Origin of the sequence: Methylobacterium fujisawaense (assembly GCF_014138435.1) — a bacterium.
GTDB lineage: Bacteria > Pseudomonadota > Alphaproteobacteria > Rhizobiales > Beijerinckiaceae > Methylobacterium > Methylobacterium fujisawaense.
Genome location: NZ_JACJIM010000004.1, coordinates 226930 through 284136, shown reverse-complemented (window position 1 = coordinate 284136; position 57207 = coordinate 226930). Strand labels below are relative to the sequence as shown.

Sequence of the window (57207 nt, the reverse complement as noted above, 5' to 3'; positions counted from 1 at the left end):
TGCCGGCCTCGCCGGCGCGCGCCGCCTCGATGGTGGCGTTGAGGGCCAGCAGGTTGGTCTGCCCGGCGATCCCGGCGATCAGGCCCATCACCTCGCTGATCTGGTCGGTGCCGCGGGACAGCACCTGCATCAGGGCGTTCGTCTGGGTCACATCCGTGCTGGCCCGGTCGGCCATCGCGGAGGACTGGGCGACGCGGGCCGCGATCTCGTGGATCGAGGCGGCCATCTCCTCGCTGGCCGCCGCCACGGTCTGCACGTTGCTCGACGTCTGCTCGGAGGCAGCGGCCACGCGCACGGACTGGTCGGTGGTCCGCGCGGCCGTGCGCGTCATCTCCCGGGCGGTGGCTTCCATCTCCACCGCGGCCGAGGACAGCCCCTGCGTCAGCGCGCCGACCTGCGTGTCGAACCGGGCGGTGATCGCGTCCAGCATCTGGGCGCGGCGCATCTTCGCGTCGTTCTCCGCCACGGCGGCCGCGTCGGCCGCGCGCTTGGCGATCAGGGCGTCCTTGAACACTTGGACCGCGCGGGCCATGGCGCCGACCTCGTCGCCGCGCCGCTGGTCATCGACCGTCACCGCGAGATCGCCGTCCGCGAGGCCGCGCATCGCCGCGGTCAGGCGGGTGATCGGACGCGCCAGGCTGTTGCCGACGAGGAGGAGCAGCGCCAGGATCGGCAGGGCGAGGCCGGCGGACCAGACGGCGATGGTGACCGCCCGGTCGCGCACGGCCGCGTGGACATCGTCCCGGTACAGGCCGGTGGCGACGATCCAGCCCCACGGCTTGAACATCTGCACGCTCGCGACCTTCTCCACCGCCACGGACCCGCCGGCGCGCGGCTTCATGTAGTCGACGAAGCCGGAGCCGTCGCGCGTGGCGGTCTCGACCATCTCGGCGAAGTAGCGCTTTCCGCCGGGGACGTCGGTCTGGTCCACCACCCGCTTGCCGACGTTCTTGGCGTTGAAGGCGTTGGCGATCAGGTGACCCTGGGCATCGAGGACGAAGAAGTAGTCCTCGCTGCCGAAGCGCAGGGCGGTGATCGCCGCGAGGGCCGCCTTCTGCGCCTCGGCGAGGGGCATCTGGCCCGCGGTGGCCTGCGCCTCGTAATGGCCGAGCAGGCTCTGCGCGACCTCGGTGAGGCGCTTCGTCATCAGGGCGCGATCCTCGAGCGCCGAGCTGCGCATGTCGACGTAGCTCAGCGCGCTCAGGGCGCCGATGGCCACGAGCACCAGGACCATCACGGCCGCCAGCTTGTGGCGGAGCTTGAGGTTGGCGAGACTGTGCCACGGCACGGCACGGTCGGCGGACGGGCGGCTGGTCTGGTTGGGAATCATCCGAGCACCGGAAGAGGACGCCTGCAGCCTGCCGGAACAGGGTCGCCGTCGGCGCTGCATCGAGCCACTTTCGCGCGATCGGGTTAGTAAATCGCAAAAATTCGCGACTGAGAGCCGGAACCATGAGGGCGGATGTCGAGAGGCGCCCCGTGAAAGCAGCCTATCTCAGTAAATTTACATAGATTAGTATCTAATTCTATTCGAGACGGGACAGCAACTCAACTGTTCACGGCTGTCCGGTCACGCTGTAGTGTACCCGCCTGAAGCAGCCCGTGTCCGGCCGCAGGGGCGAGCAGGCGGTCGGCCCGACGATCAGTCCGGTCTGCGCCACGAGCGCGAGCCTGTCCGGCCGCATGATCCGTCATGGATCGGCAAGCTCCGATGGCGCCGGTCCGGCAGCGGCTCCCGGCCGGCAGGACCGCGGCCGCCCCGACACGGACCGCCCCGACACGGACCGCCCGAGCGGAGCGTCATCGGTATTAAACGTGCTTCGACGATCTTCATGGAAATGCAGCGACGGAATTCCCCTGTGAGGCAGTTCGATCTATTGTTGCATCGCCTAGCGGATCAGTCGGGAACGCCGCGATTTCAGGAGGGCACCATGTTGCACGGTGCGCGAACGAGCCTCGCCGCCCTCATCCTGGCCCTCGGCCTGGGCGGCGCATCCGCCGAATCCGTGGCCACGACCTGGACGGACCCACCGGCCCACAAACCGGCCACCGAAAAGGCGCCGGCCGCGGATCAGAAGGCGGCGGCGCCGGCAACGGCCGCCTCGACCCCCGCGGCGGCGACGAAGGCCCGGCCGACGCCCGCCAAACGGACGGCCGTCGCGGCGCGGCGCGAGCCGGAGCGGAAGGCGGCACGCGGCCCATCATCGACCGCCAAGCGGTTCGCCGCCGCGCCGCGCCGGGCCCGCATCACCGCGGCGCCGGCCCGCATGATCCGCAGCGGCCCGCAGATCGCCGCGGCAGCGCCCCCGCCTCCGCCTGAGGGCTACGCGCGCTACCGCGCCTACAATTACGGGCCGGGCTATGGGTACGGCTACGCGCCGGACGACACCGACGACCGCCTCGATCGCCTGAGCAGCGCGCAGGCCGCCGGCTACGTCGTGGTCCGCCGCCGGACGGTGCAGTTCCCCGACGGCCGGACCCTGCGGGTCTACCGCCCGGACCCAGAGGGTGAGCCGTTCTGATCTGACACGCCTGCGAACACCGCCCGCAGGGGGGCCCTCAGAATCTTCCCGGCGGGGTTGCGCGGCAGGAGTTCGTCCCGGATCACGATCCGCACCGGGACCTTGAACGCCGCGAGCCGCGCGGCCGCGAAGGCGCGGATCTCCGAGGCGTCGGCACTCGACCCCTCCGCCAGAACCACGATGGCGCCCGGCTCCTCCCCGAGGGTCGGATGGGGCACCGGCAGCACCACGGCGTCGATCACGTCCGGATGGGCGTAGAGGGCGTTCTCGACCTCGCAGCAATAGATGTTCTCGCCGCCGCGGATCAGCATGTCCTTGATCCGGTCGACGATGGTCAGGAACCCCTCGTCGTCGGCGCGGGCGAGGTCGCCGGTGCGCAGCCAGCCCTCGGAAAGGGCCTCGGCGGTGGCCGTCGGGTCGTCCCAGTAGCCGCGGACCACGTTGGGGCCCTTCACGCAGAGCTCGCCGACCGCGCCCGGCGGCAGCACGTCCCCGAGGGGGTCGACGATCCGCACCTCGCAGACCGGCAGGGGCGGACCGCAGGACTCGGGATGCGCGAGGTAATCCTCGCCCTGGTGGTGGGTGAAGGTCGCCGAGGTCTCGGTCATGCCCCAGCCGGTCCCGGGGACGACCTTCGGCAAGGCCTCGCCGAGCGTTCGCACGAGGTCGCCGGCGGCCGGGGCGCCGCCATAGGTGACGCCCTCGAGACTCGGCAGCAACCGTCCGGCTTCCCGGGCGGCGGTGGCGAGCTGCCACGCGATGGTCGGGACGCCGCCCGCGCTGGTGCAGCCCTCCCGTTCGATCAGGTCGAGGGCCGCGTTCGCGTCCCAGCGGTGCATCATCACCAGCCGGTGGCCGCCGTAGAGCGCCGCCCCGAGGCTCGCGTGGCAGCCGGTGACGTGGAACAGCGGGATCACCAGCAGCGCCGCCCGCTGCGGCGCGGACGGGTCGGGCTTGGGCGGGCTCTCGCCCCGGCGCAGGGCGCTGCGCGCCGCCGAGTAGGGATAGGCCATCACCGTCGTGGCGGCCGCCCGGTGGGTGCCGACCGCCCCCTTGGGCTTGCCGGTGGTGCCCGAGGTGTAGAACAGCGTCGCGTCGTCCTCCGGATCGAGAGCGATGTCGGGCAGGGGCAGGTCGGGCAGGGCGGCCCAGTCCCGGACCGGCCCCACGATCTCGGCGAGCGGCGTCGCCCGGGGGTCCGGCTCCATCCGGGTGGTGAGGACCCGCTCCAGGGCCGGGCATTCGCCCAGATGCGGGGCGAGCCGGGCGAAGCGCTCGCCGTCGGCGATCAGCACCCGCGCGCCCGAATGCTGCAGGCCGTAGGCGAGCTCGGGCCCGGTCCACCACGCATTGAGCGGCGTCGCGATCGCCCCGGCGAGCAGGGCACCGAAATAGCTCACCGGCCATTCGGGCAGGTTGCGCTGCGCGATGGCGACCCGGTCGCCCTTGCGCAGGCCGGCCTCCACCAGGGCCCGCGCGAGGGTGGTCGCCGCCCGGGCGAAGCCCGTGAAGGTCACGCGCTCGTCCTGGTAGACCACGAAGGTCTTCTCTCCGTGCCCCCGGGCGATCCGGAACAGATCGCGCAGGGTCGGCGGGGCCTTCTCCCAGATCCGGGTCGGCACGCCCCGGATCGGCACCGTGGCGATGGCGAAGGGTGCGCCCGGGGCGGTGAGCCGCGCCTCGGCCTCGCGGAAGGGCAGGGAAGGCCAGCCGGCGGGGATGCGGGGGTCGAGACTCATCGGGCGATGGTCACGCCGCCGTCGATGACCAGTGCCTGACCGGTCACGAACCGGCCCGCCGCGGAGGCCAGGAACACGGCGGCGCCGGCGATCTCGTCGGGCTCGCCGATCCGGCGCAGGGGCGCGGCGTCCGTGGTGGCGGCCAGCATCTCGGGATCCTCCCACAGGGCCCGGGCGAAATCGGTGCGGATCAGCCCCGGGCAGAGGCAGTTCACCCGCACGTTGGCGGGCCCGTACTCCACCGCGTAGTTGCGGGCGAGCTGAAGGTCGGCGGCCTTCGAGACGTTGTAGGCGCCGATCACCGGCGACCCTTTGAGCGCCCCGATGGAGGAGACGATGACGATCGCGCCGTCCCGCCGCGCCACCATGCCGGGGGCGACCCTCTGGATCAGCCAGTGGTTCGCCAGGACGTTGTTCTCGAGGATCTTCCGGAACTGCGCGTCGGAGATGCCGGCCAGCGGCCCGTAATAGGGATTGCTGGCGGCGTTGCAGACCAGCACGTCCACCGGGCCGAGCCGCGCCTCGGTCTCGGTGACCAGGGCTTCCAGCTCGTCCTTCACCGAGATGCTCGCCGGGATCGCCACGGCGCGGCCGGCACCGTGCGCGGCCTCGATCTCGGCGATGACCGCCGCGCAGGCCTCGCGCTTGCGCGAGGAGATCACCACCCGGGCGCCGTGCTCGGCCATCCGCAGGGCGATCGCCCGCCCGATGCCCCGGGAGGAGCCGGTGATGAGCGCGACCTTGCCGGTCAGATCGAACAGGGACATGGCTCGCCTCCGCGCTGCGCAGGGCTGGACACGCCCGCCAGCTTGGTTCCGCGGGATCTGACGGTCGCGACGCGCCCCCTCTCCCGCACGGGAGAGGGTTGGGGTGAGGGGTGCGCGCTGTCCGGAAAGACCCGATCCCTCACCCTGTCCCTCTCCCGCACGGGAGAGGGGACCAGCGCCTCACGCGGCCACCGCTGGTGTCTCCGGACGCCGCCCATCCTCACGCCCCCGCCCGCATCGACCGGCGCAGGCGCGCCATGCCGGCAAGCCACCGTTCGGGATCCTCGGCCCGGCGGCGGGCGTATTCGGCCACCTGCGGGTGCGGCAGGATCAGGAAGCGCCCCGATGCCAGCCCATCCAGGGCGGCCTCGGCGACGGCCTCGGGTGACAGCACGCCGTCGCGCGACGCGGCGCTGGCCGCCCCCAGCATGGCGGTGTCGACGCCCTGCGGGCACAGGGCGGCGACCTGGATCCCGTCCGCGGCATGGGCGATGGCGAGATGCTCCAGGAAGGCCAGCGCCGCGTGCTTGGTGGCCGAGTAGGTGGCGCTGCCGATCTGGCTCAAGAGCCCCGCCGCCGAGACGGTGCCGAGGAACGCGCCCCCGCCTCGGGCGCGCCAGAGCGGGACCAGAACCCGCGCCGCGTGGACATGGCCCATCACGTTCACCGACCACGACCGCGCCCAGCTCTCCGGATCGGCGGAGGTGGCCAGCTCCGGATCGGGGTCGCGCTCCAGGATGCCGGCATTGGAGCAGTAGAGCGCGATGGGACCGATCCCGGCCTCGATGCCTGCGAGGGCAGCGGCAACCGCCTCCGGGTCACCCACGTCGATGGCATAGGCCCGTCCGCCGAGTTCCACCGCCACGGCCTCAGCGCCGGCGCCGTCGCGGTCGAGGGCGACCACGGTCGCGCCCCGGGCCCGGGCCGCCGCGGCGAGCGCCCGGCCGATGCCCCGGGCGGCCCCCGTGACGGCGACGACGCGGCCGGAAAACTCCATGCTCAGGCCCCTGCCCGCTCGGCGAAGCCCCAGGCCGCTTCGGCAAGCTTCGGGACGCGTGCCGCCATGGCGGCGGCGTGCTCGCTCGCGGCGTTGCCCGCCTTGGCGCGGGCGGCCACACCCTGCAGGATGCCGACCAGCCGGAACAGGTTGTAGGCGAAGTACCAGTCGAGGTCGGGCAGGCTTTTCCGATCCGCCGCCCGGCAGTAGAGCGCCACCGCCTCGTCCCGTGTGGGAATGCCCAAAGCCGGCAGGTCGAGCCCGCCGAGCCCGCTGCGCCCGTCGGCCGGCAACTCCCACTGCATCAGCAGGTAGCTGAAATCGGCGAGCGGGTCGCCGAGCGTCGACAGCTCCCAGTCGAGCACCGCGCTGACGCCGCCGTCGCGGGAAAAGATCAGGTTGTCGAGGCGGTAATCACCGTGGACCACGCAGGCGCTCTGCTGCTCCGGCACGGTCCGAGGCAGCCACGCGATCAGCCGCTCGACAGCCTCCAGGCGCCCGTCCTCGGCGGCGCGGTACTGGCGGGTCCAGCGGTCGACCTGCCGGGCGAAGTAGTTGCCGGGCCGGCCGTAATCGGAGAGCCCCGCCGCCTCCGGGTCGATGGCGTGCAGGCGCGCCAGCGTGGCGATCATGCCGGCATAGTGCCGGTGGCGGGCATGGGGATCGAGGCCCGGCAGCGCCCCGTCCCAGTGCACCGCGCCGTCCACCGCCTCCATCACGTAGAAGGCCGCGCCGATGATGTCCGGGTCCTCGCACAGCGCGAAGGGCCGCGGCACCGGGAAACCCTCGCCGTAGAGGGCGCCGATCACCCGGAACTCGCGGTCCACCGCGTGCGCGGAGGGCAGGAGCGGGCCGAAGGGTTTTCGCCGGAGCACGTAGGCCTGGGCGGGCGTGTCGAGCCGGTAGGTCGGGTTCGACTGACCGCCGCGGAACTGCCGCACGGTGAGCGGGCCGGCGTAGCCGCGGACGTGGCCCTCCATCCAGGCGGCGAGCTTCGCCTCGTCGATCCGGTGGCGCGGCTCGACCGGCTTCACGCCGGAGAAGACATCCGCGTCGCTCATGCGCCCTCGCGGGCATTGGTGTAGCGCCCGAATTCCAGCCGGGCGATCGAGCGGTTGTGGACCTCGTCGGGCCCGTCGGCGAGCCGCAGGGTGCGGATATGGGCGTACATCCTGGCGAGCCCGAAATCCTCCGAGACGCCGGCCCCGCCATGGGCCTGGATCGCGTCGTCGATCACCTTCAGCGCCACCCGGGGCGCCGCGACCTTGATCATGGCGATCTCGAGCTTGGCGCCCTTGGCGCCGACCTTGTCCATCATGTCGGCGGCCTTCAGGCAGAGGAGGCGGGCCATCTCGATGTCGATCCGCGCCTCCGCGACCCGCTGCTCCCAGACCGACTGCTCGGAGATCCGCTTGCCGAAAGCGACGCGGGAGACGAGGCGGCGCGCCATGGCCTCCAGGGCCACCTCGGCGGCCCCGATGGTGCGCATGCAATGGTGGATCCGGCCCGGCCCGAGCCTTCCCTGCGCGATCTCGAAGCCGCGGCCCTCGCCCAGGATCAGGTTCCCGGCCGGCACGCGGACATCCTCCAGCACCACCTCGCCGTGGCCCTTGGGGGCGTCCTCGTAGCCGAAGACCGGCAGCAGCCGCTCCACCCGCACCCCCGGCGTGTCCATCGGCACCAGGATCTGCGTTTGCTGCCGGTGGCGGGGGGCGTCCGGGTCGGTCTTGCCCATCAGGATCGCGATCCTGCAGCGCGGGTCGCCGACGCCGGTCGACCACCACTTGCGGCCGTCGATGACGTAGTGGTCGCCGTCCCGGCGGATCGACGTCGCGATGTTGGTGGCGTCCGAGGAGGCGACCTCCGGCTCGGTCATCAGGAAGGCCGAGCGGATCTCGCCCGCCATCAGGGGCTTGAGCCACCGCTCCTTCTGGGCCGCGGTGCCGTAGCGGTGCAGCACCTCCATGTTGCCGGTGTCGGGCGCCGCGCAGTTGAACACCTCCGAGGCGATCCCGACCCGGCCCATCGCCTCGGCGCAGAGCGCATAGTCGAGGTTGGTCAGGCCGGCGCCGCGGTAGTCGTCGGTGTCGTGCTCGGGCGAGGGCGGCAGGAACAGGTTCCACAGGCCCTCGGCCTTCGCCCGGTCCTTCAGCCGCTCCATGGTGGGCGCGGGGGCACGGCTCTCCGTCCGCTCGGCCGCGACCGCGGCGGTGGCCGGCAGGATCTCGGCGGCGATGAAGGCGCGGACGCGGTTCAGCCAGTGCGTCTGGGACTGGGAGAGGTTGAAGTCCACGGTTTCCGCTCCCTAGGGTTTTCCTGCCGGCCAGCGCACCAAGCTGTGCGAGCCGGCTGCCCGCCGTCCCACTGCCTTCACCCGCGGCGCGACGCGCCCCCTCTCCCGTGCGGGAGAGGGTTGGGGTGAGGGACGAGAACTCTCAGGATCAAGCAACCCAGCGACGCGCGTCCCTGGCGCGCCGCCTCCGGACAGACCTGATCCCTCACCCTGTCCCTCTCCCGCACGGGAGAGGGGACCTGCGCTCCAACCCGAATCGAACGTGGATCTTGATCGACCCGGATCACGCCACCCCTCACAGATAGGCCGATCCCATCTCGCTGGCGAAACGCTGCGGCGGCCCCTCCCAGACGATCCGCGCCTGCTCCAGCACGTAGACCCGGTCGGCGTGCGGGAGCGCGAAGGTGACGTTCTGCTCGCCGAGCAGGACCGTGATCGGCGTGGTCTGCCGCAGCTTCTCCAAGGCTTTCGACAGCAGCTCCAGGATCACCGGGGCAAGGCCGAGCGTCGGCTCGTCGAGGATCAGGAGGCGCGGCCGCATCATCAGCGCCCGGGCGATGGTCAGCATCTGCTGCTCGCCCCCCGACAGGGTGCGGGCGCTCTGCGTCTCGCGGGCCTTCAGGATCGGGAACAGCTCGTAGAGCCAGTCGCGCTGCCGGGCGCTCTCGGCCTTGGGGAAATGCTGACCGCCGAGGTCGAGGTTCTCGCGCACGCTGAGATCGCCGAACAGCTCGCGGGTCTCGGGCACCTGGACGATGCCGGCGCGCGCGATGGCGGCGGGCTTCATCCGGGACAGATCCCGGCCGTCGAACCGGATCGTGCCCCCATGCGGCACGAGGCCCGAGATCGCGTTGAACAACGTGGTCTTGCCGGCGCCGTTCAGGCCCACCACCGAGACGAACTCGCCCTCGTGGACGTGGATCGAGGCGGCGCGGAGCGCCTGCGCCTTGCCGTAGAGCACGTCGACACCCTCGACGGTCAGCAGCGAATCCGGCTTGAACGCGGCTTCCGGCCGGGCCGCCGTCTCGATGCTGCCGCCGAGATAGACCCGGCGCACGGTCGGGTCGGCCATCACGGACTCGGCCGAGCCCTCGGCGATGCGCTCGCCGAGATACATGGCGAACACCCGGTCCACGAGGGCCGCGACGCTCTTCACGTTGTGGTCGACGAGGAGCACGGCCTTGCCCTCGTCGCGAAAGCCCCGGATCAGCTCGGAGAAGGCCGCGACCTCGCCGCCGGTCAGGCCCGCGAAGGGCTCGTCGACCAGCACCACCCGGGGATCGCGGGCGATGGCCTTGGCGAGTTCCAGCCGGCGGAGATCCGCGAAGGGCAGGGTGCCGGGGCGCCGGTCGATCACGGCGCCGAGGCCGACGCGCTCGGCGATCTCCTTCGCGCGCCGCGCGACGTGGGGATCCGCGACCAATCGGATCAGGCTGTCGGGCAGGAGCGCGAGGCTGATATTCTCCAGCACGGTCTGCCGCTGGAGAGGCCGCGCGTGCTGGAACACGAGTCCGATCCCCGAGCGCGCCACCCGGTGGGCCGGCATCCCGCCGATCTCGGCGCCGTCGAGGCGGATCGAGCCGGCGCTCGGCCGCTCCAGCCCCATGATCAGCTTCATCACGGTGGACTTGCCCGAGCCGTTCGGGCCGATCAGGCCGAGGATCTCGCCGGGCCGCAGGTCGAGATCGACCTCCTTGACGGCGACGAGGCCGCCATAGCGCTTGGTCAGGCCGCGCACGGTGAGGCAGGGCTCGGCCAGGACGGGCGACACGGCCGGCGGGGGTGCCACGGCGACGGTCATCGGGCGCTCCGGAAGGAGGCGAGGCCGAGCAGCCCCGAGGGCACGAACAGGATCACCAGCAGCGCCACCGCCGAGACCACGAAGGTCGAGAGCCCACCGAGCGGGCGCAGCAATTCGCCCGCCGCGATCAGGAACACGGCGCCGAGCGCCGCGCCCACGATGGTGCGGCGGCCGCCGAGCACCGCCGCGATGATCACCTGCACGCCCACCGACGTGTTGATCAGCGTGCCCACCGAGGCGGTGCCCATGTAGAAGACCACCAGCCCGCCCGCGAGGCCCGAGAAGGCGGCGCTCACCGCGAAGGCCGCGAGCTTGTGCTTGGCGACGTTGAAGCCGAGCGCCCCGGTCACCACCGGATCCTGGCCGGCGGCCTGGAGGATCAGCCCCGCGGGCGAGCGGGCGATGGCCGTGAGGATCAGGCCGGAGACCGCCATGAAGCCGAGCGCCAGCCAGTAATTGGTGTCGGCGTCGATGGAGATGACGTCGGGGACGGTCAGGCCGATCTCGCCGCCGGTGAGGCCGGAGAAGACCACGATCATGTTCTGCAGGAGCAGCACCGCCACCAGGGTGATCAGCCCGAAATAGGGGCCGCGGACCTTCAGCGCCGGCAGCGCCAGGGCGAGGCCGCCGACCACGGCGAGCACGGTCCCGGCCGCGAGGCAGTAGGGGATCGGCAATTCGTAGCGGTTGTTGAGGATGCCGGCGCCGTAGGCCCCGAGCCCGATCAGGAAGGTCGGGCCGAAATTCACCTCGCCGGCGAAGCCGAAGAGGAGGTCCCAGGCCATCGAGAACACGCCGAAATAGTAGGCGATCGTGAGCAGGCCCAGGATGTAGCCGGAGACATACCAGGGGAGGGTGGCGGCGGCCGCGACGGCGAGGATCGCGATCCAGAAGCCGGGGGTGGTGAGGAGCTTCATGGATGAGCCGCACCAGGATTGATGATCAGGGCTTCAACGCTGATGAGGGAACGCGACGCGCCCCCTCTCCCGTGCGGGAGAGGGTTGGGGTGAGGGTCGAGATTGTTCAGGATCGAGCCCGTCCTCGACGCGCGTCCCGCCTTCTCCGGGCGCCGCACGCCCCTCACCCTGTCCCTCTCCCGCACGGGAGAGGGGACCCGCGTCTCGTCTTGCCGCCGCCGCGGCGGTGCACACGCCGTTCGAATCCGGGAGCCAGCACAGGGAAGGGCGTTCATCACGCGCCCGGCGAAGACTCTGATCTCGAGGACCGCCATCAGCGCCGCCCCAGCAGGCCCTGCGGGCGCAGGTACATGACGGCGACGAGCAGCAGCAGCGCCGGGATGACCCGGTAGGCCGGCGAGATCAGGTAGGCGGTGGCGGTCTCGAGGTAGCCCACCACGTAGGCGGCGATCAGCGAGCCGGTGACGCTCCCCAAGCCCCCCAGCACCACGATCGAGAAGGCGCTCGCGGTGAGCGGCCCCACCGAATACGAAGACACCCCGAGGAACATCCCGAGCAGCACCCCGGCGATGCCGGCCAGAAGCCCGTAGATCGCCCAGACCGCCACGTAGATCTTCGCCATGTCGTGGCCGAGCAGCGTGACGCCGCGCGGGTTCATGGAGGCGGCGAGCAGGACCTTGCCGGCCCGCGCCCGGTTCACGAACAGCCAGAGCAGCCCGATCACCACCCAGCAGATCAGCGCGGTGAAGAGCTCGTTCTTCGGCGTGCGGACGCCCGCGATCTCCACCACGCCCTCGATGAGCGGCAGCACGGTCTTCGGGTTGTCGGTGAAGAAGTAGGCCACCAGCTCCTGGATCATGATCCCCCAGAGCAGCGTGCCGGTGAGCACGAAGATTTCCTTCTCTTCGCGCGGGATCGCCCGGCTGCGCTCGATCGGCGCCACGACGGCGAAATAGGTGACGAGGGCGCCCGCGAGCCCGCACAGCACGCCGATCGCCGCGCCCGCATAGGAGCCGAGCCCGAACAGGGCCGAGGCCGCCCAGGCCGCCACCGCGGCCATGACCATCAGGGCGCCGTGGGTCAGGTTGAGGACACCCGAGACCCCGAAGATCAGGGTGAAGCCCATCGCGCCGAGGGCATAGAGGGCCGAGATCGCGAAACCGTCGACGAGGATCTGGAGGCCGATCATCGCGCTCTCCCTGTCCGACTACGGGACCGCCGCCTTCACCGCAGGGGGCAGGATCATGGTCCCGTTGGCGGTCGCCGCCGGCCAGATCGCCACCTGCTTGCCGTTCTGCCACTGGCCGAGGACGCTGGTCATCAGGCCGGGGCCGTACTGGATCGAGTGGGTGAACGGGTCGTCCTTGCCGTAGAACTTCAGGTGCCCGACGGTGCCGACATAGTCGGTCTTCTCCAGGGCCTCGACGAGCTTGTCGGCCTCCGTGGAGCCCGCCCGCTTGATCGCCTCCGCGGTGTAGTAGACGGCGTCGTAGGCCATGAAGCCCGCGTAGGAAGGCGCCCCGCCGAAGCGCTTGGTGAAGGCCTCGGAGAACGGGATCGTCTTCTCGGTGAGCGCCACGCCCGGCAGCGCCACGCTGTCGAACAGCACGCCCTGCGTGCCGCCGTTGGTGTTGGCCCAGAAGGTCGAGGAGGTCGCCTGGCCGCTGATGCCGGTCATGGCGATCGGCACCTGCTGGTTCTGCCACTGCACGGTCGGCTGCACGCCGACATGGGCGATGCCGGTGACGATCAGGTCGGGCTTGGCCGCCTCGATCTTGTTGTAGATCGGCGTGAAGTCCCCCGTGTCCGGCGAGAAGCGGACATGCTCCACCACCTTGAGCCCGGATTTCGGCAGGCATTCCTGGTAGGCGGCGTCCAGCGGCCGGGTCCAGGCGGCGTCCTCGCTCATGATCGCGGCGGTCTTGGCCTTGAGCGTTCCGACCAGCACCTCCTTGGCCGAGTCGCAGACCGCCTGCGCCAGGGCGTGGGAGGTCAGGTAGCCGTGGAAGGTGTACTTGTTCCGGGCGTAGTCCTTATGGACGTTCACGCTGATCTCGTTGGAGGCCGCGCCGGGCGTGATCATCGGCGTCTTGAGCCGCGCCGCCCAGGGCATCAGCGCCAGCACGACCTCCGAGATGTAGCTGGCGATGACGAGGTTGACCTTGTCCTCGGAGACCGCCCGCTGGAAGGCCCGGACCGCGTCGGAGGCGGAGGACTTGTCGTCGTAGGTGACGACCTGGATCTGGCGCCCGTCGATCCCGCCCTTGGCGTTGATCTCGTCGGCGGCGAGCTGGACCGCCTGCGGGATCGAGGCCCCGGCGACCGACTGCGCCTCGGCGATCACCCCGATCTTGATCGGATCCGCGGCCCGGACGGGCCCGGCGGCGACCAGCCCCGCCGCGATCAGCGCGGGCAGCATGCGCCGAATCGGGGCAACCCGAGCGGCGGCGCGCACGGTCTCGGACATCGGCGCTTCCTCATCCCAGTGCCCGAATTTTATATTCGCGGGCTTGGGACGGACTGTACCCGCGCTCCGACGGATCACAAGGGGCCGATCGGGACCGGCCGGTGACGTTTGCACCGAGTCGTTTTCCGCCCGGGGTATCGCGGCGCGCCGCCGCGTCCTAGGCTCGCCGCGGCCCTGCGAAGCGCGGGCCCGGCGGCCTCGAAGAAGGGCACGGTCTGGTGAGGAACGCACGCTCGGCCGCGGCCGGGGTTCGCCCCGGACCGCGGCCCTGGAGCCTCGGGAAGCGGCCCGCACGGGCAGCGGGAGCTCGGCCATGACCCTGCGCTGGACCCGGCGGCCCGAAGGCTCGACCTGGGGCGATTTCGGCCCCGACGACGAGCTGGGGCGCCTGAACCTGCTCACCCCCGAGAAGGTGCTGCAGGGCGTCGCCGAGGTGCGCGCGGGCCGGACCTTCTGCCTCAGCCTGCCGCTGGACCTGCCGGGCGGCAACGTCCTGAACCCGCGCCGCCACCCGCCCCAGATCACCCCGACCCGCCGCGCCGACGGCCGGCCGAACATGAACTTCCCGGTCTGCGAGGAGGTCGACGGCGCCACCGACGTGATCTGCGACGACCGGGCGCTGATCCACCTGCAATACTCGACGCAGTGGGACTCGCTCGCCCATGTCGGGTCGCTGTTCGACGCGGACGGCACGGGCGCGACGCCGACCTACTACAACGGCTTCCGCGGCGGCCGGGACATCGTCGGTCCGAGCGCGCCGGAGGCGGCGGATCAGCCGTCCCGGGCGAAGCGCCTGGGGATCGAGCGCCTCGCCGAGACCGGCATGCAGGGCCGCGCCGTGATGATCGACCTGCGCGCCCATCTCGGCGACGCCAAGACCAAGGTGGGTTACGACCAGCTCGCCCGGATCCTGGAGGCCGATGGCGTCGTGATCGAGCCCGGCGACATGGTCTGCCTGCATACGGGCTTTGCCGAGCGGCTGATCGCCATGGGCGGCGATCCGGACCCGAAGCTGGTCCACAATCTCTGCGCCGGCCTCGACGGGCGGGACCCGCGGCTCCTCGAGTGGATCACCCGAACCGGGCTCTGCGCGCTGATCGCCGACAACTACGCCGTGGAGGCCTACCCGGCGGGACCCGGTCCCGCCTGCTGCGCGACGCTGCCGCTCCACGAGCACTGCCTGTTCAAGCTCGGGGTCAATCTCGGCGAACTGTGGCACCTGACGCCGCTGGCCGCGTGGCTGCGCGCCCATGGACGGAGCCGCTTTTTGCTCACAGCCCCGCCGCTGCGCCTGCCCGGCGCGGTGGGCTCGCCGACGACGCCGATCGCCACGGTGTGAGCGCCGGGGCGGCCTCAGATGCCGACCGGATCAGCCGAGGGCGGCGGGCGCGGCGGCGGCGCGCGGCGGGTCGCCGACCGGCTCCGCGGCCGGCTCCGCAGCCGGCTCCGCGGCTTCCTGGGGCGGCCCGGGACGGAGGACGGCGCGCTCGCGGAAATGCGGGATGGCCGCCTCGAACACGGCCTCGGCGGCGGCCCGGTCGCCCGCCGCCACGGCGTCGCGCAGCCGCACCACCCAGCCGTCGAGCCGGGCCCGGTCGGCGAAGACCGGCCGCGCCGCCATCACCCCGTCGATGCCCGGCAGGGCGATCCGGGGCTCCTCGCGGGCGAACAGGATCTCGTTGAGCCGCTCGCCGGGCCGGGCGCCGGTATAGGCGATCTCGATCTCCGCGCCGGGCTCGAAGCCGGCCAGCCGGATCATCCGCTCGGCGAGCTCGGCGATCCGCACCGGCTGGCCCATCTTGAGCACGTAGACCGCGGCACGCTCCGCGCCCGCCCGGGCCTCGCCGTCGGCATGCGAGGCCGCCGTCAGCACGAGGTCGCAGGCCTCGCGCACGGTCATGAAGTAGCGGACCATGTCGGGGTGGGTGACGGTGACCGGGCCGCCCCGGGCGATCTGCGCCTTGAACACCGGCACCACGGAGCCGGCGGAGCCCAGCACGTTGCCGAAGCGCACGGCGATCAGCCGGGTCGCGTGGTTCGGCCTGACCGATTGTTCGGCATCGAGGGCCTGGGCGACCATCTCGGCGAAGCGCTTGGTGACGCCGAGCTGCGAGACCGGCTCGATCGCCTTGTCGGTGGAGATCATCACGAGCGCCCGGGCGCCGGCCGCCACCGCGGCCTCGGCCACGTTGATCGAGCCGAACACGTTGGTCTTGATGCCCTCCTGCCAGTCCCGCTCCAGGTAGGGCACCTGCTTGAGCGCGGCGGCGTGGAGCACGTAGTCCGGCCGGAACGCCGCGATCACCGCGTGCGTCCGCTCCCGGTCGCGGATATCGGCCAGCACGCCGGTCACGTCCGCCTCCGCGGCCAGGATCGCGGGGTGGCTGAGGATGCCGTGGAGGGCCGGCTCGGAGGATTCGAGCACCAGCACGGCGGCGGCCCCGAAGGCCACGGCCCGCAGGCAGATCTCCGAGCCGATCGAGCCGCCGCCGCCGGTGACCACGACCCGGCGTCCGGCGAGGAACGCCTCCAGGCGCGGGCGGTCGATGGCGACGGTCGGCCGCAGCAACAGATCCTCGATCTCGAGCGGCGCCAGTTCCGGGCCCTGGACGCCCTCGCCGAGACCGACGACGCGGGCGAGGGGCAGGCCGAGGCGCCGGGCACGGGCGATCAGGTCGTCGGGGGCCGCCTCGGGCACGAGGGCGCTCGGGGCCGCCACCAGCCGCCGCACCGGCGCGCCGCGGTTCGCGAGGTCGGCGACCACGCGCTCGAGATCGGGGAACCCGCCCAGAACCGGCACGCCGCGCATGAACTGGCCGCGCTCGTCCGCCCGGGGCGACAGGATGCCCCGCGGCGCGAGCTTCTTCACGGAGCCCGTCTCGATCGCCCGGAGCAGCACGTCCATGTCGGCGCCACGGCCGAGGAGCAGGGTCGGGACGGTGGCGGCCCGCGCGCTCGTCTGCCGGGAGCGGGTGTCCTTGAGATAGCGGAACGCGAGCCGGGTACCGCCCAGGAAGAAGATCTGCAGGACCCAGTACAGCAGGATCGCGATCTTGCCGAAGAAGTAAAAGCCGTACAGGTCGGACGAGACCAGGACCCAGTCGGTCACCAGGAGCGCCAGCGCCAGGACGCTGGCCGCCCGGACGATGCCGGCGAGATCCTGCAGCGAGGCGAAGCGCCACTTGGTCCGGTAGAGCCGGAACCGGCCGTATACGAGGCCTGCGAAGACCAGGAATGGCGGCAGCAGCAGGGGCAGGGCGTGCAGGCGCTCGGCGAGCATGCCGCCCTGGAAGCGGAACAGGAAGGTGAGCACCACGGCGGCAGCGGTCGCCGCGAGGTCGTGGGTCACCATCACCGCGGTCTTGTAGAGGCGCTGCTGCATCGGGTGCCGGATGGGATGCCGCGGGGTATCCGCCGCGGCACCGGCCCTGTCAACGCGCCGCTCCGGCCCCGCGCCACACGGACGCGCGACCGCTGGGCGTATTACCTGCCGAGACTGCCGCCGAACCCGGATTTGAAATTCTTCTGATAAGTGCGCCCTTTCACCGGGTCGGCCTTGTCGACCATCAGAATTTTGACGCGCTCATTGAAGTCTTCCGTGGTCACGGTCTGTGCCCGACCGGTGATCAGAATTCTAGCCATCTTCGCCTCCGCAACATCGCCCAGGGCACAGGATCGCGCGGAGGGTCTGTTTTACTTGGTGTGTGGCCAGCCGATTACAATCGGAGCAGCCTCAGAATTGCCAGGCTTAGGTCAGCGCCCGGGCCGCGGCGCCGGCCGCATCGTCCACACGGTCGATGTCCGGGGCCTCGATGTGCCGGTACCGCGCCTGAATCAGCCCGAAGGCACCGAAAGCCGCGTGGCCCGCCGCGGCGAGCCCGAGCAGCACCCAGCCGTAGGGCTGGGCCCGCAGCAGCGCGAAAGCCTCGGACAGGCCCTTGGCATCCGAGGAGCGCTGGTGCCACGCCGCCGCCACGAGGAACCCGCCGATGATCAGGAAGGCGAGGCCCCGCGCCGCGTAGCCGAACCGGCCGATCGGGCCGGCCCAGCGGTCACGGGCTTGCGGGTCGATGGCGAGTCGGTCGGTGACGTCGCCGCGCCAAGCCTTGCCGAGGAAGCCGAAGCCGCCTCCGACGACCGCGAGGCCGACGAGGGCCACGAGCCAGCGGCCGAAGGGCTTGCTCAGGAGCCACGCGGTCCCGTCATGCACGCCGTCGCCGCCGCTCATGCCCAGGCCGAGGCTGAGCGAGGCCGCGCTGGCGGCGAGACCGAGATAGAGCACGGCGCTGATCAGGTGGGCGCCGCGCACGGCGAGGCCCTTGGCCGAGGTGCCCCGCCGGTCGGCATCCGTGATGCCCTCGACGAGGCGCCAGAGGGCAAATCCGGCGAGACCCAGGGCGATCAGGCCGACGATGGCCGCGCCGAACGGCCCGGCCATCACGGCGCGGAGCGCGTCCTTGCTGTCCCCGGCCCGCCCGCCATGCCCCAGGGCCGCCAGCAAGGCGAGGCCGCCGACCACGATGTAGACGACACCGCGGGCGCCGTAGCCGAAGCGGGCGATGCGCTCGATCGTGTTGCGGCCCCCGGGAAGCGTCCTCATCGGCAGACCTGGGAAGCCGGGATACGGATGTTCGTCACGGGCTGCCTCGATGAGCGACGTCCTGAGCGACGTCCGGTGACGCTGCGCCTCGTCAACGCCCGGCGGCCCGCGCGCGATCCGTTGCCGGCGCAGAGTTCCGGCCGCCTACATCGGCGTCCGCTCGGCCCGGCCCGTGAGCGCCACGTAGAAGCCCAGCCCGTCCTGGGCCGGGAGGGTCTGCAGGCGCTCGATCAGGCCGCGACGCTTCGCGTCGAGGAGCAGGCGGCCGGCCGGCTGGAACAGGGTCTCGCCCCCGCCCTCCGGCGGCGGATCGAGCCGGATCGCCACGGTCTTGCCCTTGGCGAAGCGGCTGCGCTCCAGCATGTCCTTGAGGGAGGCCTCGGCGGTCGCCCGGTTGGCGCCGCGCAGGTCGAGCACCGACTCGGCGTCGGTCACGCCGAGGGAGCCGCGCAGCTTGGCCGCGTAGAAGTCTTCGAAATGGGGCAAGTCTCGGTGCCTTGATGCGTCGCCGTTCGATCAGGTGGGGTGCGGGCGCTCAGAAGGCGAGGCCGCGGTAGATGTCGCGCACCGGCACCGCGCCGTCGAGTTCCGGCAGCGGCACGGTGCCGTCGAGCCCGAGGGCCGCGACGCTCCGGTCGTCCCCCGCGCGCCGCCAGACCTCGACCCGTGCCGCGTCGGAATAGACGATCGGCATCACCGCGAGGCGCGGCACGGTCCGGCAGGTATCGATCTTGCGGCCGCGGTCGAGCCTCATGGTCGCGGGAAGGAGCACCTCGGCGACGAGAAGCGGATCCGTGGCATCGCCCTCCGGCAGGGGCGGCCCGGCCCGCACCACCACATCGGGGACCGTCGCGAAATCGTCCCTCGCGGGGCGGGGGATCCCGAGATCCGGCATGGTGCGGCAGCCCCTGCCGTCCGCGAGATCGCCGATTCGTCGGATCAGGTTGGCGACGATCGCCCGATGCCGCTCCCGCGGCGGCGCCATCAGCACGGGTCCGCCGTCGGGCAGTTCCCGACGCTCGTGCGCGGGCCGGCTCTCCACCCAGAGCCTGAACTCGGACACATCCATCCGCGCGTCGCGCTTCGCGGTCAGAGCCATCGCCGATCCCCGATCCCGACCCGATCGTAGCACCGGGGCGGCCGGCCGCAACAGCGCCGCCTCAGAAGGTCATCCGGGCGCGTCATCGTCGATCGCGGCGCTGCGGATCCGGGATCCGGATAGGCGCCGCCGCCCCGTTCTCGGGCCATCGCGTCGAGACTTCAGGCGACCGTTGAGAACGATCAGCCGCGCGCGCGACGGCGCCCTCAGCACCGTCGAGGACGTCCCCGCGCCCCTCGTCCGGGCACGGCTTCAGCCCGCGCATGTCCTCGGCGACGCCCATGCGCGCGTCGCGCTTCACGGCCAATGCCATAGCGGCCTCCGAGCGCGACGCGGAGGCTCGCACGATGCGGCCCTCCAGGGGGCGGACTCAGTCGGCTCCGAGCCGGGCCGTCGCGACGGTCGCGCCGGCGTCCAGGAAGCGCTGCGGATCCACCGGCGCGCCGTCGATGCGGGTCTCGTAATGCAGATGCGCCCCCGTGGAGCGCCCCGTCGAGCCGACCGAGCCGATGACGTCGCCTGCGGCCACGCGCTGCCCCGGGCGCACCCCGATGCGGGCGAGATGGCCGAACCGGGTGGTCAGGCCGTGGCCGTGGTCGATCTCGACCATGTTGCCGTACCCGCCCGCAGCCTCGGCGGTGACGACCCGGCCCGGCGCGGTGGCGCGGGCGGGCTCGCCGTACTCCGCCTTCAGGTCCAGCCCGGTATGCAGGGCGAGGCCGCGGGTGAAGGGGTCGAGGCGCGTGCCGAACGGGCTCGACACGATCGAGGCCCCCCGGATCGGACGGGCCAGGGGCAGGGTCGCGGCGACCCGGCGCAGGCGCTCGCCGTCGTCGAGCGTCCGCCGGGCCAGCGCGAGGCCCTCCGCGAAGCCGCTGCCGTCCAGGGCGCGGCCGTCCAGGGGGACCAGCGGGCCGCCGAGTCCGGCGGCCGGCACGGCCGCATCGAAGCGGTCGGGATCGAGGCCGGTGCGGCCGATCAGGCCGCGCAGCCCCCGCACCGCGTCCCCGGCCCGGGCGGCCAGTCGGGCGAGGCGCTCGCCCTGAGCCGCCTGCAGGCCGTCGAGCCGGGCCTCCAGCCGGATCAGCCCGGTCTCCGCCTCGCGCGCGCTCCGGCGGGGCAGGGGCTCGATGGCGGACCGCGCCGGAGCCGGCCCCTCGGTCGGTCGCAGGAGAAGCCCGTCATAGCCGCCGCTGCGCGGTCCGTCGGACCGGTCGGGCAGGGCGCCGGTGGTGGAGGGCTCGGACAGGGCCTGCCGCTCGAGGTCGCCGAGAGCCGCGGTGCGCCGCTCCAGCTCGGCCTGGCGCTCCAGGGCGGCCGCGACCCGTTCGGCCAATCCCGCCTCGCTGCCCACCCTGTCGCGCCGGTCGCGGTCGAGGCGGTCCTGCAACTCGCCGATGCGCGCCTCGTAGGCGTCGCGCAGGGCGGCCTGCCGGGCGACGAAGCCGGCGAGCACGTCGTCGTGGAACACGATCAGGTAGGAGGCGCCGAGCGCCCAGACCAGCGCCAGGGCGAGGCCGGCGGCAAGCCAGGGGGCCGGCCGGCGCGGCCTGGGAAGCATGTGGAACTTCGGAGGATGCATCGGGACGGCCCCGGGGGAGCCGCCATTCAGACCTCAGTAGGGTTAAGGATCCGTCGCGGGCCGGGTCGTCCGGCCGGTCAGGGCAGGGCGCGGGCGGCCGTCAGCACGGCCTCGGCATGCCCCGGGACCTTCACCTTCGGCCAGATCTTCGCGATACGCCCCTCGCGGTCGACCAGCACGGTGGTGCGCTCCACGCCCATGTACTTGCGCCCATACATGCTCTTCTCGACCCAGACGCCGTAGGCTTCGAGCACGGCCTTGTCCTCGTCGGCGGCGAGCGGGAAGGCGAGTCCGTACTTGCCGCAGAACTTGTCGTGGCTCTTCACCGAGTCCGGCGACAGGCCGACGACCTTGGCGTCCGCCTCCGCGAAGGCCGGCAGGAGACCGTTGAAGTCCTGCGCTTCCAGCGTGCATCCGCTCGTGTCGTCCTTCGGGTAGAAGTAGAGCACGACTTTGTGACCTTTGAGCGCGGACAATCCGACGCGCCCTCCGCCCGAGGCGGGAAGGTCGAAATCGGGGGCAAGATCCCCTTCTGACAGCGGCATCGTGCCTTCCTTTCGGCCGATTGATGATGTGCAACCGATCTCGTGCGCGGCCTCAAGCGATTGCGCCGCGCACGTCCGAGCCAAGCCCGGAGTCGCCGCCGCTGTAAAGCGCGGGCGTGCTTCGATCCACCGGCCGCGGTGCCCGAGGGTGCCGCGCGCAGAGCCCCCGGAACAAGGGTCCCGATGGCGGACGAGACAACGTCGGCAGGCAGGCCTCGGGGGCGGGCGCGGCGCGTGGGTGGCTTCTGCCTCGTGAGCGCCCTCGCGCTGGTGCTGCTCCTCGGCGCCGGTGTCGGCCTCGTGGCCCTGCGCCTGTCGAACGGGCCGCTGCAGATCGACGGCCTGTCGCGCCGCGTCGCCGCCGCCGTGGCCGAGCGGATCGGGCCCGGCTGGAGCATCGGGCTGCGCGGCAGCAGCCTGGAGCTCGACCGCGAGAACGCCCTGAGCCTGCGCTTCTCCGGCCTCGACATCCGCAACCCGCAGGGCGACCTCGTGGTGCGTGCGCCCCTGGCGCTCGTCAGCCTCGACCTCTGGGGACTCCTGCGGCTCAACGTGCAGCCGCGCTCGATCGAGTTCCGCGAGACGCAGACCACCGCGCTGCTGCACCGGGACGGCTCCATCGCCTTCGCGGCCTCGGAGGCCAACCACCCGGTCGATATCGCGCCGCACACGCCGCCGAGCGTGGACGGGGTGCGCGGCACCGTCTCGCCGCTCTCGGCCGCGATCGCGTCGATCTTCGGTGTCGTCCTCGATTCGGGCGGCGTGGTCGGCGCCCTCGACCGCGCCCGCGTCACCGACGCGCGCCTGCGGCTGATCGACGAGGACGGCCACGAGCGCGCGGTCTTCGCGCGGGTCAACGGCCTGTTCGGGCGCGATCCGGTCAACGGGACCCGGAACTTCGAATTGCGGCTCGACGGGCCGCACGGCGAGTGGCGCTTCGGCGGCACGCTGCGCGACGGCGCGGACGGGCAGGAGCGCTCGGGCGTCATCACCCTCGACGACCTGCCGGTCACGGATCTCCTGCTGCTCTCGGGCCAGTCCGGCATGCCGCTGACAACGGACCTGAAGGTCTCGGCTCGCGCCGACGTGAGCCTGACGGCCGGCCGCATCCGGACCATGAACGCCAAGCTCCATACCGGCGACGGCACGTTCCTGATCGAGGAGAAGGACTTCAACCCCGTCACCGTCGAGAGCCTCGACGCGTCCCTGGACTGGGACGAGGCCAACCGGGTCATGTCGCTCACCGGCCTGGATTATCGCGGGGCCGGCAACGCCGTGCACCTCACGGGGACGTGGAAGGGCAACCCCGCCGACGCGAGCACGGCCTGGACCGCGACCCTCGCGAGCCGCGACGCGACCTTACGCGGGGCGACCCCGCAGGACGCGCCGGTGAAGATCGACGCCCTGGACGCGCAGCTCTCCGGCCGCGACGGCGGGATCGCCATCGACGCGCTCACCCTGTCGGGCCCCGGCGTGAAGGGCTCGATCACCGGCACGATCGGCACCACCGCCGACGACGGCGGCCTGACGCTCCACCTCGCCGGCCACGACGGCGAGGTCAGAACCGGGCTGCGGCTCTGGCCGGAGCACATCGCGCCGCCGGCCCGCACCTACCTGGTGGACCAGCTCCGCCGGGGCCGGGTCGATTCCGTCGACATCAAGGTGAAGATGTCGGGCTCGGTCCTGGCCGCCGCGACCCGGGGCGACCCGGCCCCGGACGACGCGGTCCATATCGACTTCCACGTCTCGGACGCGGCCATCGACGTCACCGCCGACGCTCCGCCTGTGACCAAGGGCAACGTCACCGGCGTCATCACCGGACGCTCGACCACGGTGCGCAACGTGACCGCCGAGGTCCACGGGCCGGACGGGCGCGGGCTCGCCATCACGGACGGCAGCTTCGTCATCCCGCAGATCACGCCGGACCGGGTCGTGGCGCAGATCGGGATGCGGCTCTCCGGCGGCGCCGACGGCATGGCCTCCGTGCTCCAGGCCAAGCTGTTCAAGAGCGTGATGAGCGTCGACCTCGACCCAGCCACGATCAAGGGCAGCGCCGACCTGCGCGTCGACTTCCCCCTCGATCTCAAGCACATCCCCGACCTGCCGGACCTGCCGGTGACGCTGATCGGCACGCTCGCCGACCTCTCGGTCGACAAGGTGATGGGCCGGGACAGGCTCGAGTCGGGCAAGTTCAACCTCGCCTACGACCGGGGTGCCTTCACGCTGAAGGGCGACGGCCGGGTCGCGGGCGCCCCCATGTCGGTCGACCTGCGCCAGCCGAAGGTCGGGCAGCCCGGCGAGGCGGTGGTCAACGTCTCGCTCGACGAGGCGGTCCGCGGCCGCAAGGGCCTGCCGACCGCGCCGCAGCTCACCGGCACGATCCCGGTCCGCGCGGTGGTGCCGATCGGCCGGCCGGGATCCGGCAAGCCACCGATCCGGGTTGAGGCGGATCTGGCCAAGGCCGGGATCGACGGGCTGATCCCGGGGCTCACGAAGCCCGCGGGCAAGCCGGGGCGGCTCAGCTTCACCCTCGTCGACAGCGGCCAGAGCTTCGACCTGCGCGACTTCGCCCTCGACGCGGCCCCCGCGAGCGCGCGCGGCACCGTCTCGATCACGCCCGAGGGCGGCCTGGAGCGGGCGGATCTCACCAACGTCAAGCTCTCCCCCGGCGACGACCTGCGCGTGAGCCTCGACCGGACCGGCGGCGGCTACAAGGTCGTGGTCCGGGGCGCGGTGGTCGATGCAAGGCCGTTCCTGAAATCCCTGGGCGCCCCCGATCCCAAGGGCGGCCGGGATGCGAAGGACGCGAACCCGAAGGATGTCGATGCCGACATCCAGGTGCCCATCGTCACCGGCTTCAACGAGGAGGCCCTGACCGGCGCCAACCTGAAGCTCGCCCTGCACGGGAAGACGCTGCGCGCCGCCACCATCACCGGGCGGTTCCGCGCCGCGCCCTTCGCCGCCACGGTCACCCGCGGCGAGCGCGGCGTGCCGACGCTCGCGGTGGACTCGGCCGATGCCGGCGCGACGCTGCGGTTCGTCGACGTGTACCGGCGCATGTATGGCGGCCGGCTCAATGCCGGGATCGGCCTCAACGACGGTCCGCAATCCGGCGTCGTGCAGATCCGCGACTTCATCCTGCGCAACGAGCCGGCGCTGTCGAGCATCATGGCGCAGGGCCCGGAGCCGACCGACACGGAGACGGCCCGCGGCCGCCGGGTCGCCCCGGGCCGGGGGGCGGGCGACGTCAGCTTCGATCGCATGCGCGCAAACTTCGTGCGCACCGGCACCCGCGTCGATTTCAGCGACGCGGCGATCTCGAACGCCGCCATGGGCTTCACCCTGTCGGGCTGGCTCGATACCGGCCGCGAGCGCACCGACATGACCGGCACCTTCGTGCCGCTCTACGGCCTGAACAACGTGGCCTCGCAGCTGCCCCTGCTCGGGCCGCTGCTCGGGGGCGGGCACAACGAGGGCCTGTTCGCGGTCAATTTCCGCGTCTCCGGCAAGCTCGCCTCGCCGGACGTGAGCGTGAACCCGCTCTCGGCGATCGCCCCGGGCTTCCTGCGCAAGCTGTTCAGCGCCGGCGGCGGCCCCTTCGCGGACGGGATGCAGGGGGTCCCGCAGCAATAGGGCGGGCAGCCCGGAAGAGCCGCCCGCCCCGGTCTCACGCGCGGATGAAATCCGCGATCACGGCCGGTGCCGCCGCGTCGAAGCCGACCACGTCGAGCATGCCGGGATCCGCCGGGTCGGCGATGCTGAAGCCGTTGGCGACCAGCCCCACGACCACCAGCTTCGCCGGGATCCCGGTCTTCTCCCGGTACGCCCGCAGGGCCTGGACCGGGTGGACCGGCCCCGCCCAGGTCTCCGAGTCCGTGTAGACCACGAACGCGTCGGCCTTCACGCCCCGCTCCAGCGCCCAGCGCATCGGCAGGGCGCAGTCGGTGGCGCCGAACGGCAGGTCGGCGGTCGCCCGCACCGCCTGATCGAGCCGCATCGACGGGCCGATCGCCAGGGGCGTCAGACCGTCGGTGAAGCCGAGCACCTGCCAGTGCTCCTCGGTCGCCGCGGTGACGAGCGCCATCGCGGCGGCCGCCTCCCGGGCCGTGAGCGTCGAGCCCACGACCGTGCTGGCGCCCATCGAACCCGAGACGTCCAGCGCCAGCACGAGGCGCCGGCCCGTGGGCTCCACCGCGCTGAACGCCGTGTAGAACGCGGCGTTCAGCGCCTCGACGATCGCGGCCACCGGCTCCCAGGCGAGCGTGCCCCGCTGACCGCGCCCGGAGGCGTAGGTCTTGAGGGCCAGCAGCAGCGCCATCGGGTGGAGGCGCGCCCGGAGGATGCGCTCCCGGTCCGACAGGACCGACCGGACATGCTCGGTGCCCTCCGAGAAGGGCGCGAGCACCCCCGCGGCCGTCAGGCGGCCGAGCTGGCGCACGAGGGCTCCGACCGGCATCCGCTCGATCAGGGCCTCGTTCACCGCGCGGCTGCCCATCAGCCCGGTCGGCAGCGCCTCCCAGGGCAGGCCGTGCGAGCGCACCAGGGCGGCGGCCACCGCCCCGTCGATGCCCTCCGCCTGCACCTGCGCGAAGGCGTGGACGATCCCGGGGGCGGCCTCGGTCACGGTGCCGCGGCAGATCCAGTCGAACAGCGCCTTCCGGGCGGGCTCCTCCGTCTCCGGATGGGCCAGCCGCAGCAGGTCGCGGTGCGACCAGCCCTGACGGGCCCGGTACTTCACCGCCTGGAAGGCCAGGGCCTCCACGGGCTTGGCGCAGTACCAGCCGCCGACGGCCCGGCGCAGGCCCCGGCCCCAGCCGCGCATCGCCTCGACGGACGCGGCGAACTGGAACAGGTGGGTGCCGGTGCGGCAGACCCGGGGCAGGGCCGCGAGCGCCGCGCGCCGGGTCGCCAGATCCGCCGAAGCGGCCGCCAGCGCCAGGGCGAAGATCGCCGGATCCTGCTTCGGAGCCCGGCCGCCCTCGCTCACCGCCACGATGGCGGCGACCGCGCGGGCGCCGTCCTGCGCGATGCACCGCTGCACGGAAGCCGCGTTCTCGGCGGTCAGGGCGCGCGGGCTCGCGTAGTACGAGCCGCCCTCGGAGCCGAGCACCAGGAAGCGGTCGAACCGCGCCCAGTCGCCGACCGCGAAGGCGTGGCCCCCGGCGGCATTCGGCACCGTGCCGGGGATCGGCTCCACCTGCGGGGTGCGGCGGAGCCGGAACATCTGTGCAAGCTTCGTCATGGCGGGCTCCTCTCTGTCTCTCCTCTCTCCATCGCGGCCGATCGCCGGCCGGTGGCGCGTTTCGGCGCGCGCGGACGGGCGGGGGACGCGGCCGCAGCGCGTCGTCCTCCGCCGCTGCCGGGCGGCCGGTCTCTCGTGTCGTCGGGGGCGGGTTTCCGTCCGGCTGCGGGCGTGGCGGCGACGAAGGGCTTGTCCGATGCTCTGCTTGAGCGACGGGCCTGACGGCCCGGCGGGACTTGCACCCGCACCCCTCGGATCCCGAGAACCTTCGTCTTCCGGCCCGCGTCCGGGCGATGCAGTCGTGGCGTGAGGAACGGTGTCTGGGCGCTCTATCCGGGCTGAGCTACGGGCCTCGCGGCCCGGCGGGATTCGAACCCGCGACCTCCTCCTGCGTCAGGATAACCGTTCCTCTCCGGCCCGCATCGTCGGTCGGGATCCGCGCACGGTCGGCTCCACGATCGTCTCGCGGGGCCCTGCGGTCGTGGTGTCGGGGACGGGCATGAGCTCCGGCGACCTCGCGGCCCCCGGCGGGGATCGAACCCGCAACCTCCGCGAGACAAGCCCGCGGCGCTCTACCGATGATAACCGTCCCCTGCCGGCCCGCAGGGTCCTCGAGACGCGCGTGGGAACCGCGTCGGCGGCGCCGGGCTCCGCCCGGACGCGCTCAGCCTCTCGGGCCGAGAGCCCCGCGATACGACCGTAACGGTCGCATCAGCCCGGGACGGGCGAACGCCGCGACGCCGATTCCGTCGTGCTGTTTCATGCCAGGCTCCGTCCGAACGGGGCTGCGGGTGACGCGGGCGTGTCGATGAGGCTCGGGGGGATCCGTGACAGGGATAACCGAGCGTCTCCGGCCCGCGCCGGTGAATGTCAGAGGTCTGCCGGTCATGTCCGATCGAGGCGGACTGGGCGTTTCACCCCCGCGGCTCGCCGGCCGCGGACGTCCCAAGGGTGCGATAACCTCGGATCACCGGCCCGGCAGGCCGATGGCGGGGTGGATACGGCCGCGCTCGACCTGCGTCAACCGGAAACTTGAAAATTCTTTCAGTTCGGGCGATGCCGGAGCCATGATCACTGCCGCCCAGATCCGCGCCGGCCGCGGACTTCTCAAATGGACGCAAGGGGTTCTCGCGAGCCGCGCCGCGGTCTCCGTCGTCACCCTGAACATGATCGAGAGCGAACAGGTCCAGCCCCGCAACCGGACCCTCGCGGCGATCCGCACGGTCCTCGAAGGGGCGGGCATCCGCTTCGTCGGCGACGATCAGGAGGGATACGGGGCGATCCTGCGCCCCGCCCCCGCGACCGGATCCGGGGACGCGCAGGCACAGAAAAGCCCGGCGCGGCGGACCGCACCGGGCTGAACCCGAAACCGACCTGCGCGGCGGGCTACTTCTCCACGAAGGCCTTCTCGATCACGTAGTGACCGGCCTCGCCGTGGTTGCCCTCCTCGTAGCCGCGGCCCGAGAGCAGCTCGCGCGTGTCGCGGATCATGTCGGGGCTGCCGCACAGCATGAACCGGTCGTTCTCGATCGACATGTCCGGCAGGCCGATATCTTCGAACAGCTTGCCCGAGACCATGAGGTCGGTGATCCGGCCGCGATTGCGGAACGGCTCGCGGGTCACGGTCGGGTAGTAGATCAGCTGGTTCGAGATCATCTCCCCCAGGAATTCGTGCTTCGGCAGCGTCTCGGTGATGGTCTCGCCGTAGGCGAGTTCCTGCACCTGCCGGCAGCCATGGACCAGCACGACCTTCTCGAAGCGCTCGTAAGCCTCCGGATCCTTGATGATCGACAGGAACGGCGCGAGCCCCGTGCCGGTGCCGAGCAGATAGAGGTTCTTGCCCGGCAGGAGGTTGTCGAGCACCAGGGTGCCGGTGGGCTTCTTGCCGACGATGATCGGGTCGCCGACTTTGAGATGCTGGAGCTTCGAGGTCAGCGGGCCGTCCTGGACCTTGATCGAGAAGAACTCCAGCTCCTCCTCGTAATTGGCCGAGACCACGGAATAGGCGCGCAGCAGCGGCCGGCCCTCGACCTCCAGGCCGATCATGGTGAACTCGCCGTTGCGGAACCGGAACGCCGGGTCGCGGGTCGTGCGGAACGAGAACAGATTGTCGGTCCAGTGGTGGACCGACAGGACGCGCTCCTCGTAGAACTTGCTCATCGACGGATCAGCCCTCGAATCCTCTGATGCTCGGCTCACGGTCCCGACGATTCGGGGGCCGTGGTTCGGCGGATCCCCGCCGCCCCGCTCGGGCGGGGGTGGATCCTCGACGAGAGAGCCCGCCCGGATCCGGATGACACACGCGCGCTGCTTCTTTCGCAGTTGCAGCACGCCCGTCAAGGCGCGCCGGGATCACACTCGCGAAAGAAGTGAACGGCCTGGAATCGTTCGAATATTTAGCGTCTTCGCGGAAGGTCTGCAGCACCGCTCCGGACATGGGAGGGTTGCCGCCCGCCGGGCCTCGCGCGGCGCGATCAGCCGGCGGTTCCGGGGTGGAGCGGCTTCAATCCCGCCTCGATCTCGGCCCGGCGCGGCTCAAGGAACGGCGGCAGGGCGAGGCGGTCGCCCAGGGTCTCCAGCGGCTCGTCCGCGGTGAAGCCGGGCCCATCCGTGGCGATCTCGAACAGGATGCCGTTGGGCTCGCGGAAGTAGAGGCTGCGGAAGTAGTAGCGGTCCACCGGCCCGCTGGTCGGAACCCGGGCGGCCTTGAGCCGGTCGGCCCAGCCGCCGTAATCCGCATCCGGGATGCGGAAGGCGACGTGGTGAACCGCGCCCGCGCCCTGGCGGGCCGGCGCGGACCGATCGGCCAGGAGCTGGACCTCCGCGGCCGGGCCGCCGGGCCCCATGGCGTAGACCGCCACCGGCCCGTCGCCCGTCTCGAAGACGCGGTCCCGACGCATGCCGAGCACCTCGGTCAGCACCGCGGCGGTGCGGGCCGGGTCCGGCACCGAGAGCCGGATCGGGCCGAGGCCGCGGATCTGGTAGGCCGCCGGCACCGGCGAGCCGTCCCAGGGATGCTCCGGCCCGGTCCCGCCGTCATCGACCAGGGCGAGGCGCTGACCCTCCGGATCCTCGAAGTCGAGGGTGAGGCGCCCGTCGCGCAGGGCGGGCTCGGCCTCGACGATCCCGGCCTCGCGCAGCCGGGCGTGCCACCAGGCCACCGCGCCCTCGCCGGGCACACGCAGATGCGTGCGGGTGATGCTGTTGGAGCCCCGCCGTTCCGGGGGCGCCGGCCAGTCGAAGAAGGTGATGTCCGTGCCGGGGCTCGCCAGCCCGTCCGCGTAGAACAGGTGGTAGGCCGAGACGTCATCCTGATTCACCGTCTTCTTGACGAGGCGCAGGCCCAGCGTCCCGGTGTAGAAGGCGACGTTCTCGGCCGCGCGGGCGGTCACCGCCGTGAGGTGATGGAGGCCGGTGAGGTGCATGTCGATCCGGGGGTTGACGCCGATGCGTCTCAGGTAGGGATCCCCGCCGGCACTGCGAGCACCGAGGCTTCCGGGCCGATCGACATCGCGTCGGAAGGCGCCTCGTCCGGGCGCAATCCGGTCCGGAGATGCCGACGCCGTGCGCGGGGACTGGGACAGGTCTTCCAGCCAGCCGTGCGGGCCCTGGACAGCACCTGGAGGCTGAACGATCGACGATCGTTCAGCCTCCAGGATGAAGGGTTGGAGCGGACGGCCTCGCGGTCGACCGCCGCGATGGTCCGCTCCGAAAGCTCAGAGCCCGACCGGACGGCCGGCGGCGACCACCAGCATCTTGCCGTCCGCGAAGGTGCGGGCGGCGGCCCGGCGGATATCCGCCTGGGTCACGGCCGAGACCATGGCGTTGCGGCGGGCGATGTAGTCCATGCCGAGCTCCTCGAAGGCGATCTGCACCAGCTGGTGGGCGATCTTGGTCGAGGTGTCGAAGCCCAGGGCGTAGGAGCCGGTGAGGTAGTCCTTGGCCTTCTGCAATTCGTCGTCGTCCGGCCCGTCGGTGATGAGCCGGCCGATCTCGTCGCCGATCACCGACAGCGCCTCGCCGACGCGCTCGTTCTTGGTGGCGGTGTAGCCCCAGGTCATCGCGGCGGACCGGTGGCTGACCAGGGAGGTCCCCACCGAGTAGGCCAGCCCGCGCTTCTCGCGCACCTCCTGGAACAGGCGGGACGTGAAGGCGCCGCCCCCGAGGATGTGGTTCAGCACGTAGGCCGGGATGAAATCCGGGTCCCGCCAGGGCACGCCGGCCATGCCGAACCGGATCACCGACTGGGGCACGTCGAGGTCGACGACGATGCGGCGGCCGAGATCCTGGACCTCGGTCCGCGGCACCGCCTTCAGCGCCCCGGCCTCGGGGAGCGCCCCGAAGGCGCGGTTCAGACCCTCGGCGAGTTGCTCCGCCCCGATGGCGCCGACGGCCGCAACCTTGACCCGGCCGCGCCCGATGATGCGGGCATGCATCTCCAGCAGGTCCTCGCGGGTGATCGCCGCGACGCTCTCCACGGTGCCGGAGGAGGGTCGGGCGTAGGGGTGGCCGGCGAAGGCCTCCTTGAAGAAGCGCCGCGAGGCCAGGACGCCCGGATCGTTCTGCTGGTAGCGCAGGCCGGCGATGATCTGGGCCCGAACCCGCTCGATCGCGTCCGGATCGAAGCGGGGCTTGGCCAGCGCCAGGGCGAGGAGGGCGATACCCTCGTCGGCATGCTTGACCAGCATCTTCAGCGAGCCGCCGACCGCGTCGGCGCCGGCATGGAAGGACAGTTCGATGGCCCGGGCGGCCAGCCGCTCCTGGAACAGATCGGAGGTGAGGTCGCCCGCCCCTTCATCGAGGAGCCGCGCCAGCATCTGGGCGCAGCCGGCCTTGCCCGCCGGGTCCTGCGCGGCGCCGCCCTCGAAGGTGAAGGCGAGGGCGATCATCGGCACCACCGGCGATTCGACGTGCCACGCCTCGATGCCGGGGGCGGTCGTCACCGGCAGCGCCGTCGTGGGCGACGTGGCGGCGGGGGCGGCGGTCTCGACCAGAGTCTCGGCCAAGCTCATGGGAACCTCTTGTCTCTTTCTCGGGCGACGGCGGAGCGGGCCAAGGCTCCCGTTCGGCACACGCCCCGTGCCGGCCCTCCGAGGGCCGGGCGGGACGCGCCCGGGGCTACTCGGCGGCCATCGCGACCGGGGCGTCCGGATCCTGCGCCTTGGTCAGGTAGCCGGTCACCGAGCGGGCCGGCGTCAGCCAGCGCTCGGCGGCGGTCTTGAGGCGGTCCTGCGTCACCCCCTCGATATCGGTCGGCCAGCGGCGGACCTCCTCGATGGTCTCGCCGATCGCGAGCGCAGACCCGTAGATGCGCGCCAGCGACGACTGGCTGTCGGAGGAGTACACGGTCTCGGCCACGAGGCGGGTCTTGGCCCGCTCGATCGCCTCGGCGTCCAGGGCCTCGGCGGGCGCGCGGCGCAGCACCTTGTCGACGGCCTCCTCCAGCTTCTCCAGCGGCACGCCCTCGGCGGGCACCGCGTAGACGGAGAAGCGGGTGTCGTCGATCGCCGAGCCCATGTACCAAGCGCCGGCATTCACCGCGAGGCCGCTCTCCATGACCAGCTTGCGGTAGAGGTAGGAGGTCGAGCCGCCGCCCAGCACCTCGGCGAGGAGTTCCAGGTCGTGGCAGCCGCCGTCGCGGGCGGTGATGCAGGAGGGCGTGAGGTAGAGCCGCTGCAGGGTCGGCTGCTCCACCTTCGGGTCGGCCACGGCAACGCGGCGCAGCGCCTTCGGCTCCGGCTCCCGCGCCCGCAGGCGCTCGGGCCGGGCGCCCTGGGGCGTCACGCGGCCGTAGGTGTCCTCGGCGAGGCGACGCACCTCGTCCGGGGTGACGTCGCCCGCGACCACCAGGATGGCGTTCTCGGGGGTGTAGAAGCGCTTGTAGTAGGCGAGCGCATGCTCGCGGTTCAGGCCCTCGATCTCGTGCATCCAGCCGATGATCGGGATGCCGTAGGGATGGTGCACGAACAGGCCGGCGGCCATCGCCTCGGAGAGCTGCGCGGAGGGGTCGGTCTCGACCCGCATGCGGCGCTCCTCCAGCACCACGTCGCGCTCGGGCGCCACGACGGCATCGTCGAGGACGAGGCCGCTCATCCGGTCCGCCTCGAACGCCATCATGGTGCCGAGATGATCCCGGGCGACCCGCTGGAAATAGGCCGTGTAGTCGTAGCTGGTGAAGGCGTTCTCCTGGCCGCCCAGGCCCGACACCGCCTTGGAGAAGGCCCCGACGGGGTGCTTCTCGGTGCCCTTGAACATCAGGTGCTCGAGGAAGTGGGCGATGCCCGACTGGCCGAGGGGATCATCGGCCGAGCCGTTGCGGTACCAGATCATGTGGGTGGCGACGGGGGCCCGGTGGTCGGGGACGACCACCACGTCGAGGCCGTTGTCGAGGGTGAAGGCCGTCACTTCCGGTCCGCCCGCCTCGGAACGCCCGAACGGCGCGGCCTCGCCCCGGCCGGCGCTGCCGCCGAAGGACGAACCCGGACGCAGCGGGAAGAGGTGGGGCGTCGCCTTCCTGAACAGGTGCATTCCGCTTTCCTTCTGCCGGCCCCGGATCGAAGCGTTCCACGACAGGACGCGTTCGTGGTTCGGGGCCGTCCTGGTCTCCGGTGGGCAAGAGCCGTACCGGGACGATCATCTCATGTTGCCATGCCGCGTCGTCGTTGCAACGGCGACACGGCGCCCCCGTCACTGCTGCGCGCGCTTCCGGAGATACGCGCCGGGATCCGCCTCTTCGCGTTCGCGGCTGGCGTTGTTGATCGGGTCGCTCGACGGCGGGCGGGCCAGCTTCTTGGGCGACTGGCGGTATCCGGTCGGCGGATCCGTGAGCGTGTCGCGGCTCGGCTCGATGTCGGACGGCTCGGCATTGGCGCTCTTGCCCTTCAGGAGCTCGAAGGGGCTGAGCAGGCTGTCGTCGCGGTTGTTGTCGCCGGGCTTCCGCTCGGCCGTGGTCGTGAGGCCCGCCCCGGCGCGGCGGCCGCCGCGCATCTCATCCACGGAGAGCGTCGCGTTGTTGTCGTCGTAGCGGCCCTGGGCCTGGGCGCCCCTCGGATTACGCCGCTCCACGGCGGCGCGCTCGCGCTCGACGATCTCGGGATCCTTCGGCCACGCGGTGCTGGTGGAGCGCGCCCGGGGCTGGGGCAGGGCCTTGCCGTCGATCTTGGGCGGCATCACCAGCGGCGGGCGCTCGTGATAGTCGATCGGATCCTGGCGCTTCTCCAAGAGGCCGATGCCCGACAGCGCGTCGCGCATGAATTCGCCGCGCTCCTGCGCCTGCGCGGTACCGGCGCAAAGCGGGGCCAGGACGACCGCGGCGGAGAGGAGGGGACGAAGCCTGCTATGCCCGGTCATGCTGCCTCACGGGTTCCGGACGGAGCGTCCGGCTCTGGGATGACCGCGGCGCGGCCTGATCCGACGGGTTCCGGCCTGAGACCGGTTTCCGGCGATCGTATGGCGCCTTGGCCACGTTGCGCCAGGGCAGGCATGCAGGTGGACCTGTGTGTTGCGCGGATCACAGGCGCGGCGCGGGGTCGCCCTGCGACGGAAGCGGCCGCTCCTTGCGGCTGTCCGGGGACAGGCTGTCGAGGATCAGGCCGATCACGCCGGCCACGATCGCCGCATCGGCGACGTTGAACACGTACCAGGACCAGCCGCCGGCATGCAGGTGGACGAAGTCGAACACCGCCCCGTAGGCGGCCCGGTCGATGGCGTTGCCGAGCGCCCCGCCGACGATGAGCCCCAGGGCGACGCCGAGGAGCCGCGAGCCGGCCCGGCGCATCCAGATCCCGAGGCCGATCGCGGCGGCGAGCGACAGGACCACGAGGAGCCAGCGCCCGACCCCGCCCTCCTGCTGGAACAGGCCGTAGGAGACGCCCCGGTTCCAGACCACGACGAAGTCGACGAACGGCGCCAGCCGCCAGGGCTGGGTCAGCACGAGGTCGGTGCCGAAATAGAGGCCGAGCTTGGAGGCCTGGTCGAGGACCAGGGTGAGGAGGAGGGCCAGAAGGCCGGCGCGGAAGGGCGTCACGGGCGCCGACCCCGCGACCCGTGCCGTGCGGGCGCATCGCCCTCTCCCCTCTGCGGGGGAGGGTACCCTGCGCAGCAGCGGGAGAGAGGGGAGCGACGGCGCAGAGAAAGGCTGTGGGCTTCAAGACGGTCGCGCCGCAACCGGAAGCCGGGCTCCCCTCTGCCGACCCTCGCGGACGCGAGGGCCACTCTCCCCCGCAGGGAGGAGAGGGAGAGCACCGTCGCGCGCCTCTTCACGCCGCGCTCGCCTCCGGATGCGCCGCGTCCCACTCGCGCAGGGCCCGGGCGTCGCGGGGGGTCACGTCCGGATAGTCCGGATCGCTGCCAACGCTGGGGCTCACCCGCCAGGAGCGGGCGCATTTGCGCCCCTCGGCCGGGCTCGGCACCACGGCGACGCCGCGCACCTCGTCGAGCCGGAAGGCGTCGGCCGGCCCCTCGCCCGCCACCACGGTGATGTCCGAGGTGATGCAGGTGTCGGCGAAGTCGCAGCCCTCGAGCGCGGCGAGCAACTCGGGATCCGCGACGTAGACAAGCGGGGCCGCCTCCAGGCTCGCGCCGATGCGCTTCGCCGCGCGCTCGATCTCCAGGGCGCCGGTCACGACCCGCCGCACCCGCCGGATCTTGTGCCAGCGCTCCGCGAGGGCGGCGTCGAGCCACGCGGCCGGGGTCTCCGGCAGGGTCTGGAGATGCACCGATCCGTCCTCGGACGGGTAGCGATCGAGCCACGCCTCCTCGGCCGTGAAGGCGAGCACCGGGGCGAGCCAGATCGCCACCCGCCGGAAGGCCTCGTCGATCACCTGCAGCGACGCCCGGCGGCGGACCGAGGAGATCGGGTCGCAGTACAGGGCGTCCTTGCGGACATCGAAGTAGAAGGACGACAGGTCGCCGGTCATGAAGCCGTTGAGCAGCGCCACCACCCGCTTGGTGTCGAAGGCCGCGTAGGCCTCGCGGATCTCGCCGTCGAGCTCGGCGAGCCGGTGCAGGATCAGCCGCTCCAGCTCCGGCATGTCCGCGTAGGCCACGTCGTCGCCCTGAACCCGGTGGGCCAGCGAGCCCAGCATCCACCGCAGGGAGTTGCGCAGCTTCCGGTAGGTCTCCGCGAAGGTCTTGATGATCTCCGGTCCGATGCGCAGGTCGTCGGTGTAGTCGGAGGCGGCGACCCACAGGCGCAGGATGTCGGCCCCCGAATCCTTGATGACGCTCTGCGGCGCGACGACGTTGCCCTTGGACTTCGACATCTTCAGGCCCTTGCCGTCGAGCACGAAGCCGTGGGTCAGGACGATGTCGTAGGGCGCCCGGCCGCGGGTCCCGGCGGATTCGAGCAGCGAGGACTGGAACCAGCCGCGGTGCTGGTCCGACCCCTCCAGGTACATGACCCGGTCCTGGCCGCCGTCGCGGACGCGCGTCACTCCGGCCAGGCCCGGGAAGGCCTCCGGATCGTCCAGCACGAAGGCGTGGGTCGAGCCCGAATCGAACCAGACGTCGAGGACGTCGGTGACCTTGTCGTAGGCGGCCGGGTCGTGGTCCGGCGCCAGGAAGCGCTGGGCGGCGTCGTCCTGGAACCACGCGTCGGCGCCCTCGGCCGCGAAGGCGTCGCGGATGCGGGCGTTGACGCGCTCGTCCTTCAGGATCTCGGCCGTCTCCCGGTGAACGAACACGGTGATCGGCACGCCCCAGGCGCGCTGGCGCGAGACCACCCAGTCCGGCCGGTTGGCGACCATGCCGGTGATGCGGTTCTTCCCCTGGGCCGGCACCCACTGGGTGTCGTCGATGCCCTGAAGGGCCACTTCCCGGAGCGTCCGGTCGCCGAGCAAATCCACCGGCCGGTCCATGGCGATGAACCATTGCGGCGTGTTGCGGAAGATCACCGGCTTCTTGGAGCGCCAGGAATGCGGGTATTGGTGGCGCAGCACCCCGCGGGCGATCAGCGCCCCGGCCTCGGTCAGCGCGGCGATGACCGCCTTGTTGGCGTCGCCCTTCTCGCCCTTGGCGGTGAGCACGCGGGTGCCGGTGAAGCCCGGGGCGGCCTCCGTGAGCACGCCGTCCGCATCCACCGTGTAGGGGATGGTCGTGTCGATGCCGCGCTCGCGCAGCGACCGGCCGCTCGCCATCCAGAGCTCGAAATCCTCGCGGCCGTGGCTCGGCGCCGTGTGGACGAAACCCGTGCCGGACTCGTCCGTGACGTGGTCGCCGTCGAGCATCGGCACCGCGAAGCCGTAGCCGCGCTGGGCCAGGGGATGGTCCAGGGTGAGGGCGGCGAGCATCGCCGGGCTCACGTCGCCGACGCGCGCGAACGCCTCGACGCGGGCGGCCTTGAACACGGTCGCGGCCAGGCTGTCGGCGAGGACATAGGTCTGGCCGGGGGTCGCCCAGTTGTCGGCCGGCGCCTCGGTGACCCGATACAGCCCGTAGGCGATCTTCTTGGAGTAGGCGACCGCGCGGTTGCCCGGGATCGTCCAGGGGGTGGTCGTCCAGATCACCACCCGGGCCTGCGCGAGATCACCCTCGGCGCCGGACCGGATCGGAAAAGCACAGAAAATCGTGTCGCTGACGTGCTCCTCGTACTCGACCTCCGCCTCGGCGAGCGCGGTCTTCTCGACCACCGACCACATCACGGGCTTCGAGCCGCGATAGAGCTGGCCGCTCATCGAGAACTTCATCAGCTCGTCGGCGATCACCGCCTCGGCCGGGTAGGCCATGGTCGCGTAGGGATGGTCCCAGTCGCCGGTGACGCCGAGCCGCTTGAATTCCTCGCGCTGCACGTCGAGCCAGTGGGCCGCGAAGGTCCGGCATTCCTGCCGGAACTCGATCACCGGCACGTCGTCCTTGTTGCGGCCCTTGGCGCGGTACTGCTCCTCGATCTTCCACTCGATCGGCAGGCCGTGGCAGTCCCAGCCCGGGACGTAATTGGCGTCGAAGCCGAGGGCGGTCTGCGAACGGACCACCACGTCCTTGAGGATCTTGTTGAGCGCCGTGCCGATGTGGATGTTGCCGTTGGCGTAGGGCGGGCCGTCGTGGAGCACGAATTTCGGCCGGCCCTGGCCGCCGGCGCGCAGCTTCCCGTAGAGGTCCATCCGCTTCCAGCGCTCGATGAACAGCGGCTCGCGCACCGGCAGGCCGGCGCGCATCGGGAACTCGGTCTGCGGCAGGAACAGGGTCTTGGAATAGTCGCGGGCGGGCGCGGTCTCGGGGGTCGTCATCGGATCTCGCATCGGCGGTCGGGCCGGCGAAAGGCCGGCGGAATCGGGTCAGGCGGCAGGAGGATCCCGGACCTCCGCGCGGCCGCGCCGAAGCGGGCCCTCAGGCGGAGGCCGGGCCGGTAATTCGGATCGGGCGGCCGAAGCCGCGCAGGGCGCGCGAAGCGTGCATGACCCGTTCTCTATCAGCCGCTCCGGCCCGAGGCCAGCGGCAGCGCGGATCACGCGCCCGTGACCGCGAATGGGACCAATCGGCGCCTGAACCGTTGAACAGGCACATCCTCCGCGCCCCGAGGCGGCGCGGAGACTCCCAGACCGTATGACCGGAGCAGACCCATGAAGAAGCTACTGATCACGACCCTCGCCCTCGCGCCCCTCGCCTTTGCCGGCGCCGCGCAGGCCCAGGGCACGGCCCGCGGCGCCCAGCGGGGTGCCGAGGATGGCGCGGCTGCGGCCGGTCCTGTGGGCGGGGTCGTCGGTGGCGCGGTGGGCGCAGCCACCGGCACGGTCGGCGGCGTGCTCGGCACCGATCCGGATCCGGCCCGGCGTGCGCGCGAGAACCGCCGCGAGGAGCGGATGGAGCGCCAGGAGCGCATGGGCCGCTGACCCGATCCGTCACCGGACCGTCCGGCCGCCTCAGGCGGCCGGACGCGTGTCCCGGCGGATCGTCTCCTGCGCCAGGAGATACAGGCCCGAGCCGACGACGATCATGGCGCCCGCTACGGTCCAGCGGCTCGGAACGTCGCCGAACAGCAGGAAGCCCAGCGTCACCGACCACAGCAGCTGCGTGTAGATGAACGGTGCCAGCACGTTGGCCGGGGCCCGGGCATGGGCCATCACCAGCAGCCAGTGGCCCAGCGTCCCGAACAGCGCGACCCCGAACAGCAGGGCCCAGTGGGTCAGGCTCGCCGGGCTCGTCCAGATCCAGGGCAGGAGCGGGGCCATCAGCGCGAGGCCCGCGAGCCCCGTGTAGAACATGGTCGTGGCGGTCGAATCGTAGGCCGCGAGCTTGCGCGTGATGATCGCGTAGAAGGCGTAGACCACGACGTTGGCGACGCACAGCAGCGCGGCCGGATGCATCCCGCCCACGCCCGGGCGCACGATCACCAGCACCCCCAGGAAGCCGACGCCGATCGCCATGAGCCGCGCCCGCGACGACCACTCGCCGAGCAGCGGCCCGGCGAGCAGCGCCACGGTGAGCGGCGCGGCGAACTGGATCGAGATCGTCTCGGCGAGTTGCAGGTAGCGCAGGGCCAGGAAGTTCAGGGCCGTGGAGGCGAAGAGCAGCAGCGAGCGGACGATCTGCAACGGCAGCCGCCGGCTCTTCACCACGCCCGGCGTGCGCACCGGGTTGATGAACAGGGAGATCATGGCGACGCTGGCCGCGTAGCGCATGAAGGTGGTGACCAGCGGGTCGACGCCGGCCCGCGCCAGGGTCTTGCCGCAGGCATCGAGGCTGGCGAAGAAGGCGACGGCCCCGCACATCAGCGCGATGCCGACGATCCGTCGGCGGCCGGCGAGGTCGACCTCCGGAGCGGCGCGCGGCGCGCCGATGTCATCGGGGACGGAGGTCGCGACCTGCGTGCTCATGCCTGACCCATCTCGGTAGAGGCCGGTTCACTGCCACGCCCGGCGCTTCGCCGGTATCCGCCGCCGCGCAGGGGAACCATGCAGCCCGCACGATCGCCCGGGCCGGGGCGGAGCTCAGCGCTTCACCGCGGCCTTCTCGGCGGAGGCCGTCTTCTCGGCGGAGGCCGTCTTGGTCGCGGTCTTGGCGAGCTTCGGCTTGGGCGGCGTGGCGCCGGCGATCAGGGCAGCCAGATGCGACTGGTCGAGCCCCGGAGCGGCGCGCGCGGCCGCCACCAGAACCGCCGCCGCAGGGGCCGGCACCGAGGCGGGGACCAGCGCGGCGGCCCGCTCGACCCGGCGCGGCTCGATGGAGCCGGTCACGGTCGGTTCGGCCGGGCGCGCCGTCGCGGTGGCGGGCGCGGCGGACTCGCGCTGCACGCGCAAAGTCCAGTGGGCGGCGGTGGAGAGCGCGGCGATGCCGAGGATCGCCTTGATGCCGCTGGTGAGCAGGGCTCGCATGGTCGTCAGGCCCGAGAGAACGCGGTTACGCGGAACCGGATCCCCGGCCCGGACGCATCATCGCGCGGGAGCGTGAACGAAGCCGCAACCGTCGCGTTCGGCCCTGTCCCGGAACGGGTCAGATCGCGGCGTCGGGACGGCTCCGGCGCTCGGTCGACGGGGAATCTTGTGGGCCTTGCGCCGAACCCGCGGTTCCTGTTCCCCGCGCTCCCGACACTCCTGCAGCGACTCGGCCCACTGAGCCTCACAGGAACGGCCCAGAGAACTGGTCCGGACCGCCCCGTCACTGCCGACCCCGCTGCCATGCAGGCCCGAGCGGGCTCGCGAAACCTTCAGGCGCATCGGCCGCTGGGGACAGCCCGTGTAGAGGGTGACAGCCGAGCCGGCAACAGAGGCGGGACCGTTTCGGTGGCCCGCGCGGCGATCCGCGCGCCGCCGCGGCCGCGGCGAAGCGTATCAGCGGGCCCCGCGGCCGACCGGAGGGCGCCCCCGAGAGCGCGGGCGCGAGCCCCGTCACGCCGAGCGCGGACTGGGGGGGCCGCGCTCGGTCAGGATCGCCCGGAGGGCCCTACCGCAGCGAGCCGCAGAAGCGCTGGATACGCCGGCAGGCCTCCTCCAGCACCGCGTTCGACGTCGCGTAGGAGATGCGCAGGTTCGGGCCGAGCCCGAAGGCCGAGCCATGCACCGCGGCCACGCCCTCGGCCTGGAGCAGCTCCATGACGAAGTCCTCGTCGGTCTCGATGGTCTTGCCGGCCTCCGTCTTCTTGCCGATCAGCGCCGCGCAGGACGGGTAGACGTAGAACGCGCCCTCGGGCGTCGGGCAGGTCAGGCCGTTGGTCTGGTTGAGCATCGACACGACGAGGTCGCGCCGGCCCTGGAAGGCCGCCCGGAACGTGGCGAGGTGATCCTGAGGGCCGTCGAGGGCGGCGACCGCAGCCCATTGCGCGATCGTGCTGGCGCCGGAGGTCTGCTGGCCCTGGACGAAATCCATCGCCTTGATGAGCGTCTCCGGCCCGGCCGCGTAGCCGATGCGCCAGCCGGTCATGGCGTAGCCCTTCGAGACGCCGTTCATGGTCAGCGTCCGCTCGACGAGCTCCGGCTCGACCTGGGCCGGGGTGACGAATTCGAAATCGCCGTAGGTCAGGTGCTCGTAGATGTCGTCGGTGAGGATGTGCACGTCCGGATAGCGGAGCAGCACGTCGGTCAGCGCCTTCATCTCGGCGCGGGAATAGGCGGCCCCGGACGGGTTCGAGGGCGAGTTGAGGACGATCCACTTGCTCTTCGGCGTCAGGACCCGGTCGAGCTCCTCGGGCTGGAGCTTGAAGCCGTTGGCCATGTCGGTGTCGGCGAAGACCGGCGTGCCGCCGCACAGGCCGACCATCTCCGGGTAGGACACCCAGTAGGGGCGGGGGATCACCACCTCGTCGCCGGGGTTCAGGGTGGCGAGGAAGGCGTTGTACAGCACCTGCTTGCCGCCCGTGCCCACGATGGTCTGCGAGACCTTGTAGTCGAGCCCGTTCTCGCGCTTGAACTTGCGCACGATCGCCTCGCGCAGGGGCACGATGCCGGAGACCGGCGGGTAGCGGGTCTCGTTCCGGTGGATCGCCGCGATGGCGGCCTGCTTGATGTGCTCGGGCGTGTCGAAGTCGGGCTCGCCCACCGACAGGCTGATGACGTCGACGCCGGAGGCCTTCAGGTCCCGGGCCTTCTGGGTCATCACGATGGTCGCGGACGGCTTCACCCGCGAGAGGACGTCGGCGAGGAGAGCCATGGCGTGCGGTGCTCCGGATTGCGTGGGCGAGGAATGCCCGTTCGCCGCCCCTTTTTGCGGCGCGGCGGACCCTAGGCCCGGGACGCTGAGCCGGCAAGGCGGTGCGCGGCACGAAGCCGGATCTCGCGCCGGGCGCGCGGCGCAGGTCTCGCCTGCGCGGCTGCTCTCGCTTTGCGGGATCGTCGTTACCAGATCCTGTCCATGACTCCGCTCTCCGTCCTCGACCTCTCCTTCGTCGGCGCCGATTCGACCCCGGCGCAGGCCCTGCACGACACCCTGGCGCTCGCCCGCCACGTCGACGGCCTCGGCTACCGGCGCTACTGGCTCGCCGAGCACCACGCCCTGCCCAACGTGGCGAGCCCCGCCCCCGAGATCATGATCGGCCAGATCGCCGCCGCGACCCGCGACCTTCGGGTCGGCTCGGGCGGGATCATGCTGCCGAACCACGCGCCGCTGATGGTGGCCGAGCGCTTCCGGGTGCTGGAGGCGCTGTTCCCGGGCCGGATCGATCTGGGTCTCGGGCGCGCGCCCGGCACCGACGGCCTCACCGCCCGGGCGCTGCGCCGCCGGGAGGCGCCGGGGGAGGGCGGCGGGGACGATTTCCTCGACCGCCTGCAGGAGCTCCTGTTCTGGGACGGCGGCTTCCCGGAGGGGCATCCGTTCGCGCGGATCGAGGCGAGCCCCGCGGGGGTGCCGCTGCCGCCGATCTTCCTGCTCGGCTCCTCCGATTACAGCGCTCGCCTCGCCGCCGAGATCGGCTGCGGCTTCGGCTTCGCGCAGCACTTCTCCGGGATGCCCGCGGAGCCGCCGATGCTGGATTACCGGAACCGGTTCCAGCCGACGCGGCTCGGCGCGAAGCCCCACGCGATCCTGGCGGTGGCGGCGATCTGCGCCCCCACGGATGCGGAGGCCGAGCGGCTGGCCTCCAGCGCGCGGCTGGCGACGCTGCGGCGGGAGCGGGGCGAGTACCGGCCGCTGCCGAGCCTCGCCGAGGCGCTGGCCTACCCGTATTCCGACGCCGAGCGGATGCAGATCGCGCGCGGCCGCGACCGCCTGCACGTGGGCGGCCCCGAGACCCTGCGGGCCCGGCTCGCCGACATGGTCCAGCGCACGCAGGCCGACGAGCTGATGGTCGTCACGGCGATCCCCGATCAGGCCGCCCGGCACGAATCCTACGCGCTGCTGGCGCAGGCCTGGGGGCTCGGCGCCGCCTCACAGGCGGCCTGAGCCGTCACCGGCCCCCGCCGCGGGGTCCTGGCGGCGCCGCCGCCGGCCGTGCAGGCTCCCGCCCGGATCACGCCCGCGACCAGACGGGCCGACCGGAGGAGAGGCAGCATGGGCAACCGACGCGAATTTCTGACCGCCACGGCCGCGGGCCTCGCCGCCGCCGCGGCGCCGGCCCGGGCCGCCGAGGAGCGCACGGCGGCTCCGAAGACCGCGCCCAACACCGCGCCGGCGGCGCCGCCGCCCTTCGGCATGCCTCGGGACATGATCCTGCTCAACATGCGCCGCGGCGACGGCTACGCCCTGGGCGTGAAGACCAGGGACGGCGTGCTCGACGTCGAAGCCGCCGGCCGGGCGCTCGGGATGCCGGTTCCCACCGACATGGACGACCTTCTCCAGAACGGGCGCGGCCCGGCGCTGCGGGCGCTGATCGACGCGGTCGAGGCCGCCCCCGACGGGCGCTTCATGCTGGCGGAATCCGGCATCGCCTACGCGCCGGTGGTCACGCGGCCCGAGAAGATCATCATGATGGGCTTCAACTACCGCCACCACGCGGAGGAGACCGGCACACCGATCCCCAAGGACCCGCCGCTGTTCAACAAGTACAACAACGCCCTGAACCACCACGGCGGCACGATCACGCTGCCGACCCAGGCGGCGCGGGAATTCGACTACGAGACCGAGCTGGTGATGGTGTTCGGCCGCGAGTGCCGGAACGTGTCCGAGGCGGACGCCCTAGACTATCTCGCCGGCTACTGCACGGGCAACGATTTCAGCGCCCGGGACCTCCAGACGCTGACCTCGCAATTCATGATCGGCAAGACCTCGGACGGGTTCGCGCCGCTCGGCCCCTACCTGGTGACCGCCGACCGGGTGAAGGACCCGAACGACCTCAAGCTCAAGACGCTGGTCAACGGCCAGGTGCGCCAGGACTGGAGCACCAACGACATGATCTTCAACTGCCGCCAGCTGATCAGCTTCGCGTCCAAGGTGATGACGATCAAGCCGGGAGACATCTTCTACACGGGCACGCCGCAGGGGGTGATCTTCGGCGAGAAGACTCCGCGCAAGGACCGGGCGTGGCTGAAGCCCGGCGACGAGGTGGTCTCGGAGCTGGAAGGGCTCGGGGCGCTGCGGTTCAAGCTGGTCTGATCGCGTTGCGCGACGGCCCGGTCCGCTGCGCCTACACGGGCGCGGCAAGCGACCGGCCCCCTTTCCCGTGCGGGAGAGGGTTGGGGTGAGGGACGAGACGCCACAGGATCGAGCCCGTCCTTGCCGCGCAGTCAGGTCGAGCCCTCTCCGGACAGACCTGATCCCTCACCCTGTCCCTCTCCCGCACGGGAGAGGGGACCCGCGCCCGATCCTGAAACCAGTCGCGCGCCCGGCCGTCCTCAGCGCCCGAACAGGCGACCGAGACGGGCGAGGAAGCCGCCGCCTTCCGCAGGTTTCGCATCGGGCGTCGCCGGCTTGGCCGCTTCCGTCTTCGGCGCCAGGACCAGCCCGAGCGCCGCCGTGTCGGTGGTCTCGCGGTCGATCAGGATCAGGCTGCCGGTCTCGCGGTTCTCCGCGTAGGCGTCGACCGCCACCGCCCGGTCGAGGCGCAGGGCCACGTCGGCGATGTCGTTGGCCGACAGGCGCTCGGCCGGGCCGGGCCTGCCGGTCTCTGGATCGATGCGCGAGATGATCCGCTCCACGGTCGCGGTGACCGTGGCGGTGCCGATCTTGGCGAACAGGCTGGCACCCGGGCTGAGATCGGTCTCGGCCGCCCAGAACAGGCGGGCGTCGAGGGTCTCGGTGACCCGCATCGGTGCGTCGGTGGCCACGATCACCTGACCGCGGGAGGCGTCGATCTGGTCGGCCAGCACCAGGGTGACTGACTCGTCCTCGCCGGCCTCGGGCAGGTCGCCGTCGGCGGTGTAGATCCGCGCCACGGTCGAGGTCCGGCCGGAGGGCTGGACCGTCACGGAATCGCCCGGGCGCACCCGGCCGCTGGCGATCCGGCCGCTGTAGCCGCGGAACTCGGAATTGGGCCGGTTGACCCACTGCACCGCCATGCGGAACGGCGCGTTCAGCGCCTCGGCGCGGACCGGCACGGTCTCCAGGTAGGCGAGCAGGGGGCCGCCCGTGTACCAGGGCGCCGCGATGCCCGGCTCCACGACGTTGTCGCCGTTCTTGGCCGAGAGCGGGATCGCCTTGACCTCGGCGAAGTTCAGATCCCGGGCGAAGTCGGAGAAGCCCGCGACGATGCCGTCGAAGGTGCCCTGCGCCCAGCCGGCGAGATCCATCTTGTTCACCGCCAGCACGACCCGGCGGATCCCGAGATTCGAGACCAGCAGCGCGTGGCGCCGGGTCTGGCGGGTCAGGCCCTGGCGGGCATCGACCAGGATCACCGCCACGTCCGCCGTCGAGGCGCCGGTGGCCATGTTGCGGGTGTACTGCTCGTGGCCGGGCGTGTCGGCCACGATGAACGAGCGCCTGTCGGTGGAGAAGAACCGGTAGGCGACGTCGATCGTGATGCCCTGCTCGCGCTCGGCCTGGAGGCCGTCCACCAGCAGCGCGAGATCCACCTCCTGCCCCTGCGTCCCGTGCTTGCGCGAATCGCGCTGGAGCGCCGAGATCTGGTCGTCGAAGATCTGCTTGGTGTCGTGCAGGAGCCGCCCGATCAGGGTCGACTTGCCGTCATCCACCGAGCCGCAGGCGATGAAGCGCAGCACCGCCTTGCTGCGGTGGGCCGTGAGGAAGGCCGCGTAGCCGGAGGCGCGATCGGCGAAGGCCGTAGGAGCCTGGTGCACCGTCATCAGAAATAGCCCTCCTGCTTCTTGCGCTCCATGGCGCCGGCCCCGTCCTTGTCGATCACCCGGCCCTGGCGCTCCGAGGTGCGGGCGGCGAGCGTCTCGCCGATGATCTCGGGGAGCGTCGCGGCGTCGCTCTCCACCGCGCCGGTGAGCGGGTAGCAGCCGAGCGTGCGGAAGCGGACGAGCCGCTGCTGCGGGGTCTCGCCGGGCGCCAACGGCAGCCGGTCGTCGTCGACCATGATCAGCTGCCCGTCGCGCTCCACCACGGGCCGCTCCTTGGCGAAGTAGAGCGGCACGATCGGAATGTTTTCCTGCTCGATGTAGAGCCAGATGTCGAGCTCGGTCCAGTTCGACAGCGGGAAGACCCGCAGGGATTCGCCCCGCTTCTTCTTGAGATTGTAGAGATGCCAGGGCTCGGCGCGCTGGCGCTTCGGGTCCCAGCGGTGCTGTGCGGTGCGCAGGGAGATGATCCGCTCCTTGGCGCGGCTCGCCTCCTCGTCGCGGCGGGCGCCGCCGAAGGCCGCATCGAACTTGTGCTTGTCGAGGGCCTGCCGCAGGGCCTGCGTCTTCATCACGTCGGTGTGGACCTCGGAGCCGTGGCTCACCGGTCCGATGCCGCGGGCGAGCCCGTCCGGGTTCGTGTGGATCAGGAGGTCGAGGCCGAGTTCCTTGGCGCGGGCGTCGCGGAAGGCGATCATCTCGCGGAACTTCCACGTGGTGTCGACGTGGAGCAGCGGGAACGGCAGCCGCCCGGGCGCGAAGGCCTTGAGGGCGAGGTGCAGCAGCACCGAGGAATCCTTGCCGATCGAGTAGAGCATCACCGGGTTCTCGGTCTCGGCGACCGTCTCCCGGAAGATGTGGATGGCCTCGGCCTCCAGCCGCTTGAGGTGGCTGAGGCGGTCGGCAGAGGTCTGTGCGGACGCAGGGGCGCTCGGCGGCACGGTGGCGGCGAGGGCGGCGCTCATCGGGCGAACTCCGGCTGGCGGGCTGAATGATCTTGGTTAGTCTTTAAAGGAGTCTCGAAAACGGCGGCCTCCTGGCCGGGCTGCACCGACGCCCCGGGGCGTCCGACATGCAGGCCGCATTCCTTCTTCTCCTCCTGCTCCCACCACCAGCGGCCGGCGCGCTCGGGCTCGCCGAGCTTCACGGCCCGGGTGCAGGGGGCGCAGCCGATCGACGGGAAGCCCCGGTCGTGCAGGACGTTGTAGGGCACGAAATTGTCGCGCACGAAGCTGTCGACCTGCGCCCGGGACCAATCGGCCAGGGGGTTCAGCTTGATCAGGCCGCGGGCGGGGTCGAACTCGGCCAGCGGCGTCTCGGCGCGGTTGGCGGACTGGCCGGCCCGCAGGCCCGTGAGCCAGCCGCTCGCGCCTTCGAGCGCCCGGCCCAGCGGCTCGACCTTGCGGAAGCCGCAGCAGGCCTGCCGGGCGGCCACCGAGCGCCGGAAGCCGTTGATGCCTTCGTCCCGAACGAACGCCTCCGCGGCCGCGCGCTCGGGCGCATAGGCGGCGATCCGGATGCCGTAGGCCGCTTCGGTCTCGGTCCAGGTGTCGTAGGTCTCGGCGAAGAGGCGGCCGGTATCGAGGGTGACGATCTCGACGCGCCCCTTCGCCAGGCCCGCCATGGCCAGGGCGTGGGTGAGCGCCTGATCCTCGACGCCCAGGCTCGTCGTGAAGACGAGGCGGCCGGGGATCTCGGCGGCGATCAGGTCGAGGCGGCCTGGAAGGTCGAGCCCGGACAACCGCTCCGCGAGGGCTTCGGCCGTCTGTCGGTCCGGACGGGTCATCGCGCCATGTCCCGGGGTTCGCATGGTGGGTGGAAAGGCCACGGCCTGCGCCATGCCTGTTGTCGAAGGGCGGAAATGTTCGCTATACCGAACGAAGTCAAGGCGCCCCGGCGCGCTTGACGGTGTCGGGCCGGCGGTTCGGCGTGCGGTTGCGCACAGCAATCGGCGCGGGCAACCTGGTCCCGAGGTAAAAGATTCTTCTCACCGAGACCGGTAGCCTCCTATATGCGCCCGCGCCCCGCGCGCGGCGGAAGCCCACGGAGACAGCTTTGGACGCGATCGATCTGAAGATTCTCGCCCTGCTGCAGACCGACGCGACGCTCTCCATCGCGGCGATCGGCGAACGCGTGGGCCTGTCGCAGACCCCGTGCTGGAAGCGGATCCAGAAGCTGGAGGCCGACGGGGTCATCGACCGGCGGGTGGCGGTGCTCGATCCGGTGAAGCTCGGCCTCGGGCTGACCGTGTTCGTCTCCATCGAGACCGCCGACCATTCCCAGGACTGGCTGCAGCGCTTCGCCGCAACCGTCTCGGCCATGCCGGAGGTGCTGGAGTTCTACCGGATGGCGGGCGACGTGGACTACATGCTGCGGGTCGTCGTCGCCGACATGCAGGCCTATGACAGCTTCTACAAGCACCTCATCGCGGTGCTGCCGCTCAAGAACGTCACCTCCCGCTTCGCCATGGAAAAGGTGAAATCCACGACGGCGCTGCCGCTGCCGGCGCCGCCCAAGAACGGGCGCCATCTGCCCGGCACCTCCCCGGTCCTCTCCGTGGTAGGAGAATGATATTCTCTTTTTTCGCAGTGCAGCGAATGTGATGTTCTCGTCTCCGCCCGTTCTGCAAAAAGAACGTTTCTTGATTGACACGGGCCGCGCAGGCCCCGACATGGTCTCGTAATGTCCCGCCAGAACCTCCTCCCGCGCACCGCCCCGTTCGGGGACGGCGAGCGCGCCAGCCTCGATGCGGTGCTCGGCGCCGCGAGCCCCACGCAGCGCGCATGGCTGGCCGGCTTCCTGGCGGGCCTCGACGCCGCCGGTGGCCAGCCCGCCGCTTTGCCGGCCGCGCCGCCCAAGGCCGCCGCGCCGCTGACGGTGATCTACGCGAGCGAATCGGGGAATTCCGAAGCGCTCGCCGGCACCGTCGCCAAGCTGGCGCGCAAGCAGGGCTTCAAGCCGAAGGTCGTGGACTTCGCCGACCTCGACATCGCGACCCTGCCCAAGGCCGGCAAGCTCGTCGCCATCGCGGCCACCTGGGGCGAGGGCGAGCCGCCGGCCCGGGCCGTGCGGGCCTATGGCGAGCTGATGGGGGAGGGCGCCCCGCGCCTCGACGGTGTCGAGTTCGCGGTGCTGGCGCTCGGCGACACCTCCTACGCGGAGTTCTGCGCCATCGGGAAGGCCCTCGACGAACGCTTCGAGGCGCTGGGAGGCAAGCGCGCCGCGGAGCGGGCCGACCTCGACCTCGACTTCGAGAAGCCGGCGGCCGACTGGATCAAGGGCGCGCTCAAGGCGCTCGCCCCGGCGGAGCAGCCCGACAACGTCGTGGCGGTGGACTTCGCCCGCGCCGGCACCGGCGAGGAGGACGACGCCGAGCCGAGCCGCGAGCCCGTGGTGGTCGAGGTCGTCGAGCACGTGAACCTCAATTCCTCGCGCTCCGACAAGGAGACGATCCACCTCGCCCTCGCCTTCGAGGAGGGCGCCCCGGCCTACGAGCCGGGCGACTCGCTGGAGATCTTCCCCGAGAACGACCCGCAGCTCGTGGACGAGATCCTCAACGCCGCCGGGCTCTCGGGCGACGAGGCCCTGCGCAAGGCGCTGCTGGCCGAGCGGGACATCACCACGCTGTCGGCCGCCACGGTCGAGCGTTTCGTCAAGGCCACCGGCCACACGCAGGCGCAGACGCTCATCGACAGCGGCGAGGCCAAGGCCTGGATCGAGGGGCGGCACCTGATCGACCTGCTGGAGACCTATCCGGCCAAGCTCACGGCCGAGCATCTCGGCACCATCACCCGGCCGCTGCCGCCGCGGGCCTACTCGATCGCCTCCTCGCGCAAGGAGGTGGGCGACGAGGTCCACCTCGCCATCGCGGCGGTGCGCTACGAGACCCACGGCCGCGCCCGCTCGGGCGTCGCCTCGGTCCACGTGGCCGACCGGATCCGCGACGGCGCCAAGCTGCGGGTGCGGCTGAAGCCGAACCGCCACTTCCGCCTGCCGCAGGACCCGGCCACCGACATCATCATGGTCGGCCCCGGCACCGGCGTCGCGCCGTTCCGCGCCTTCGTGCAGGAGCGCCGGGCGATCGAGGCCCCCGGGCGGTCGTGGCTGTTCTTCGGCGACCGGCACTTCACCCACGACTTCCTGTACCAGCTCGAGTGGCAGGACGCCCTGGAGGACGGGTCGCTCACGAAGATCGACGTGGCCTTCTCGCGGGACCAGCCGGAAAAGGTCTACGTGCAGGACCGGATCACCCAGCACGCGCAGGAGTTGGTCTCCTGGCTGGATGGGGGCGCCCATCTCTACGTCTGCGGCGATGCCAAGAACATGGCCAAGGACGTGCGGGCCGCGGTGGTGGGCGCGTACCAGACCGTGAAGAACCTGAGCGCCGCCGACGCGGAGACCCAGGTCGCGGCTTTGGAGCGCGGTCACCGCTACCAGCAGGACGTGTACTAACGGACCGGCCTTCCGAGGCCGCAGGATTGAGATTGGAGCGGAGCAGGACGGGGCGCGGGTCCCCTCTCCCGTGCGGGAGAGGGACAGGGTGAGGGATCCAGGTCTTTCCGGAGAGGGCGCATCCCTCTCCCCGACCCTCTCCCGCACGGGAGAGGGGGACCGTCGCGGCTCCCGCCCTTCCCGTGAACCGGCACGCGTTCCGCTCGGCACCCACCCCTGACGCGTGGGGTGGGAGACGCGTTCAGACAGACGGATTCACCCCATGGACGACCACAGCCCCCGCGACGCCGCCGAGACCCCGACCCCGGCCAAGCGCGTCTACGAGACCCCGCCGACCGACCGGCCGATCACCGATGCCGAGGCCGCCCGCGCGGCCCAGCTCGCGGCGAACGAGCACATCAAGATCGCCAGCGGCTATCTCCGCGGCACGCTTGCGGACGGCCTCCTGAAGCACGCCACGGGGGCGATCTCGGAGGATGACGGGCAGCTCGTGAAGTTCCACGGGATGTACCTGCAGGACGACCGCGACCTGCGCCCCGAGCGGACCAAGAAGAAGCTCGACAAGGCCTACAGCTTCATGATCCGCCTGCGCATCGCGGGCGGCGTCATCACCCCGAAGCAGTGGCTGATCCTCGACGACATCGCCCGGACCTACGCGGGCGGGGCGCTGCGGGCGACCACGCGCCAGACCTTCCAGTACCACGGCGTGATCAAGTCGAACCTGAAGCGCACGATGGCGGCCATCGACGGCGCGCTCCTCGACACGATCGCGGCCTGCGGCGACGTCAACCGCAACGTCATGGCGGCGACGAACCCGGCGCAGGCAGGCGCCCACAAGGCCGCCTACCAGCTCGCCAAGGACATCTCCGACTCGCTGCTGCCCAAGACCAGCGCGTGGCGGGAGATCTGGCTCGACGGCGAGCGCGTGGTCGGCGGCGAGGACGCGGCCGAGGTCGAGCCGGTCTACGGGCGGACCTACCTGCCGCGGAAGTTCAAGACGGTCGTGGCGGTGCCGCCCTCCAACGAGGTCGACATCTTCGCCCACGACCTCGGCTTCATCGCGATCCTGGACAAGAAGAACCAGGTGACGGGCTGGAACGTGACGGTGGGCGGCGGCATGGGCATGACCCACGGCGAGCCCGATACCTTCCCGCGCACCGCCGACGTGATGGGCTTCGTGAAGCCGGAGGACGCCCTCAAGGTCGCTGAGGCCGTGATGACGGTCCAGCGCGACTGGGGCAACCGCAAGAACCGCAAGAACGCCCGCCTCAAGTACACGATCGAGCGCTACGGGCTCGACGCCTTCCGGGCCGAGGTGGAGAAGCGGATCGGCCAGAAGCTCGGCGCGCCCAAACCCTTCACCTTCACCAACAACGGCGACCGCTACGGCTGGGTCGAGGGCGACGACGGCCGCTATCACCTCACCCTCTACGTGCCCTCGGGCCGGATCAAGGACATCGAGGGCGGGCCGCAATTCCTCTCGGGCCTGCGGCGCATCGCCGAGGTGCACGAGGGCGATTTCCGCCTCACCGGCAACCAGAACGTGATCATCGCCAACGTCCCGGCGGAGAAGCGCGCGGAGATCGACGCGCTCGTCGACGAATACGGCCTGACCCGGGGCGCGGGCGCGCTGCGGCGCAACTCGCTCGCCTGCGTGGCCCTGCCGACCTGCGGCCTGGCGCTCGCCGAGAGCGAGCGCTACCTGCCGGACCTGATGACGGAGCTGGAGGAGAGCCTCGCGTCCCACGGGCTCGCCGAGGAGGAGATCACGATCCGCTCCACCGGCTGCCCGAACGGCTGTGCCCGGCCGTTCATCTCCGAGATCGGCCTCGTGGGCCGCGGCCCCGAGCGCTACCACCTCTATCTCGGCGCCGCCCACGACGGCTCGCGCCTGAGCAAGCTCTACAAGGAGGACGTCGCGGCCTCCGAGATCCGCAGCACCCTCGATCCGCTGTTTGCCGACTACGCGAAGGGTCGGCAGCCGGGCGAGCATTTCGGCGACTACCTGATCCGCGCCGGCCACGTGGCCCGGACCACCAACGGCCCGGACTTCCACGAGCGGACCGGCGCCCTCAAGCCGGCCGTGCTCGGCTGACGGCAGGCCTCGCGCGTCCGGGACGGGGCTCCCGGACGCGCCGAGATCGCGACACGGCCGCGGATCGCGGGTTCCGGCCCGGCTCCGCCATGACCGGATCCACCATGACCGGATCTGCGCGTCCCGATCCCGAGCCGCCGGAGCGCGGCGGGAGGGATCGGGGACCCGGAGCGGCGTCCCGCCCGCGCACCGGTCCGAACCGCCGCTCCGGCATACCCTGCACCAGCGTCGAAGACCCGGCGGCGATCGCGCCCTCCCTCCCGACGAACCGCAGGCATCGGCGGCAGGCCGTCCTTCGTCCGCTGCGCGACCTCGACGAGAATGAACGTTCATTGACATGAGAATGAACGTTCATTATACAGGTGAGGCCAACAGGAGCGCACGATGGCTCTCACCCTCGAAGGCCGCTGGTCCGATCTCGATGCCGAGCGTTTCGGCGCCCGCGGCCCGGGCGCTCTCGCCCAGCTCCGCGCCGTCTGCACCCCCGCCAACCTGACCTTCGGCGCCGTCCTGGCCCTCGCCTGGCTGGCGCTGATCGGCTGGACCGGGGCCGGCCCGGACGGCTGGCAGGCCCGGATCTGCGCGGACCTGCATCAGGGACCGCAATCCTGCACCGTCGCCAGCCTGGGCAAGGATCAGAGCCGCATCACGCCGGTGGCCGTCGCCGCGCAGCCGGGGCAGTGACCGCCGCGGCGGACGGACTTGCGGAGGCCCGCGTCGGGCCCTCCGCCCGGCGCGAGCACATTCTCGACGCCGCCGAAGCCTGCTTCACGCGCAACGGCTTCCATCGCACCACCATGCAGGACCTCGCCCGCGAGGCCGCGATGAGCCCGGGCAACTTCTACCGCTACTTCGAATCCAAGGAGGCCCTGGTCCTCGGGCTGGTCGAGCGTGAGCGCGAGCGCGGCACGCTCCTGGTCGCCGAGATGGAGGGCAGCAGTGACCCGCGCGGGACGTTGCTGGGCCTCATCGCCCGCTACTTCATGTCGATCACCCGCGAAGCCGCGGCTCTGCGGGTGGAAATCTGGTCGGAATCGACGCGCAATCCGGCCATCGCCGCCATGACGGCGCAGACCGAAGTCGAGAGCCGGGACTGGTTCGTTGCGACCTTGTCGGCGCTCGCCACCGCGCCAGCTTGCGATCCGGCGGCGCTTTACGCCCTCCTCGCGCCTCTGATGAAGGGGATCGTCGTGAGCCGCGCCGCGCTGCCCGATTACGACGTCGCCGGGGCGGTCACCCAGATCCACGCGCTCCTCCATGCCGGGCTCGACGGCCGCCTGCCGTGCCCGGCGACACCGGATCGGCCCGCAGCCCGCTGATCCCGGCTCCGTGGCGGCCTCCATGGGCCGCACGGACAGGGAGCCCGCACAACCGCAATTCCCGATCGCGGGCCGGCCGTGCCGGCCATTCCCGACGACCCCCTGCACCATGTGGCGGGGTACGGCGGACGAATCCCGATGCCCGTCACCGGATGCAACGGGTTGCGAAGTTTCAGCAAATCACACGCAAAAGTTGTCAGATTTGAATGACTTCAAAGTATTTCAGAACAAATCGTGCCCTTCACGCAACACCCGGACACAGGATGCGCCCCCGATCCGCGCCATGCTCGATCGCCATTGAGATCGAGCGGCATTTGCACTCTAGGAATACAGCGTCATATCGAGACGCCACTCCTAAGAATGATTTTAAATTATGCCAGCCGATCAGATCGACGCCGTCGATCAAGCCAAATATTATCGCTCTTGCTTGATTCTCTATCGAGCCGGACTTGCAACGGCCCTTCTATTTTCTTCGCCCGCAGAGGTTCTCGCGCAATCCGCTCCGACAGCCGACGAGGTCGTTCTCTCGGAACTCAGCGTCACCGGTACCGGTCCGGTCGGTGAACGGGCAGATGGCCCCGTCATCGGCTATCGGGCGACACGCTCGGCGACGGCCACACGCACCGACACCCCCGTGCGCGACTCGCCGCAATCGATCAACATCGTTCCCCGCGCGGTGCTGACCGACCAGCAGGACCTGCGCCTGACCGATGCCGTAACCAACGTCAGCAACGTCGTGCTCGGCAGCACCATCCAGGGACGATCGCAGAACTACCTCATCCGCGGATTCTCCACGCAGGTCTTCGCCGTCGACGGTGTGCTGGTCGATCCAGCGATCAACTTCTACCCGGTCACACGGGACCTTGTGGATGCCGAACGTGTCGAGGTCATCAAGGGGCCAGCCTCCATGCTGTTCGGTCGCGGCGATCCGGGCGGGGTCATCAACATCGTGACCCGCCGGCCGACGCTTGAACCGACAGCCGATGCGAGCGTCCAGGGCGGCAGCTTCGGCTTCCGGCGCTTCCAGGGCTCCGTGTCGAGTGCGCTACCTGCTGTCGAGGGGCTTGCCGCCCGTCTCAGCTTCGCCGCGCAGGAAGATCCGACCTTCCGCAACTTCGGGGGCGACACCAATCGGCGCGTCTTCGTAGCGCCCGCCTTCAGTTGGACCCCGAGTGCTGACACCCGCGTCTACGTGAACTCGGAATTCACCAACCAGCACAGCCAGTATGACGAAGGTCTGGTGGCCTTCCGTGGCCGCGTGCCCCTCGACAACATCAGCCGGTTCTACGGCGAGCCCTCGTCACGATACTCCGGAGCCTTCAACACGATCACCATGCGGGCCGAGCACGACGTCAACGAGAACCTGATGCTCCGGCAGATCGTCAGTGGGCAATGGGGCACCTTCGACGTGTTCGCGGCCCGCGCCGAGAGCGTCAACACTGCCGGCACGCTGGTGAACCGACGCGAGTCAGCGGTCAATTCACGCTTTGCCGCGGTCGACACGCAGTCCGAGGCCGTGATGAAGTTCGAGACCTTCGGCCTCGCCCATACGGGGCTCCTGGGGATCGAATATTCCAACGGCTTCCGGCACGCCCTCCTGCTGCAAGGCAACCTCGCCCCCGTCAGCTTCCTCACCCCTGTGTTCGGTGCGGCCTTCCAGCCACTCCGGTTCCAGTCTGACCTGAAGCAGAAGCTGGAAGTGTACGGGTTTTATGCGCAGGACCAGATCGTGCTCGCGCCCGGATTGCAGCTCGTCGTCGGAGCTCGGTTCGACCTCGGCAGCCAATACTATTTCAGCCGCGTGCCGGCATCGAAGTCCCAGCCGCCCGAGCAGACCCTGTTTGGCGCCTCGCCGCGGGTCGGCCTGATCTACAGGCCGTTCGAGCCGCTGACCTTCTATGCGAGCTACGCCACCTCGTTCCTGCCGCAGACCGCAAGCGTCTTGAACGTGACCAGCCCGCCTCCCAGCACGGGCGATCAGATCGAGGTCGGTACCCGGGTCGATCTCAATCCCGGCCTGACCCTGAGCGCAGCCGCCTTCCGGATCACGCGGGACAACGTCGCGGCCACCGATCCACAGAACCCCACCTTCTCCGTCATCACCGGCCAGCAGCAATCGCAGGGGGTCGAGGCGGATCTGGCCGGTGAGATCCTGCCCGGCTGGAACATCATCGGCAGCGTCGGCCTGATCGACGCGCGGATCACCAAAGACACGACCTTCGCGATCGGCAATCGCCTCGCCGGCGTGCCGGTCTTCAGCGGCAGCCTCTGGACGACTTATGATGTCCAGCATGGCCCGCTCCGCGGGCTCGGGCTCGGGTTCGGCATCACCCATGTCGGCCAGCGCTACGGCGACCTCAACAACAGCTTCACCGTGGGTGCCTACAATCGCCTCGACGCGCTCGTATACTACGACTTCGACGCGCATTGGCGCTTGTCGGTCAACATGCGCAATCTGACGAACGCACGTTACATCGAGGCGCCGACGAGCGTGACCAACAACACGCCCGGCGCGCCGTTCACGGTGCTCGCGACGATCACCGCCCGGCTCTGAACCGGGCGGGCGGCCTCGCGGAGGCGGCGGCCTCGTCTATCGCGTCACCGGGGGAGTGCAGTGCTGCCGGTCCCGCACGGAGCGATGCACGCCCGGGCGGCGCTCCACGGACCGGCGTCATGACGCCCCGCTCGCCTTCGCGGCGCTCGCGACGGCGAGCGGGCTGGAGCGGCCGAAGGCCACACGGGCGCAGGGTCTCACACCGCGCGGACGGCCCCTGCCGACGCTTTCGGCTCGACGGCCCTGCGCCGGGCACCGGCGCGGCGGCGCAGGACGTAGAGGGTCAGGCCGGTGGCCGCGAAACCCGGCATGGCCAGGGCCGCGAGACAGAACAGCAGAGCGACGAGATCGCCGAAGAAGCGGCCGCGATGCACCTCCAGGATGTTGTCCAGGAGACGCCGGCCCAGCGGCGCATCGGTGGCGCGCTCGGCGGCCAGCAAGGCGCCCGTGAGGGGATCGTAGCGCTCCTCGTTGCGGGCGCTCGGCGCATCGACGCCCTTGGGCAGCCAGCGGATCCGGATCGCCTTCGTGTCGGCCCCCGGCAGGGTCAGGACCGCTGTCCCGGCGGCGTCACCGGTCCGCGCGCGGAAATCCGCCCAGGCGCGGTCGACGGCCGCGCCGCCATCGGCCCCGGCATCGACCGGGCGTCCGGCAGCCTTGCTCCCGGCCGGTCGCGCAGGCTTCCCCGCGTCCGGAGCGCCCGCGAGCAGCCGCGTGGCGCCGTCCTTGAACGACGGGTAGGACCATGTCAGGCCGCTGAGCGCGATGACCAGGTAGACGGGCAGCAGCCACGTCCCGACCACGGCGTGCAGCGACCACCAGCGCGGCCGGCCGGGGCGCGACAGGGCCGGCTTCAGCCAGATCCGCCAGCGATGGATCCTGGGCCAGCGCAGGTAGAGACCCGTCGCCAGGAAAGCCAGCAGCGCCAGGGTGCAGGCGCCCGTGATCGTGCGGCCCCAGCCCTTGGACCCGCCGGGGAGCAGCAGCCAGCGGTGCAGGTCCCGCACCGTGGTGAAGGCCCCCTCCAGCCGCACCGGGCCGAGCAGGGTGCCGTCGTAGGGATCGGCATAGGCGGCGGGCGGCCGCGCGCGGGTCTCGGGATCGCGGGCGAAGCGG

General features: G+C 71.4%; 46 protein-coding genes and 2 tRNA genes (2 of these 48 cut by a window edge). 13 read left to right on the top strand and 35 right to left on the bottom strand.

All coding sequences use genetic code 11. The features are described 5' to 3' along the window. Positions 1-1288, bottom strand: partial view of a methyl-accepting chemotaxis protein gene (locus GGQ91_RS13955; protein WP_343066795.1) — the 5' portion only. The gene continues 410 nt to the left of window position 1, outside the view; only the first 1288 of its 1698 coding nucleotides appear in the window; it begins with the start codon at positions 1286-1288; its stop codon lies beyond the left edge, outside the window. 643 nt (positions 1289-1931) lie between these two features. Here GGQ91_RS13955 and GGQ91_RS13950 point away from each other — a divergent pair. Continuing rightward, positions 1932-2522 (top strand): hypothetical protein, encoded by a 591-nt coding sequence (locus GGQ91_RS13950; RefSeq protein WP_043757028.1) that lies wholly within the window; start codon positions 1932-1934, stop codon positions 2520-2522. Here GGQ91_RS13950 and GGQ91_RS13945 read toward each other — a convergent pair. The 9 genes from GGQ91_RS13945 to GGQ91_RS13905 all read right to left on the bottom strand — a co-directional run bounded on the left by GGQ91_RS13945 (position 2489) and on the right by GGQ91_RS13905 (position 13503). Further along, complete coding sequence (locus GGQ91_RS13945) at positions 2489-4261, bottom strand: class I adenylate-forming enzyme family protein (RefSeq protein ID WP_182592228.1); 1773 nt, start codon at positions 4259-4261, stop codon at positions 2489-2491. The two genes, GGQ91_RS13950 and GGQ91_RS13945, sit on opposite strands and share 34 nt — an antisense overlap. Further along, the gene (locus tag GGQ91_RS13940; protein WP_182592227.1) at positions 4258-5028 is read right to left on the bottom strand and encodes an SDR family NAD(P)-dependent oxidoreductase; all 771 of its coding nucleotides are present in this window, start codon (positions 5026-5028) and stop codon (positions 4258-4260) included. Before GGQ91_RS13940 ends, GGQ91_RS13945 begins: the two co-directional genes overlap by 4 nt. A gap of 220 nt (positions 5029-5248) precedes the next feature. Further along, positions 5249-6025 carry an SDR family NAD(P)-dependent oxidoreductase gene (locus GGQ91_RS13935; RefSeq protein WP_182592226.1) on the bottom strand — a complete coding sequence of 259 codons (777 nt, stop codon included), beginning with the start codon at positions 6023-6025 and terminating at the stop codon, positions 5249-5251. Positions 6026-6027: 2 nt separating this feature from the next. Continuing rightward, positions 6028-7086 (bottom strand): phosphotransferase family protein, encoded by a 1059-nt coding sequence (locus tag GGQ91_RS13930; protein ID WP_182592225.1) that lies wholly within the window; start codon positions 7084-7086, stop codon positions 6028-6030. Continuing rightward, positions 7083-8318 carry an acyl-CoA dehydrogenase family protein gene (locus tag GGQ91_RS13925; RefSeq protein ID WP_182592224.1) on the bottom strand — a complete coding sequence of 412 codons (1236 nt, stop codon included), beginning with the start codon at positions 8316-8318 and terminating at the stop codon, positions 7083-7085. Before GGQ91_RS13925 ends, GGQ91_RS13930 begins: the two co-directional genes overlap by 4 nt. 295 nt (positions 8319-8613) lie before the next feature. Beyond that, positions 8614-10119, bottom strand: a complete 1506-nt coding sequence (locus GGQ91_RS13920) for an ATP-binding cassette domain-containing protein (RefSeq protein WP_182592223.1) — start codon at positions 10117-10119, stop codon at positions 8614-8616. Next, a complete protein-coding gene (locus GGQ91_RS13915) occupies positions 10116-11036 on the bottom strand; it encodes a branched-chain amino acid ABC transporter permease (protein ID WP_043345981.1) in 921 nt (306 codons plus the stop codon). Before GGQ91_RS13915 ends, GGQ91_RS13920 begins: the two co-directional genes overlap by 4 nt. A gap of 313 nt (positions 11037-11349) precedes the next feature. Then, the gene (locus GGQ91_RS13910) at positions 11350-12225 is read right to left on the bottom strand and encodes a branched-chain amino acid ABC transporter permease (protein ID WP_043386828.1); all 876 of its coding nucleotides are present in this window, start codon (positions 12223-12225) and stop codon (positions 11350-11352) included. An 18-nt stretch (positions 12226-12243) separates the two neighbouring features. After that, a complete protein-coding gene (locus GGQ91_RS13905) occupies positions 12244-13503 on the bottom strand; it encodes an ABC transporter substrate-binding protein (RefSeq protein WP_182592222.1) in 1260 nt (419 codons plus the stop codon). A gap of 313 nt (positions 13504-13816) precedes the next feature. Between GGQ91_RS13905 and GGQ91_RS13900 the strand changes: the two genes are divergently transcribed. After that, on the top strand, positions 13817-14842 hold the full coding sequence (locus tag GGQ91_RS13900; RefSeq protein WP_043386832.1) for a cyclase family protein: 1026 nt from the start codon (positions 13817-13819) through the stop codon (positions 14840-14842). Between the two features lie 30 nt (positions 14843-14872). Here GGQ91_RS13900 and GGQ91_RS13895 read toward each other — a convergent pair whose 3' ends face one another. The 8 genes from GGQ91_RS13895 to GGQ91_RS13860 all read right to left on the bottom strand — a co-directional run bounded on the left by GGQ91_RS13895 (position 14873) and on the right by GGQ91_RS13860 (position 21329). Then, complete coding sequence (locus tag GGQ91_RS13895) at positions 14873-16885, bottom strand: SDR family NAD(P)-dependent oxidoreductase (protein ID WP_182592221.1); 2013 nt, start codon at positions 16883-16885, stop codon at positions 14873-14875. Positions 16886-16986: 101 nt separating this feature from the next. Further along, positions 16987-17145 (bottom strand): hypothetical protein, encoded by a 159-nt coding sequence (locus GGQ91_RS13890; protein ID WP_164706392.1) that lies wholly within the window; start codon positions 17143-17145, stop codon positions 16987-16989. 106 nt (positions 17146-17251) lie between these two features. Then, entirely contained in the window at positions 17252-18103 is an 852-nt protein-coding gene (locus GGQ91_RS13885) for a DUF1206 domain-containing protein (protein ID WP_043345966.1), read from the bottom strand. A gap of 144 nt (positions 18104-18247) precedes the next feature. Next, positions 18248-18589 (bottom strand): hypothetical protein, encoded by a 342-nt coding sequence (locus GGQ91_RS13880; RefSeq protein WP_043345965.1) that lies wholly within the window; start codon positions 18587-18589, stop codon positions 18248-18250. Between the two features lie 49 nt (positions 18590-18638). Beyond that, entirely contained in the window at positions 18639-19202 is a 564-nt protein-coding gene (locus GGQ91_RS13875) for a Uma2 family endonuclease (protein ID WP_053608291.1), read from the bottom strand. An 82-nt stretch (positions 19203-19284) separates the two neighbouring features. Beyond that, the gene (locus GGQ91_RS13870; protein ID WP_182592220.1) at positions 19285-19515 is read right to left on the bottom strand and encodes a hypothetical protein; all 231 of its coding nucleotides are present in this window, start codon (positions 19513-19515) and stop codon (positions 19285-19287) included. A 57-nt stretch (positions 19516-19572) separates the two neighbouring features. After that, a complete protein-coding gene (locus tag GGQ91_RS13865; protein ID WP_182592219.1) occupies positions 19573-20784 on the bottom strand; it encodes a M23 family metallopeptidase in 1212 nt (403 codons plus the stop codon). Positions 20785-20861: 77 nt separating this feature from the next. Then, positions 20862-21329, bottom strand: a complete 468-nt coding sequence (locus GGQ91_RS13860; protein WP_182592218.1) for a peroxiredoxin — start codon at positions 21327-21329, stop codon at positions 20862-20864. Between the two features lie 183 nt (positions 21330-21512). On the opposite strand from GGQ91_RS13860, the gene GGQ91_RS13855 reads away from it, so the two are divergent. Next, positions 21513-24962 (top strand): DUF3971 domain-containing protein, encoded by a 3450-nt coding sequence (locus GGQ91_RS13855; RefSeq protein ID WP_210274709.1) that lies wholly within the window; start codon positions 21513-21515, stop codon positions 24960-24962. Between the two features lie 34 nt (positions 24963-24996). Here GGQ91_RS13855 and GGQ91_RS13850 read toward each other — a convergent pair whose 3' ends face one another. The 3 genes from GGQ91_RS13850 to GGQ91_RS13840 all read right to left on the bottom strand — a co-directional run bounded on the left by GGQ91_RS13850 (position 24997) and on the right by GGQ91_RS13840 (position 26992). After that, positions 24997-26571, bottom strand: a complete 1575-nt coding sequence (locus GGQ91_RS13850; RefSeq protein WP_182592217.1) for a TROVE domain-containing protein — start codon at positions 26569-26571, stop codon at positions 24997-24999. A 221-nt stretch (positions 26572-26792) separates the two neighbouring features. Further along, positions 26793-26924: transfer RNA gene (locus GGQ91_RS13845), tRNA-OTHER, on the bottom strand. Continuing rightward, positions 26925-26992 (bottom strand) — tRNA-Ser (locus tag GGQ91_RS13840). Positions 26993-27638: 646 nt separating this feature from the next. Between GGQ91_RS13840 and GGQ91_RS13835 the strand changes: the two genes are divergently transcribed. Then, complete coding sequence (locus GGQ91_RS13835) at positions 27639-27932, top strand: helix-turn-helix domain-containing protein (RefSeq protein ID WP_043756991.1); 294 nt, start codon at positions 27639-27641, stop codon at positions 27930-27932. A 25-nt stretch (positions 27933-27957) separates the two neighbouring features. Here GGQ91_RS13835 and GGQ91_RS13830 read toward each other — a convergent pair whose 3' ends face one another. The 7 genes from GGQ91_RS13830 to ileS form a co-directional block, all read right to left on the bottom strand. Beyond that, the gene (locus GGQ91_RS13830) at positions 27958-28731 is read right to left on the bottom strand and encodes a ferredoxin--NADP reductase (RefSeq protein ID WP_043346916.1); all 774 of its coding nucleotides are present in this window, start codon (positions 28729-28731) and stop codon (positions 27958-27960) included. A 314-nt stretch (positions 28732-29045) separates the two neighbouring features. Further along, a complete protein-coding gene (locus tag GGQ91_RS13825) occupies positions 29046-29996 on the bottom strand; it encodes a ring-cleaving dioxygenase (RefSeq protein WP_043756987.1) in 951 nt (316 codons plus the stop codon). Positions 29997-30287: 291 nt separating this feature from the next. Further along, positions 30288-31583 carry a M16 family metallopeptidase gene (locus GGQ91_RS13820; RefSeq protein ID WP_043756983.1) on the bottom strand — a complete coding sequence of 432 codons (1296 nt, stop codon included), beginning with the start codon at positions 31581-31583 and terminating at the stop codon, positions 30288-30290. Positions 31584-31689: 106 nt separating this feature from the next. Beyond that, positions 31690-33099 carry a M16 family metallopeptidase gene (locus GGQ91_RS13815; protein WP_043346924.1) on the bottom strand — a complete coding sequence of 470 codons (1410 nt, stop codon included), beginning with the start codon at positions 33097-33099 and terminating at the stop codon, positions 31690-31692. A gap of 159 nt (positions 33100-33258) precedes the next feature. Next, entirely contained in the window at positions 33259-33921 is a 663-nt protein-coding gene (locus tag GGQ91_RS13810; protein WP_043346925.1) for a hypothetical protein, read from the bottom strand. Positions 33922-34081: 160 nt separating this feature from the next. Next, positions 34082-34597 (bottom strand): signal peptidase II, encoded by a 516-nt coding sequence (lspA, locus tag GGQ91_RS13805; protein WP_182592216.1) that lies wholly within the window; start codon positions 34595-34597, stop codon positions 34082-34084. 232 nt (positions 34598-34829) lie between these two features. Continuing rightward, positions 34830-37796 (bottom strand): isoleucine--tRNA ligase, encoded by a 2967-nt coding sequence (gene ileS, locus GGQ91_RS13800; protein ID WP_182592215.1) that lies wholly within the window; start codon positions 37794-37796, stop codon positions 34830-34832. A 333-nt stretch (positions 37797-38129) separates the two neighbouring features. Between ileS and GGQ91_RS13795 the strand changes: the two genes are divergently transcribed. Then, a complete protein-coding gene (locus GGQ91_RS13795) occupies positions 38130-38399 on the top strand; it encodes a hypothetical protein (RefSeq protein WP_043346930.1) in 270 nt (89 codons plus the stop codon). A 30-nt stretch (positions 38400-38429) separates the two neighbouring features. On the opposite strand, the gene GGQ91_RS13790 is transcribed toward GGQ91_RS13795, so the two are convergent. From GGQ91_RS13790 to GGQ91_RS13780, 3 genes are all read right to left on the bottom strand, one after another. Further along, positions 38430-39383 (bottom strand): DMT family transporter, encoded by a 954-nt coding sequence (locus GGQ91_RS13790; RefSeq protein WP_043346933.1) that lies wholly within the window; start codon positions 39381-39383, stop codon positions 38430-38432. Positions 39384-39497: 114 nt separating this feature from the next. Continuing rightward, a complete protein-coding gene (locus GGQ91_RS13785; RefSeq protein ID WP_182592214.1) occupies positions 39498-39881 on the bottom strand; it encodes a hypothetical protein in 384 nt (127 codons plus the stop codon). Between the two features lie 568 nt (positions 39882-40449). Beyond that, positions 40450-41652: a pyridoxal phosphate-dependent aminotransferase gene (locus tag GGQ91_RS13780; protein ID WP_182592213.1), complete on the bottom strand. Its 1203-nt coding sequence runs from the start codon at positions 41650-41652 to the stop codon at positions 40450-40452. Between the two features lie 201 nt (positions 41653-41853). On the opposite strand from GGQ91_RS13780, the gene GGQ91_RS13775 reads away from it, so the two are divergent. Next, positions 41854-42879, top strand: a complete 1026-nt coding sequence (locus GGQ91_RS13775; protein ID WP_043756970.1) for an LLM class flavin-dependent oxidoreductase — start codon at positions 41854-41856, stop codon at positions 42877-42879. Between the two features lie 108 nt (positions 42880-42987). Continuing rightward, entirely contained in the window at positions 42988-44028 is a 1041-nt protein-coding gene (locus GGQ91_RS13770) for a fumarylacetoacetate hydrolase family protein (protein WP_182592212.1), read from the top strand. Between the two features lie 239 nt (positions 44029-44267). Here GGQ91_RS13770 and cysN read toward each other — a convergent pair whose 3' ends face one another. From cysN to GGQ91_RS13755, 3 genes are read right to left on the bottom strand one after another with little or no spacing between them, the layout of a single operon-like run. Continuing rightward, positions 44268-45674 carry a sulfate adenylyltransferase subunit CysN gene (gene cysN, locus GGQ91_RS13765; protein ID WP_075380108.1) on the bottom strand — a complete coding sequence of 469 codons (1407 nt, stop codon included), beginning with the start codon at positions 45672-45674 and terminating at the stop codon, positions 44268-44270. Beyond that, entirely contained in the window at positions 45674-46636 is a 963-nt protein-coding gene (cysD, locus tag GGQ91_RS13760; RefSeq protein ID WP_043351851.1) for a sulfate adenylyltransferase subunit CysD, read from the bottom strand. Before cysD ends, cysN begins: the two co-directional genes overlap by 1 nt. Beyond that, entirely contained in the window at positions 46633-47457 is an 825-nt protein-coding gene (locus tag GGQ91_RS13755; RefSeq protein WP_182592211.1) for a phosphoadenylyl-sulfate reductase, read from the bottom strand. Before GGQ91_RS13755 ends, cysD begins: the two co-directional genes overlap by 4 nt. A 269-nt stretch (positions 47458-47726) precedes the next feature. Between GGQ91_RS13755 and GGQ91_RS13750 the strand changes: the two genes are divergently transcribed. From GGQ91_RS13750 to GGQ91_RS13725, 6 genes are all read left to right on the top strand, one after another. Beyond that, complete coding sequence (locus GGQ91_RS13750) at positions 47727-48242, top strand: Lrp/AsnC family transcriptional regulator (protein WP_043351854.1); 516 nt, start codon at positions 47727-47729, stop codon at positions 48240-48242. Positions 48243-48353: 111 nt separating this feature from the next. Continuing rightward, on the top strand, positions 48354-50123 hold the full coding sequence (locus GGQ91_RS13745) for a diflavin oxidoreductase (RefSeq protein ID WP_043756960.1): 1770 nt from the start codon (positions 48354-48356) through the stop codon (positions 50121-50123). A gap of 262 nt (positions 50124-50385) precedes the next feature. After that, on the top strand, positions 50386-52218 hold the full coding sequence (locus tag GGQ91_RS13740; RefSeq protein WP_043756958.1) for an NADPH-dependent assimilatory sulfite reductase hemoprotein subunit: 1833 nt from the start codon (positions 50386-50388) through the stop codon (positions 52216-52218). A gap of 384 nt (positions 52219-52602) precedes the next feature. Then, positions 52603-52902: a hypothetical protein gene (locus GGQ91_RS13735; protein ID WP_043756956.1), complete on the top strand. Its 300-nt coding sequence runs from the start codon at positions 52603-52605 to the stop codon at positions 52900-52902. Next, the gene (locus tag GGQ91_RS13730; protein ID WP_075380106.1) at positions 52899-53537 is read left to right on the top strand and encodes a TetR/AcrR family transcriptional regulator; all 639 of its coding nucleotides are present in this window, start codon (positions 52899-52901) and stop codon (positions 53535-53537) included. The genes GGQ91_RS13735 and GGQ91_RS13730 overlap by 4 nt, the downstream gene beginning before the upstream one ends. Positions 53538-53910: 373 nt before the next feature. Beyond that, complete coding sequence (locus tag GGQ91_RS13725) at positions 53911-56091, top strand: TonB-dependent siderophore receptor (protein WP_051975939.1); 2181 nt, start codon at positions 53911-53913, stop codon at positions 56089-56091. A 197-nt stretch (positions 56092-56288) separates the two neighbouring features. On the opposite strand, the gene GGQ91_RS13720 is transcribed toward GGQ91_RS13725, so the two are convergent. Further along, a protein-coding gene (locus tag GGQ91_RS13720) for a PepSY-associated TM helix domain-containing protein (protein WP_053608279.1) crosses the window boundary here: on the bottom strand, positions 56289-57207 show its 3' portion. It continues 284 nt past the right edge of the window; only the last 919 of its 1203 coding nucleotides appear in the window; the start codon falls outside the window, past its right edge; the stop codon is at positions 56289-56291.

Excerpts from the sequence above, each read along its gene's own strand:
- GGQ91_RS13950 (WP_043757028.1), top strand. The coding sequence starts at position 1,932 with ATGTTGCACGGTGCGCGAACGAGCCTCGCCGCCCTCATCCTGGCCCTC.
- GGQ91_RS13945 (WP_182592228.1), bottom strand. The coding sequence starts at position 4,261 with ATGAGTCTCGACCCCCGCATCCCCGCCGGCTGGCCTTCCCTGCCCTTC.
- GGQ91_RS13940 (WP_182592227.1), bottom strand. The coding sequence starts at position 5,028 with ATGTCCCTGTTCGATCTGACCGGCAAGGTCGCGCTCATCACCGGCTCC.
- GGQ91_RS13935 (WP_182592226.1), bottom strand. The coding sequence starts at position 6,025 with ATGGAGTTTTCCGGCCGCGTCGTCGCCGTCACGGGGGCCGCCCGGGGC.
- GGQ91_RS13930 (WP_182592225.1), bottom strand. The coding sequence starts at position 7,086 with ATGAGCGACGCGGATGTCTTCTCCGGCGTGAAGCCGGTCGAGCCGCGC.
- GGQ91_RS13920 (WP_182592223.1), bottom strand. The coding sequence starts at position 10,119 with ATGACCGTCGCCGTGGCACCCCCGCCGGCCGTGTCGCCCGTCCTGGCC.
- GGQ91_RS13915 (WP_043345981.1), bottom strand. The coding sequence starts at position 11,036 with ATGAAGCTCCTCACCACCCCCGGCTTCTGGATCGCGATCCTCGCCGTC.
- GGQ91_RS13910 (WP_043386828.1), bottom strand. The coding sequence starts at position 12,225 with ATGATCGGCCTCCAGATCCTCGTCGACGGTTTCGCGATCTCGGCCCTC.
- GGQ91_RS13905 (WP_182592222.1), bottom strand. The coding sequence starts at position 13,503 with ATGTCCGAGACCGTGCGCGCCGCCGCTCGGGTTGCCCCGATTCGGCGC.
- GGQ91_RS13900 (WP_043386832.1), top strand. The coding sequence starts at position 13,817 with ATGACCCTGCGCTGGACCCGGCGGCCCGAAGGCTCGACCTGGGGCGAT.
- GGQ91_RS13895 (WP_182592221.1), bottom strand. The coding sequence starts at position 16,885 with ATGCAGCAGCGCCTCTACAAGACCGCGGTGATGGTGACCCACGACCTC.
- GGQ91_RS13890 (WP_164706392.1), bottom strand. The coding sequence starts at position 17,145 with ATGGCTAGAATTCTGATCACCGGTCGGGCACAGACCGTGACCACGGAA.
- GGQ91_RS13885 (WP_043345966.1), bottom strand. The coding sequence starts at position 18,103 with ATGAGGACGCTTCCCGGGGGCCGCAACACGATCGAGCGCATCGCCCGC.
- GGQ91_RS13875 (WP_053608291.1), bottom strand. The coding sequence starts at position 19,202 with ATGGCTCTGACCGCGAAGCGCGACGCGCGGATGGATGTGTCCGAGTTC.
- GGQ91_RS13870 (WP_182592220.1), bottom strand. The coding sequence starts at position 19,515 with ATGGCATTGGCCGTGAAGCGCGACGCGCGCATGGGCGTCGCCGAGGAC.
- GGQ91_RS13865 (WP_182592219.1), bottom strand. The coding sequence starts at position 20,784 with ATGCATCCTCCGAAGTTCCACATGCTTCCCAGGCCGCGCCGGCCGGCC.
- GGQ91_RS13860 (WP_182592218.1), bottom strand. The coding sequence starts at position 21,329 with ATGCCGCTGTCAGAAGGGGATCTTGCCCCCGATTTCGACCTTCCCGCC.
- GGQ91_RS13855 (WP_210274709.1), top strand. The coding sequence starts at position 21,513 with ATGGCGGACGAGACAACGTCGGCAGGCAGGCCTCGGGGGCGGGCGCGG.
- GGQ91_RS13850 (WP_182592217.1), bottom strand. The coding sequence starts at position 26,571 with ATGACGAAGCTTGCACAGATGTTCCGGCTCCGCCGCACCCCGCAGGTG.
- GGQ91_RS13835 (WP_043756991.1), top strand. The coding sequence starts at position 27,639 with ATGATCACTGCCGCCCAGATCCGCGCCGGCCGCGGACTTCTCAAATGG.
- GGQ91_RS13830 (WP_043346916.1), bottom strand. The coding sequence starts at position 28,731 with ATGAGCAAGTTCTACGAGGAGCGCGTCCTGTCGGTCCACCACTGGACC.
- GGQ91_RS13825 (WP_043756987.1), bottom strand. The coding sequence starts at position 29,996 with ATGCACCTCACCGGCCTCCATCACCTCACGGCGGTGACCGCCCGCGCG.
- GGQ91_RS13820 (WP_043756983.1), bottom strand. The coding sequence starts at position 31,583 with ATGAGCTTGGCCGAGACTCTGGTCGAGACCGCCGCCCCCGCCGCCACG.
- GGQ91_RS13815 (WP_043346924.1), bottom strand. The coding sequence starts at position 33,099 with ATGCACCTGTTCAGGAAGGCGACGCCCCACCTCTTCCCGCTGCGTCCG.
- GGQ91_RS13810 (WP_043346925.1), bottom strand. The coding sequence starts at position 33,921 with ATGACCGGGCATAGCAGGCTTCGTCCCCTCCTCTCCGCCGCGGTCGTC.
- ileS (WP_182592215.1), bottom strand. The coding sequence starts at position 37,796 with ATGACGACCCCCGAGACCGCGCCCGCCCGCGACTATTCCAAGACCCTG.
- GGQ91_RS13795 (WP_043346930.1), top strand. The coding sequence starts at position 38,130 with ATGAAGAAGCTACTGATCACGACCCTCGCCCTCGCGCCCCTCGCCTTT.
- GGQ91_RS13790 (WP_043346933.1), bottom strand. The coding sequence starts at position 39,383 with ATGAGCACGCAGGTCGCGACCTCCGTCCCCGATGACATCGGCGCGCCG.
- GGQ91_RS13785 (WP_182592214.1), bottom strand. The coding sequence starts at position 39,881 with ATGCGAGCCCTGCTCACCAGCGGCATCAAGGCGATCCTCGGCATCGCC.
- GGQ91_RS13780 (WP_182592213.1), bottom strand. The coding sequence starts at position 41,652 with ATGGCTCTCCTCGCCGACGTCCTCTCGCGGGTGAAGCCGTCCGCGACC.
- GGQ91_RS13775 (WP_043756970.1), top strand. The coding sequence starts at position 41,854 with ATGACTCCGCTCTCCGTCCTCGACCTCTCCTTCGTCGGCGCCGATTCG.
- GGQ91_RS13770 (WP_182592212.1), top strand. The coding sequence starts at position 42,988 with ATGGGCAACCGACGCGAATTTCTGACCGCCACGGCCGCGGGCCTCGCC.
- cysN (WP_075380108.1), bottom strand. The coding sequence starts at position 45,674 with ATGACGGTGCACCAGGCTCCTACGGCCTTCGCCGATCGCGCCTCCGGC.
- cysD (WP_043351851.1), bottom strand. The coding sequence starts at position 46,636 with ATGAGCGCCGCCCTCGCCGCCACCGTGCCGCCGAGCGCCCCTGCGTCC.
- GGQ91_RS13755 (WP_182592211.1), bottom strand. The coding sequence starts at position 47,457 with ATGACCCGTCCGGACCGACAGACGGCCGAAGCCCTCGCGGAGCGGTTG.
- GGQ91_RS13745 (WP_043756960.1), top strand. The coding sequence starts at position 48,354 with ATGTCCCGCCAGAACCTCCTCCCGCGCACCGCCCCGTTCGGGGACGGC.
- GGQ91_RS13740 (WP_043756958.1), top strand. The coding sequence starts at position 50,386 with ATGGACGACCACAGCCCCCGCGACGCCGCCGAGACCCCGACCCCGGCC.
- GGQ91_RS13735 (WP_043756956.1), top strand. The coding sequence starts at position 52,603 with ATGGCTCTCACCCTCGAAGGCCGCTGGTCCGATCTCGATGCCGAGCGT.
- GGQ91_RS13725 (WP_051975939.1), top strand. The coding sequence starts at position 53,911 with ATGCCAGCCGATCAGATCGACGCCGTCGATCAAGCCAAATATTATCGC.